General features: G+C 72.6%; 53 protein-coding genes and 1 pseudogene. 36 read left to right on the forward strand and 18 right to left on the reverse strand.

Annotation, left to right across the window (positions count from 1 at the left end):
• Window positions 1–535 precede the first annotated feature (535 nt).
• Window positions 536–1,249, forward strand: a complete 714-nt coding sequence (locus AB0E05_RS10040; RefSeq protein WP_361961263.1) for a DUF4352 domain-containing protein — start codon at window positions 536–538, stop codon at window positions 1,247–1,249.
• 45 nt (window positions 1,250–1,294) lie between these two features.
• A complete protein-coding gene (locus AB0E05_RS10045) occupies window positions 1,295–1,804 on the forward strand; it encodes a DUF5949 family protein (RefSeq protein ID WP_361961265.1) in 510 nt (169 codons plus the stop codon).
• Here the strand turns inward: AB0E05_RS10045 and AB0E05_RS10050 are convergent.
• Window positions 1,801–3,090, reverse strand: coding sequence for a cytochrome P450 (locus AB0E05_RS10050; RefSeq protein WP_361961267.1), 1,290 nt, complete (start codon window positions 3,088–3,090; stop codon window positions 1,801–1,803). The genes AB0E05_RS10045 and AB0E05_RS10050 overlap by 4 nt on opposite strands.
• Before the next feature lie 249 nt (window positions 3,091–3,339).
• Here AB0E05_RS10050 and AB0E05_RS10055 point away from each other — a divergent pair, with 249 nt between their 5' ends.
• The 3 genes from AB0E05_RS10055 (at window position 3,340) to AB0E05_RS10065 (ending at window position 5,371) form a co-directional block, all read left to right on the forward strand.
• Window positions 3,340–3,840, forward strand: coding sequence for a hypothetical protein (locus AB0E05_RS10055; RefSeq protein ID WP_361961269.1), 501 nt, complete (start codon window positions 3,340–3,342; stop codon window positions 3,838–3,840).
• Between the two features lie 146 nt (window positions 3,841–3,986).
• The gene (locus AB0E05_RS10060) at window positions 3,987–4,454 is read left to right on the forward strand and encodes a tyrosinase family oxidase copper chaperone (protein ID WP_361961271.1); all 468 of its coding nucleotides are present in this window, start codon (window positions 3,987–3,989) and stop codon (window positions 4,452–4,454) included.
• 56 nt (window positions 4,455–4,510) lie between these two features.
• Entirely contained in the window at window positions 4,511–5,371 is an 861-nt protein-coding gene (locus AB0E05_RS10065; RefSeq protein ID WP_361961534.1) for a tyrosinase family protein, read from the forward strand.
• A gap of 83 nt (window positions 5,372–5,454) precedes the next feature.
• Here AB0E05_RS10065 and AB0E05_RS10070 read toward each other — a convergent pair whose 3' ends face one another.
• Window positions 5,455–5,712: a chaplin gene (locus AB0E05_RS10070; RefSeq protein ID WP_361546131.1), complete on the reverse strand. Its 258-nt coding sequence runs from the start codon at window positions 5,710–5,712 to the stop codon at window positions 5,455–5,457.
• A 161-nt stretch (window positions 5,713–5,873) separates the two neighbouring features.
• Here AB0E05_RS10070 and AB0E05_RS10075 point away from each other — a divergent pair, with 161 nt between their 5' ends.
• The gene (locus AB0E05_RS10075; protein WP_361961274.1) at window positions 5,874–6,101 is read left to right on the forward strand and encodes a hypothetical protein; all 228 of its coding nucleotides are present in this window, start codon (window positions 5,874–5,876) and stop codon (window positions 6,099–6,101) included.
• A gap of 11 nt (window positions 6,102–6,112) precedes the next feature.
• On the opposite strand, the gene AB0E05_RS10080 is transcribed toward AB0E05_RS10075, so the two are convergent.
• Together AB0E05_RS10080 and AB0E05_RS10085 are read right to left on the reverse strand one after the other, a co-directional pair.
• Window positions 6,113–7,738, reverse strand: coding sequence for a D-aminoacylase (locus AB0E05_RS10080; protein WP_361961276.1), 1,626 nt, complete (start codon window positions 7,736–7,738; stop codon window positions 6,113–6,115).
• Between the two features lie 16 nt (window positions 7,739–7,754).
• Window positions 7,755–9,032, reverse strand: a complete 1,278-nt coding sequence (locus tag AB0E05_RS10085; protein WP_361961278.1) for an amino acid deaminase — start codon at window positions 9,030–9,032, stop codon at window positions 7,755–7,757.
• Between the two features lie 215 nt (window positions 9,033–9,247).
• Here AB0E05_RS10085 and AB0E05_RS10090 point away from each other — a divergent pair, with 215 nt between their 5' ends.
• The 4 genes from AB0E05_RS10090 to AB0E05_RS10105 all read left to right on the forward strand — a co-directional run bounded on the left by AB0E05_RS10090 (window position 9,248) and on the right by AB0E05_RS10105 (window position 13,169).
• Complete coding sequence (locus AB0E05_RS10090) at window positions 9,248–10,258, forward strand: sugar kinase (protein ID WP_361961536.1); 1,011 nt, start codon at window positions 9,248–9,250, stop codon at window positions 10,256–10,258.
• Complete coding sequence (locus AB0E05_RS10095; RefSeq protein WP_361546118.1) at window positions 10,255–11,007, forward strand: IclR family transcriptional regulator; 753 nt, start codon at window positions 10,255–10,257, stop codon at window positions 11,005–11,007. Before AB0E05_RS10090 ends, AB0E05_RS10095 begins: the two co-directional genes overlap by 4 nt.
• Window positions 11,008–11,079: 72 nt before the next feature.
• Window positions 11,080–11,490 (forward strand): RidA family protein, encoded by a 411-nt coding sequence (locus tag AB0E05_RS10100; protein WP_361961281.1) that lies wholly within the window; start codon window positions 11,080–11,082, stop codon window positions 11,488–11,490.
• A gap of 197 nt (window positions 11,491–11,687) precedes the next feature.
• Window positions 11,688–13,169, forward strand: a complete 1,482-nt coding sequence (locus AB0E05_RS10105; RefSeq protein WP_361961283.1) for a gluconate:H+ symporter — start codon at window positions 11,688–11,690, stop codon at window positions 13,167–13,169.
• Between the two features lie 277 nt (window positions 13,170–13,446).
• Here AB0E05_RS10105 and AB0E05_RS10110 read toward each other — a convergent pair whose 3' ends face one another.
• The 8 genes from AB0E05_RS10110 to AB0E05_RS10145 all read right to left on the reverse strand — a co-directional run bounded on the left by AB0E05_RS10110 (window position 13,447) and on the right by AB0E05_RS10145 (window position 22,645).
• Window positions 13,447–14,703 carry a cytochrome P450 gene (locus AB0E05_RS10110; protein WP_361961285.1) on the reverse strand — a complete coding sequence of 419 codons (1,257 nt, stop codon included), beginning with the start codon at window positions 14,701–14,703 and terminating at the stop codon, window positions 13,447–13,449.
• Entirely contained in the window at window positions 14,700–15,971 is a 1,272-nt protein-coding gene (locus AB0E05_RS10115; RefSeq protein ID WP_361961287.1) for a cytochrome P450, read from the reverse strand. Before AB0E05_RS10115 ends, AB0E05_RS10110 begins: the two co-directional genes overlap by 4 nt.
• Window positions 15,968–16,591 (reverse strand): ATP/GTP-binding protein, encoded by a 624-nt coding sequence (locus tag AB0E05_RS10120; RefSeq protein ID WP_361961289.1) that lies wholly within the window; start codon window positions 16,589–16,591, stop codon window positions 15,968–15,970. Before AB0E05_RS10120 ends, AB0E05_RS10115 begins: the two co-directional genes overlap by 4 nt.
• Window positions 16,572–16,928, reverse strand: a complete 357-nt coding sequence (locus AB0E05_RS10125; protein ID WP_361961291.1) for a DUF742 domain-containing protein — start codon at window positions 16,926–16,928, stop codon at window positions 16,572–16,574. The genes AB0E05_RS10120 and AB0E05_RS10125 overlap by 20 nt, the downstream gene beginning before the upstream one ends.
• Window positions 16,929–16,933: 5 nt before the next feature.
• On the reverse strand, window positions 16,934–17,362 hold the full coding sequence (locus AB0E05_RS10130) for a roadblock/LC7 domain-containing protein (protein ID WP_361961293.1): 429 nt from the start codon (window positions 17,360–17,362) through the stop codon (window positions 16,934–16,936).
• Window positions 17,359–18,810, reverse strand: a complete 1,452-nt coding sequence (locus AB0E05_RS10135; protein WP_361961294.1) for an ATP-binding protein — start codon at window positions 18,808–18,810, stop codon at window positions 17,359–17,361. Before AB0E05_RS10135 ends, AB0E05_RS10130 begins: the two co-directional genes overlap by 4 nt.
• A gap of 317 nt (window positions 18,811–19,127) precedes the next feature.
• Window positions 19,128–20,495, reverse strand: coding sequence for a M14 family metallopeptidase (locus tag AB0E05_RS10140; RefSeq protein ID WP_361961296.1), 1,368 nt, complete (start codon window positions 20,493–20,495; stop codon window positions 19,128–19,130).
• Between the two features lie 452 nt (window positions 20,496–20,947).
• Window positions 20,948–22,645, reverse strand: a complete 1,698-nt coding sequence (locus AB0E05_RS10145) for a glycoside hydrolase family 18 protein (protein WP_361961298.1) — start codon at window positions 22,643–22,645, stop codon at window positions 20,948–20,950.
• A gap of 557 nt (window positions 22,646–23,202) precedes the next feature.
• Between AB0E05_RS10145 and AB0E05_RS10150 the strand changes: the two genes are divergently transcribed.
• From AB0E05_RS10150 to AB0E05_RS10215, 14 genes and pseudogenes are all read left to right on the forward strand, one after another.
• Window positions 23,203–24,108 (forward strand): hypothetical protein, encoded by a 906-nt coding sequence (locus AB0E05_RS10150; RefSeq protein ID WP_361961300.1) that lies wholly within the window; start codon window positions 23,203–23,205, stop codon window positions 24,106–24,108.
• An 83-nt stretch (window positions 24,109–24,191) separates the two neighbouring features.
• A complete protein-coding gene (gene cpaB / locus AB0E05_RS10155; protein ID WP_361961302.1) occupies window positions 24,192–24,905 on the forward strand; it encodes a Flp pilus assembly protein CpaB in 714 nt (237 codons plus the stop codon).
• Window positions 24,906–24,912: 7 nt separating this feature from the next.
• The gene (locus AB0E05_RS10160; protein WP_361961304.1) at window positions 24,913–26,166 is read left to right on the forward strand and encodes an AAA family ATPase; all 1,254 of its coding nucleotides are present in this window, start codon (window positions 24,913–24,915) and stop codon (window positions 26,164–26,166) included.
• Window positions 26,163–26,579, forward strand: a complete 417-nt coding sequence (locus tag AB0E05_RS10165) for a TadE/TadG family type IV pilus assembly protein (RefSeq protein ID WP_361961306.1) — start codon at window positions 26,163–26,165, stop codon at window positions 26,577–26,579. The genes AB0E05_RS10160 and AB0E05_RS10165 overlap by 4 nt, the downstream gene beginning before the upstream one ends.
• Entirely contained in the window at window positions 26,576–26,941 is a 366-nt protein-coding gene (locus AB0E05_RS10170) for a TadE/TadG family type IV pilus assembly protein (protein WP_361961308.1), read from the forward strand. Before AB0E05_RS10165 ends, AB0E05_RS10170 begins: the two co-directional genes overlap by 4 nt.
• Before the next feature lie 70 nt (window positions 26,942–27,011).
• Complete coding sequence (locus AB0E05_RS10175; RefSeq protein WP_361961310.1) at window positions 27,012–28,355, forward strand: CpaF family protein; 1,344 nt, start codon at window positions 27,012–27,014, stop codon at window positions 28,353–28,355.
• A gap of 49 nt (window positions 28,356–28,404) precedes the next feature.
• Complete coding sequence (locus tag AB0E05_RS10180; protein WP_361961312.1) at window positions 28,405–29,346, forward strand: type II secretion system F family protein; 942 nt, start codon at window positions 28,405–28,407, stop codon at window positions 29,344–29,346.
• A 16-nt stretch (window positions 29,347–29,362) separates the two neighbouring features.
• A complete protein-coding gene (locus tag AB0E05_RS10185; protein WP_361961538.1) occupies window positions 29,363–30,250 on the forward strand; it encodes a DUF5936 domain-containing protein in 888 nt (295 codons plus the stop codon).
• Between the two features lie 86 nt (window positions 30,251–30,336).
• Entirely contained in the window at window positions 30,337–31,107 is a 771-nt protein-coding gene (locus tag AB0E05_RS10190) for a response regulator transcription factor (RefSeq protein ID WP_361961314.1), read from the forward strand.
• 273 nt (window positions 31,108–31,380) lie between these two features.
• Window positions 31,381–31,626, forward strand: coding sequence for a hypothetical protein (locus AB0E05_RS10195; protein ID WP_361530002.1), 246 nt, complete (start codon window positions 31,381–31,383; stop codon window positions 31,624–31,626).
• 80 nt (window positions 31,627–31,706) lie between these two features.
• Window positions 31,707–32,357 (forward strand): annotated as a pseudogene (locus AB0E05_RS10200) (pilus assembly protein TadG-related protein); the annotation flags it as partial.
• A gap of 32 nt (window positions 32,358–32,389) precedes the next feature.
• Complete coding sequence (locus AB0E05_RS10205; protein ID WP_361961317.1) at window positions 32,390–32,986, forward strand: hypothetical protein; 597 nt, start codon at window positions 32,390–32,392, stop codon at window positions 32,984–32,986.
• A complete protein-coding gene (locus tag AB0E05_RS10210) occupies window positions 32,983–33,627 on the forward strand; it encodes an OmpA family protein (RefSeq protein WP_361961319.1) in 645 nt (214 codons plus the stop codon). Before AB0E05_RS10205 ends, AB0E05_RS10210 begins: the two co-directional genes overlap by 4 nt.
• A 154-nt stretch (window positions 33,628–33,781) precedes the next feature.
• Entirely contained in the window at window positions 33,782–35,122 is a 1,341-nt protein-coding gene (locus tag AB0E05_RS10215; RefSeq protein ID WP_361961321.1) for a hypothetical protein, read from the forward strand.
• A 188-nt stretch (window positions 35,123–35,310) separates the two neighbouring features.
• Here AB0E05_RS10215 and AB0E05_RS10220 read toward each other — a convergent pair whose 3' ends face one another.
• Window positions 35,311–35,691, reverse strand: coding sequence for a DUF192 domain-containing protein (locus tag AB0E05_RS10220; protein WP_361961323.1), 381 nt, complete (start codon window positions 35,689–35,691; stop codon window positions 35,311–35,313).
• Window positions 35,692–35,776: 85 nt separating this feature from the next.
• On the opposite strand from AB0E05_RS10220, the gene AB0E05_RS10225 reads away from it, so the two are divergent.
• From AB0E05_RS10225 to AB0E05_RS10235, 3 genes are all read left to right on the forward strand, one after another.
• On the forward strand, window positions 35,777–36,523 hold the full coding sequence (locus AB0E05_RS10225) for an A24 family peptidase (RefSeq protein ID WP_361961325.1): 747 nt from the start codon (window positions 35,777–35,779) through the stop codon (window positions 36,521–36,523).
• Between the two features lie 84 nt (window positions 36,524–36,607).
• Window positions 36,608–38,197 (forward strand): DUF2079 domain-containing protein, encoded by a 1,590-nt coding sequence (locus AB0E05_RS10230; RefSeq protein ID WP_361961327.1) that lies wholly within the window; start codon window positions 36,608–36,610, stop codon window positions 38,195–38,197.
• Between the two features lie 271 nt (window positions 38,198–38,468).
• Complete coding sequence (locus tag AB0E05_RS10235; RefSeq protein WP_361961329.1) at window positions 38,469–38,825, forward strand: helix-turn-helix domain-containing protein; 357 nt, start codon at window positions 38,469–38,471, stop codon at window positions 38,823–38,825.
• Between the two features lie 396 nt (window positions 38,826–39,221).
• On the opposite strand, the gene mgrA is transcribed toward AB0E05_RS10235, so the two are convergent.
• Window positions 39,222–40,268 (reverse strand): L-glyceraldehyde 3-phosphate reductase, encoded by a 1,047-nt coding sequence (gene mgrA / locus AB0E05_RS10240; protein WP_361961331.1) that lies wholly within the window; start codon window positions 40,266–40,268, stop codon window positions 39,222–39,224.
• Window positions 40,269–40,522: 254 nt separating this feature from the next.
• Between mgrA and AB0E05_RS10245 the strand changes: the two genes are divergently transcribed.
• The 6 genes from AB0E05_RS10245 (at window position 40,523) to AB0E05_RS10270 (ending at window position 49,880) form a co-directional block, all read left to right on the forward strand.
• Window positions 40,523–41,284 carry an isoprenyl transferase gene (locus tag AB0E05_RS10245; RefSeq protein ID WP_361961333.1) on the forward strand — a complete coding sequence of 254 codons (762 nt, stop codon included), beginning with the start codon at window positions 40,523–40,525 and terminating at the stop codon, window positions 41,282–41,284.
• Window positions 41,285–41,627: 343 nt separating this feature from the next.
• Window positions 41,628–42,950, forward strand: coding sequence for a PhoH family protein (locus AB0E05_RS10250; RefSeq protein ID WP_361961540.1), 1,323 nt, complete (start codon window positions 41,628–41,630; stop codon window positions 42,948–42,950).
• 390 nt (window positions 42,951–43,340) lie between these two features.
• Window positions 43,341–44,075 carry a transglycosylase SLT domain-containing protein gene (locus AB0E05_RS10255; protein ID WP_361961335.1) on the forward strand — a complete coding sequence of 245 codons (735 nt, stop codon included), beginning with the start codon at window positions 43,341–43,343 and terminating at the stop codon, window positions 44,073–44,075.
• A 111-nt stretch (window positions 44,076–44,186) separates the two neighbouring features.
• The gene (locus tag AB0E05_RS10260; RefSeq protein ID WP_361961337.1) at window positions 44,187–45,650 is read left to right on the forward strand and encodes an AI-2E family transporter; all 1,464 of its coding nucleotides are present in this window, start codon (window positions 44,187–44,189) and stop codon (window positions 45,648–45,650) included.
• On the forward strand, window positions 45,647–46,363 hold the full coding sequence (locus tag AB0E05_RS10265) for a hypothetical protein (RefSeq protein WP_361961339.1): 717 nt from the start codon (window positions 45,647–45,649) through the stop codon (window positions 46,361–46,363). Before AB0E05_RS10260 ends, AB0E05_RS10265 begins: the two co-directional genes overlap by 4 nt.
• Window positions 46,364–46,502: 139 nt before the next feature.
• Window positions 46,503–49,880: a PQQ-binding-like beta-propeller repeat protein gene (locus tag AB0E05_RS10270; protein WP_361961341.1), complete on the forward strand. Its 3,378-nt coding sequence runs from the start codon at window positions 46,503–46,505 to the stop codon at window positions 49,878–49,880.
• Between the two features lie 76 nt (window positions 49,881–49,956).
• On the opposite strand, the gene AB0E05_RS10275 is transcribed toward AB0E05_RS10270, so the two are convergent.
• The 3 genes from AB0E05_RS10275 to AB0E05_RS10285 all read right to left on the reverse strand — a co-directional run bounded on the left by AB0E05_RS10275 (window position 49,957) and on the right by AB0E05_RS10285 (window position 51,742).
• Window positions 49,957–50,493 carry an alkyl hydroperoxide reductase gene (locus AB0E05_RS10275; protein ID WP_361529841.1) on the reverse strand — a complete coding sequence of 179 codons (537 nt, stop codon included), beginning with the start codon at window positions 50,491–50,493 and terminating at the stop codon, window positions 49,957–49,959.
• 3 nt (window positions 50,494–50,496) lie between these two features.
• Complete coding sequence (locus tag AB0E05_RS10280) at window positions 50,497–51,051, reverse strand: peroxiredoxin (protein WP_361961344.1); 555 nt, start codon at window positions 51,049–51,051, stop codon at window positions 50,497–50,499.
• A gap of 139 nt (window positions 51,052–51,190) precedes the next feature.
• Window positions 51,191–51,742 (reverse strand): hypothetical protein, encoded by a 552-nt coding sequence (locus AB0E05_RS10285; RefSeq protein WP_361961346.1) that lies wholly within the window; start codon window positions 51,740–51,742, stop codon window positions 51,191–51,193.
• A gap of 187 nt (window positions 51,743–51,929) precedes the next feature.
• On the opposite strand from AB0E05_RS10285, the gene AB0E05_RS10290 reads away from it, so the two are divergent.
• The 3 genes from AB0E05_RS10290 to AB0E05_RS10300 are packed head-to-tail and all read left to right on the forward strand — an operon-like array spanning window position 51,930 to window position 55,530.
• Window positions 51,930–52,454, forward strand: coding sequence for a PadR family transcriptional regulator (locus AB0E05_RS10290; protein ID WP_361961348.1), 525 nt, complete (start codon window positions 51,930–51,932; stop codon window positions 52,452–52,454).
• Entirely contained in the window at window positions 52,451–53,137 is a 687-nt protein-coding gene (locus tag AB0E05_RS10295; RefSeq protein ID WP_361961351.1) for an ABC transporter ATP-binding protein, read from the forward strand. The genes AB0E05_RS10290 and AB0E05_RS10295 overlap by 4 nt, the downstream gene beginning before the upstream one ends.
• A complete protein-coding gene (locus tag AB0E05_RS10300) occupies window positions 53,134–55,530 on the forward strand; it encodes an FtsX-like permease family protein (RefSeq protein ID WP_361961353.1) in 2,397 nt (798 codons plus the stop codon). Before AB0E05_RS10295 ends, AB0E05_RS10300 begins: the two co-directional genes overlap by 4 nt.
• Here the strand turns inward: AB0E05_RS10300 and AB0E05_RS10305 are convergent.
• The gene (locus AB0E05_RS10305) at window positions 55,475–56,605 is read right to left on the reverse strand and encodes a hydrogen peroxide-inducible genes activator (RefSeq protein WP_361961355.1); all 1,131 of its coding nucleotides are present in this window, start codon (window positions 56,603–56,605) and stop codon (window positions 55,475–55,477) included. The two genes, AB0E05_RS10300 and AB0E05_RS10305, sit on opposite strands and share 56 nt — an antisense overlap.
• Window positions 56,606–56,806 lie beyond the last annotated feature (201 nt).

Raw genomic sequence — 56,806 nt, forward strand, 5'->3', positions numbered from 1 at the left:
GCGCAGTTCCCCGCGCCGCTTCATTACGGAGGTATTGGTCTGCGCGGGCCGGTGGTGGGTTGCTCGCGCAGTTCTGCCCTCTGTGCCCAGCAAGCCGCCACCGGCCCGCAGCGGTCAAACGCTTCCGCGGGGAGACGGCGAGGACGTCAGCTCGTCCCATAAGGGCGGGCGCCCGGGACGCGGTGGGTGGGGTGCGGGGCGGTGGGGAGGGTGCGGCCCGCCGCGGTCCATTCGCGCATGAGTTGTTCGTAGATCGGCGTGGTGCCCGCGGGCGGCGCCGCCCGCGGAAGGGGCTGGACGCGCTGCCAACGGGGATTCGCGGGAGTCCTTGCCATATGGCAGCCAACGGCGCCCCCCGCGCCCAAGTCACTGCGCACCCGTGGTCGCGGAGTAGCGGAGGAACGGTTTTTCGAGGCATCCGGGGCGTGTTCGCGCTCACCGGTCGGCACACCCCGCGCGCGAAAGGGATCGCGGCGACGGCGCGTGCGCCGTGCGGGGCGGACCGTGGGGGTGCACATCGCGCGACACGCCCCGGGTGGACGCGCTCAGGGCGCGGTCCGCAGGGGAAAAGGGCGTGATCATACGGAAAACCGGCTTCATGAGGGGACCGATCATGCGACGTATGGCCTCCGCGCTGCTGCTGTCGGCGCTCGCGTTGGGCGCGACCGGCTGTCAGGGCGCGTCCGACGACCGTACGGCCGCGGCTTCGGCGCCGCCGGGGCCCGCCGCGGTGGCCGACGCCGCGTTGGACCGGCCGGACGGAAAGGGACCGGACGGCGGCAAGGGCCCCGGCGGCACCCGTCGCGCCGTCTGGGTCGGCGACGCGGTCGACCTCGGCGGCCGGGCTTCGGGCGAGCACCTGCGGATGACGGTGCGCGGCTACGTGGATCCCGCCGTTGCCGTACGGAAGACGAAGCGCGCGTCGCAGCCCCGGCCGCAACCGTCCGACGGCCGCCGTTGGATCGGCGCCGACGTCGCGCTGCTGAACGTGGGCGGCAGTCTGTACGACGCCCGCCGCACCACCGCCTGGGTCACCGACGACGAAGGAAAGCGGTACGCCCCCCTTTCCACCACAGTCGAGGAATTCACCACCGGAATTCCCTTGAAATGGAACACCCTTGCGGTGGGTGAACAATCGGAAGGCTGGCTGGTGTTCGACGTGCCCGAAGAAGCGCACATCACTCGATTCCACAGCACACTCGGCAAGACGACCGTCACGTGGCTGCTCCAGCATCCGCCATCCAGGTGAACGCAGGAGGCTGACGAGCCCGTCAGGGCACTAGGGTGCCGAGCCATGAGCACTGCGAACACCACCAAAACCACCAAAACCACTGTCCGGCGCAGCTACTTGGGCACCCTTTCCGTACTCGCCTGGACCGGTGACCCCGACGCCGGGCACGACATGCCGTACCTCCTCGTCTATTCCCTCGGCGACGGCGACGGAAATGACGAGGAGCGCACCGCGGCCGTGCTCGGAATGATCGACGAATGCGGGCTCAAGGTCGGTGACATGACCGATGCGACGCCCACTTCCGTGAACTCCCCGATCCGGCTGCTCGTCGAAGGCGGCCAGGCCGTCCTCACCATGCCGTACCTCAGCGCCCAGTGCCCCGCGCCCGAGGAGTGGCTGACCGCGGTGGACGGGCGGGGGCACGTGCACCTCATCGTCGCGAGCCGCCCCTGGCCGGAGGCGACCCCGGGGCAGCCGGTCACCGAGGAGACGCTCCAGGCGTTCCTCGGGACGGAGGAGGCGCTGCTGTCCTCGGCCCACGTGCTGCTGCGCGTCAGCGAACTGCGCACCTAGGGCCTTTCCGCGAAGGCGAACGGCAGCGCCCGCACCCGGTTGTCGAAGTTCGAGTCGACCAGCTCGGCCGGGCCGGTCGCCCGTAGCCCCTCCGTACGGGACAGCAAGGCGCCGAACAGCGCCTTCATCTCCTGGCGCGCCAGGTGCGAGCCCAGGCAGTAGTGCGGGCCGCCGCCCCCGTACCCCAGGTGCGGATTGGGGGAGCGCGTGATGTCGAAGGCGTCGGGGGAGTCGAAGACCGCCTCGTCGCGATTGGCCGAGGCGTAGAAGAGCACCACCTTCTCGCCCGGGCGGAAGGTCCGTCCGCCCAGTTCGCACTCGGCCACCACCGTGCGCCGGAACTGGATGATCGGGGTGGAGTGGCGCACGATCTCGTCCACCGCGCCGTCCGCGTACCGCTCGAAGTCCGATTCGAGCAGGGCGCACTGACCGGGGTGGTCGGTCAGCAGGACGAGGCCGTGGGCGATGGCGTTGCGGGTCGTCTCCACCCCGGCGACCAGCAGCAGTGAGAAGAACGCGCCGAGTTGGCGCGAGGACAGCGCCCGGCCGTCGACGTCCGCGGTGACCAGCGCCGAGATCAGGTCGTCCGCGGGGGCCCGCCGGCGCTCGCGCGCCAGCTTCGCCATCACGACGTGGAGGTGGGCCAGGGCGTGCAGCCCGCGGCCGGGCACCCGCAGTCGGCGCCGTGCGACGCCCGCCCGGGCCGACGCCTCGTCGATCCGCTGGGCGATCTCGATGCGGTGGCGCTCGGGGATCCCCATCAGGTCGCAGATGATCTGGAACGGCATCCGGGAGGCGACGGCCGCCACGAAGTCCGTCGGCCGGTCCCGCAGCACCTCGTCCACGATGCGGTCGGCCACCGCCCGCACGTTGTCCTCGGCCGCGGCCAGCAGGCGCGGTGTGAAGGCGCGGGCCACGACCTTGCGCAGCGCGGCGTGCTTGGGGTCGTCCAGGTTCACCATGGAGTCGCCGAAGACGGCCTTGACCCAGCCCGCGGGCTCGGGGGTGGTGACGCCGGGGGCGCTGGCGAAGCGGCGCGGGTCGCGGCTGGCCTCCTGGACGTCGGCATGGCGTACGAGGGCGTGGAAGCCGCCCGTGCGCCTGCCCCTGCGCCCGTCCGCCGCGCCGAAGCGCACCGGGGCGTCCAGGGTGCGCAGCAGCGCGAAGGACTCCAGCCGGCGGGCGCGCGGCAGCGCCCAGAACGAGACGTCGGCGAGGTCGACGTCCGCGAGCCGGAGCGGAGCCGTCGGTACGGGGGTGGTGGGGGTGGGGGGCGGAGTGGCCACGGCGGTCGAACCTCCTCGGGTCGGGGCCGCCATGGTGGCTCACAACTGGGCTGCTATATGAACCCCTTGAGGTCGTACGGGCGTTTCCGGCACTTCATTGTGTTTGCTCCGCATTGCTGCATTCGAGGGAATCGTGTGCTGGTCCGGTCGGCTCGCTCGTTCTCCCCGCAGGCCGCCTCCCGTTGACGCCGGGACGACGAATGAGAACGGCTGAAGAGCCGAAGAACACATGAGGGGACACATCCATCCATGAAGCTGACCACCCGGGGTTCCGTCGCGGCGGCATGGGCGTGCGTGACGGCGGCCGTGGGGGCCGCGCCCGCCGTCGCCGGCACGTCCGTGCCGGTCACGGTGCCGCTGGCGAGCCTGGAGACGGTCGCCCCGATCGAGGCGCCCGCGCCCGGCACCGGCGTCCCCGTGCCGGTGCCGGGCGCGCCGGCGGCGCCGGCCCACGTCGCCGGGCAGTTGCTGCCGCACGGGGCGCTGCCCCAGGTGCCGTTCACCGGCGAGCTGCCCGGGACCGCGGTCGAGGTGCCGGTGGAGCGCCCGCTGGGCGAGGGCGCCCTCACCGCCGGGGTGACCTCGGACGCGACCGACCTGGTGTTCGCCACGCCGGGCGCCTCGCTCGGGGCGCCGCTGTCCGCGCCGCGGCCCGAACTGTTCGGACAGCCGGAGCCGGTGCTGCCCGAGGTGGCGCTGCTCACGCCGACGCTGCGGGGCGCGCCCGCCGCGCGCGTCCTGTTGGGCTGACCCGCACGGGCCTGCTGACGGCCGGGGTGACTGTCGTACCGGTCGCGCCGTCCGCGCCACTCGTATGAGGAACCCTTTCGCAGCCCCCTCGTTGACAGGGGGACGCATCACCCCGTCATTCGCGAACCGGACGAAAGGGAGAATCCATGCGCACCCCCGACCAGCGCGGCACGAGCCGCCGCACCCGGCGCTTCGCGCTGCGCACGCTCTTCACGATCGGCGTGGTCGGGGGCACGGCGGGAGCCCTCGCACCGCTCGTGCGCCACGGAGGCGAGCGGACCGGTGCGCCGGACGCCGCGGCGGCGGGCGCCGGCGCACCCGACGCGACGGAGCGGTTCGCGGAGACGTACCGGGGCCGGCGCATCGAGGGCTCCGCGACCGTTCTGGTCCCCGCCCGCCGCGCCACCGGCGTCGCGCCGGCGACCGCCGCCGAGCACACCGTCGAGGTGCGGATCGACGGCCGCCCGCTGCACGTCATGCGCCGGGCCGACGGCAGTTATCTGAGCGCGGTGAACCACTACGAGTCGTTCCCGACGCTGCGCGGGGCGGCCCGCGCGGCGGTCGACGACCTGGGCACCGCCCGCCTCGCCGAAAGCCCGGCCCACGCCCTGTGAGGCGAAAGGAGCCACACCGCATGAGAACCGCAACGCGAACCGACGCGCCCGAGCGGGTGCCCGTCCGCAAGAACCAGCGGGACCTGACCCCGGTCGAGAAGCGGCGCCTGGTGGACGCGCTGCTCCAGCTGAAGAAGTCCGGCCGGTACGACGACTTCGTCGACCTGCACGGCGAGTTCTACGTGACCGACGGCGAGCGCCGCCCGCGCGCCGCCCACATGACGCCGTCGTTCTTCCCCTGGCACCGCCGCTACCTGCTGGAGTTCGAACGGGCGCTCCAGGACGTCGACGAGCGGGTCACCGTCCCGTACTGGGACTGGACGGTGGACTCCTCGCCCACCTCGTCGCTGTGGGCGGACGACTTCCTCGGCGGCACGGGCCGCAGCGGCGACCGCCAGGTGACGACCGGCCCCTTCGCGCACCGCAACGGCGACTGGCGGATCAACTCCGGCGTCCTGGACGGCCGGTACCTCACCCGGGACCTGGGGCGCCCCGCGGACCCGCTGTCCCTGCCGACGCGGGACGACGTGGCCCGGGCGCTGAAGGAGACGCAGTACGACGCGCAGCCCTGGGACTCCACCACGGGCCGCGGGCTCCGCAACGCCATGGAGGGGTGGGCCGCCGGCACCCCCGACCGCTGGCGGATGCACAACCGGGTGCACCGCTGGGTCGGCGGGCTGATGCTGGGCGCCACCTCGCCCAACGACCCCGTGTTCTGGCTGCACCACGCCTACGTCGACCTGCTGTGGGCACGCTGGCAGCAGGCGCACCCGCGCGCCGGCTATCTGCCGCGCACCCCGCTGCCGTCGGGGGATCCGCAGCACGGCCGGGTGTTCGCGCTGGAGGAAGCGCTGCCGCCGTGGGGCGACGCGCCCGCAGCGCTGCTGGACCACGCGCGCTGGTACCGCTACGCGTAGCGGATCCGACCCCGTACACAGGCCGAGGGCCTGCCCTTTCGACCCGAGCGGGTCGAAAGGGCAGGCCCTCGGTGCGGGTCGGCTCAGTAGGCGCCGTGACCGCCACCGTTCACGCAGGTGTTGCCGAACGCGGGGTTCAGCAGCCCGATCACGTCGATGGTGTTGCCGCAGACGTTCACCGGGATGTTGACGGGCACCTGGACGACGTTGCCCGACAGGACGCCGGGGGAGTTGGCGGCGGCACCGTGCGCTCCGGCGTCCGCAACGGCCAGGCCGGCGCCGCCGACCAGGACGGCGCCGGAACCGGCGACGACGGCAGCGGCCTTCGCGATACGCGACATCAAGTTCTCCTTGCACATACAGGACATCGGCCGCATAGTTTGCGACCTTCACGTTGACAACGCGATACCCCGTAGGTGGTAACGGATCATCGGCGAACTGATCGTCTGTGCGAGTGGACGGCGGGCCGTGACCCCGTGCGGGGCCCGGCCGTTGCCCGGGCATGGAGAACCAGAAGCAGCAGAACCGTAGGAGGGCCGCCGTCGTGTGCGCCCTGGCACTGGCGGCCCTGGGCGGCGCGGGCGCGAGCGCGCACGCCGCCCCCGCCGGACCGACGGCCACCGCCGGCGGTCACAGCGCGGGCGAGGTCGACCGCAACATGCTCAAGCCGCCGCCCGGCGGCGTGCTCGCGCCCGTCACGGACCTCGCCGGCGGACTGCTGCCGCGCTGACCGACCGGCGCTCAGGCGCGCGGGGTGCGCCGGACGGACCGGCCGGCCAGGACGTCCGTGCGCACCCCGTCGTACATCGCGAACCGTCCGTCGACCAGGACGTACGGAATGCCCGTGGGCAGGGTGCGCGGGGCGTCGAAGGTGGAGCCGGCGGCGACCGTCGCCGGGTCGAAGAGCACCAGGTCCGCGCGGTAGCCCTCGCGCACCAGGCCCCGGTCCGGGAGCCGCAGTCGGGCGGCCGGCCGGGAGGTGAGGTGGGCGACGGTCTCCTCCAGCGAGAGGATCCCCAACTCGCGGGCGTAACGGCCCAGGTAGTGCGGGAAGGTGCCGTACGCGCGCGGATGCGGCTTGGCGCCCTGGAGGATGCCGTCGCTGCCGCCGGTGTGGACCCGGTGGCGCATGATCGTCCGGACGTTCTCCTCGTGGCCGACGTGCTGGAGGATCGTGGAGCTGAGCCGGTCGTCGATCAGCAGCCGGCGGGCGGTGACCCAGGGGGTCTCGCCGCGGTCCTTCGCCGACTGCTCGATGGTCCGGCCGACGTACGAGGTGAGCTCCGGCCGGCCCACGCCGGAGATCTCGATGGTCTCCCACTCCATCGGCACGCCGTGGCAGCCGTCGGAGCCGATCTCCTCCAGGTGGTGGCGGATCTTCTCGGCCGTCTCGTCGTCCGCGAGCCGGGCCAGCAGCGCGTCGGGGCCGCCCTCGCTCGCCCAGCTCGGCAGGGTCGCCACCAGGGTGGTGGAGCCGGGGGTGTACGGATACGTGTCCAGCGAGATGTCGGCGCCCTCCGCCAGCGCCGCGTCCAGCAGCGCCAGCAGATCGCCAGCCTTGCCCTTGTTCACTCCGAAGTTCATGGTGGCGTGGGCGAGGTGGAGGGCGCAGCCGGCCTCCCGGGTGAGCTGGACCATCTCCTCGTACGCCTGGAGCGCACCCGCGCCGTAGGAGCGGTGGTGCGGGCAGTAGTAGCCGTCGTACCGGGCCACCACCCGGCACAGCTCGGTCAGCTCGGCGGCCGGCGCGTACATCCCGGGGGTGTAGGTCAGCCCGGACGACATGCCGACGGCGCCCTGTTCCAGGCCCTCGGCGACGAGCTGCTTCATCCGGGTCAGCTCGGCGTCGGTGGCCGGGCGGTCGTCCCAGCCCACCGCGTACATCCGCACCGTGCCCTGGGGGACGAGGTAGGCGGCGTTCACCGCGATGCCCCGGTCGAGGCGGTCCAGGTACTCGCCGACGGTGCGCCAGTCGAAGTCGACCGAGTCGGCCGGGTCGCCATCAGGTCCGCCGCCGTTCCAGCCGGCGATGCTGCGGCGCACGCCCTCCAGGGTGCGGTCGTCGACCGGGGCGTACGACAGGCCGTCCTGGCCGAGGACTTCGAGGGTGACGCCCTGGGCGACCTTCGCCTCGTGCCCGGGGTCGCGCAGCAGGGCGAGGTCGCTGTGGGCGTGCATGTCGATGAAGCCGGGCGCGAGGGCCAGCCCGGCGGCGTCGATGGTGCGGGTGGCGGGCGCGAGGTCCGGCGCGGGGTCGCCCTCGCGCCGGATCGCGGCGATCCGGCCGTCCCGCACGTGCACGTCGGCCCGGTAGGAGGCGGCGCCGCTGCCGTCGATGACGCGCGTGTCCCGGATGAGGAGGTCCATGTCGGTGCCGCCTGTCTCAGAAGAAGGTGCGGATGTAGTCGATGACCGTGCCGTCCGCCTCGACGAGCGGGATGAGCTGCCACTTGTCGAAGGCCGTGCAGGGGTGGGACAGGCCCATGCCGATCCAGTCGCCCACTTCCAGGTCGACGTCCGGTGCGGTGCGCACCCAGCCGTGCTGGTCGGACAGGCCGCTGACCTCGATGCCGGTGGCGGGGCGGATCTCGCCGGTGCGGGCGTCCCGCACCACCTGCGCCTCGGGCAGGTCCAGGTCGTACGCCGCGTCCCGCTTGCCCGCGTTGAGGAACGCCTGCGTGGGACCGGGGCGGGAGACGACCTGGGCCCACAGCCGCAGCGCGGGCTGGAGCGCGCCCTCCTCGGGGACCCGGTTGAAGGGGGTCAGATGGCGGTAGTGGCCGTCGTCGTGCGAGACGTACGCGCCGGAGCGCAGCAGCTTCAGGACCGGCCGGGACAGGGTCGGGACCTCGGCGAAGACGTCGGCGACGGCGTCGAACCAGGCGCTGCCGCCGGCGCTGATCACCACGTCGTCGCTGTCGGCGAAGCGGCCGGCGGCGTCGAAGTCGGCCGTCAGCGCGACCAGTCGGCGCAGCCAGGCGCGGACCTTGTCGCCGTCGGCGTCCGGCACCTCGCCCTCGTAGCCGCAGACGCCGACCAGCCGCAGCGTGGTGACGGCGGCGACCGCGTCGGCGACGGCGGCGCACTCGGCCTCCGTACGGGCTCCGGTGCGGGCGCCGTCGCCGGCGCCCAGCTCCACGACGACGTCGACCGGGCGGGTGGCGCCGGCGGCGGTGAGGGCCTGGTCCATCAGCTCGACGCCGCGCACGGAGTCCACGTAGGCGATGAAGCGGAAGTCGGGGTCGCGGTTGAGTTCGCCGGCGAGCCAACGCAGGGCGGCGGCGTCCACGATCTCGTTGGCGAGGAAGATCCGCTGGATGCCGTGGGCCCGGTAGACGCGGGCCTGGTGCGGGACGGCGGCGGTGATGCCCCAGGCGCCGCGCTCCAGCTGGCGGGTGAAGAGCTGGGGCGACATGGAGGTCTTGCCATGCGGGGCGAAGGCGAGGCCGTGGCGCTCGGAGTAGGTCTGGAGGAGGTCGAGGTTGTGCTCGACGGACTCGGCGGAGAGCGCGAGGACGGGAGTGGTGAAGCCGCCGGTGAAGAGGGAGCGCCGCTCGGCCGCCAATTCGGCAACGGTCAGTCCGTCCGCGTCGGGCGGCAGCGCCTTGAAGCGGTGGTCGACCCGTTCGTGGCGGAGTTGGCCCAGCTGATCGGCGGGCATGGACGCCTCCTCGGTTCCTGCGTTGCATTGTCTGCAACGACCATTGCGTATATCGCTCGGTGCTGTCTAACATCCGGCCGAGCGTCGGGTCAATGGATCCGGCGGCCCCAGACACCGCGAGGAGCCCCAGGGTGAGCAGCGTGAACGGACCCGACGTACCGCCCATCGCGGACGTCACCAAGGCGGTCACGGACGTGATCTGCCTCGGCGAGTCCATGGTCACGTTCCTGCCCTCCCGCCCCGGGCGCCTCGCCGACGTCCCGTCCTTCACCCGCGCCATCGGCGGCGCCGAGTCCAACGTGGCCTGCGTGCTGGCCGCGGCCGGCCACCGCACCCGCTGGGTCAGCCGGGTCGGCACGGACGGCTTCGGCGACCACCTCGTGGAGACGATCTCCGGCTACGGCGTCGACACCTCCGCCGTCACCCGCGACGGCTCCCGCCCCACCGGCGTCTACTTCCGCACCGCGGCCGACCGCGCCGCCGACGGCCACGAGGTGGTCTACTACCGCGCCGGCTCCGCCGCCTCCGCGATGTCGCCCGACACCGTCGCGGACGCCCGCGTCAGCGGCGGCAAGGTGCTCCACCTCACCGGCATCACCGCCGCCCTCTCCGCCGACTGCCTCGCGCTGCTGCGCCATCTGCTGCGGCCCCGCGCGGACCGGCCGCTGATCTCCTTCGACGTCAACCACCGGCCCCGGTTGTGGTCCGGCGCCGAAGGCCCGGAGGTCCTGCTCGACCTCGCCCGCGGCGCCGACCTCGTCTTCGTCGGCGAGGACGAGGCCGAAGCCGCCTGGGGCATCAGCGGGCCCGCCGCGATCCGCGCCGCGCTGCCCGAGCCGGCGGTGCTGGTGGTCAAGCAGGGCGCGGCCGGCGCGACGGCCTTCGCCCGCGAGGACGCCGGAGGAGGCGGCGCCGCACCGGCCCCCGTCGACGAGGTCGTCTTCGTGCCCGCGCCGAGCGTGGAGGTCGTCGCCGCCGTCGGCGCGGGCGACGCCTTCGCCGCCGGCTACCTCTCCGCGGCCCTGCGCGGACTGCCGCTGCGCGAGCGGCTCCGCCACGGCCACCTGACCGCCGCCGCCGTGCTCACCGTGGCGGAGGACCTGGGCACACCGCCCGCGACCGAGCGGGCCGATCGCCTGGTAGCACTGGACGACGCGGCCTGGGGGAGACTGCGTCTCGGCCCCGGCTGGACCTCAGCCGAGGATGAGGAGGTACGTACGCCATGAGCCAGACCGTCGACCGCGCGCTCAGCATCCTTCCGCTGCTCGCGCAAGGCCCCGCCGACCTCGGACAGGTCGCGCAGCGCCTCGACGTCCACAAGTCCACCGCGCTGCGGCTGCTGCGTACCCTCCACGACCACGGACTGGTCTTCCGACAGCAGGACCAGCGCTACCGGCTGGGCGCCCGGCTCTTCGCGCTCGCCCAGGAGGCGATCGAGAACCTGGACGTGCGCGAGGTCGCCCACTCCCACCTCGTCACCCTCAACGAACAGATCGGGCACACCGTCCACCTCGCCGTGTACGAGGAGAGCGAGGTGCTCTACATCGACAAGGTGGAGAGCCGCTACCCGGTCCGGATGTACTCCCGGATCGGCAAGCCGGTCGCGATCACCGTCGCCGCGGTGGCCAAGCTGCTGCTCGCCGACCTGAGCGAGACCGAACGGCGGATCATCGCCGAGAAGCTCGACTACCCCCTCTACACCTCCCGTTCGACGCCGAACGCCGCCGCCTTCCTCAAGGAGCTGGCGATCGTGCGCGAACAGGGCTGGGCCACCGACCTCGGCGGACACGAGGAGTCCATCAACTGCATCGGCGCCCCCATCCGCGGCGCCGACGGCAAGGTGGTGGCCGCGATGTCGGTCTCCGCACCGAACGTGGTCGTCACCGCCGACGAACTCCTCACGCTGCTCCCGCTCGTGCGGCGCACCGCCGACGCGATCAGCCGGGAGTACTCGGGGGCGGTCACCCCGCACTGACGCCCCCGCCCGTCCCCGAACCCGCATCCGAACCACCCGCCAGCCACCCTCGCGAAGGAACCGAAGAAGAAGATGACCGAGAAGACCGCGATCGTCCCCGCCACCCACACCGCACCGCCCGCGAAGTTCTCGCACGGCGTCAAGAAGGGCAACATCCTCCAGGTCGCCGGGCAGGTCGGCTTCCTGCCGGCCGTCGAGGGCCAGTCGCCGACGCCCGCCGGCCCCACCCTGCGCGAGCAGACCCTCCAGACCTTCGCCAACGTCAAGGCGGTCCTCGAAGAGGGCGGCGCGAGCTGGGACGACGTGATGATGATGCGCGTCTACCTGACCGACGTGAACCACTTCGCCGAGATGAACGAGATCTACAACGCGTACTTCGAGGAGCAGGGCCTCAAGGCCCCCGCCGCGGCCCGTACCACCGTGTACGTCGGACTGCCGCCCGGCCTGCTCATCGAGATCGACGCCCTCGCCGTACTCGGCTGACCGGCACCACCACCACGAACCGGTCCGCGGGTCGCCCCCTGAACGGCCCGCGGACCTTCTCCACCCCGCATCTCGACCCAGAAACAAGCTTTGCCCCACCCCCACAGCACCACCCCGTACGGCACGGCGCCCCGCCGCGGAGCGCCCTGCCGTGCCCCACCACACCCAAAACCCCTCCACCGACGTAAGGGTTTGTCGTGTTCACCTCTCTCGCCGCATCGGCGCCCGCACCCGAGGCGCCACCCCACACCGGAGGACTGCTCCTCCTCATCGACGGCACCGCGGGCCTGCTGACCGTCGCCGCGCTCGGCATCGTGCTGCTGCTCGTCCTGATCATCAAGATCCGGCTCCAGCCGTTCGTCGCGCTGCTCGCCGTCTCCATAGCCGTCGGCCTCGCCGCCGGACTCTCCGTCACCGAACTCTTCGGCACCATCCAGCGGTCCGCCGCCACCTCGGTCATCGAGACCGGCATGGGTGGCATCCTCGGCCACGTCGCGATCATCATCGGCCTCGGCACCATGCTCGGCGCCATCCTGGAGGTCTCCGGCGGCGCCGAGGTGCTCAGCAAGCGACTCCTCGGCCTCTTCGGGGAGAAGCGCGCACCGCTCGCCATGGGTCTGACCGGTCTGATCTTCGGCATCCCGGTCTTCTTCGACGTCGGCATCTTCGTGCTCGCGCCGATCGTGTACGCCGCGGCCAAGCGCTCCGGGAAGTCGATCCTCCTCTACGCGATGCCGCTGCTGGCGGGTCTGTCGATGACCCACGCCTTCCTGCCGCCGCACCCCGGACCGGTCGCCGCGGCCGGCCTGCTGGACGTCTCGCTCGGCTGGGTCATCCTGATGGGCGTCGTCGTCGGCCTGCCCGCGGTCGCCGCGGCCTGGGTCTTCTCCGACTGGATCGGCAAGCGCATCTACGTCGAGGTGCCGCAGGACATGCTGGAGGCGGCGGAGGAGGCCAAGGCCACCGTCGCCGCGGAGCGCGCGGCGGACGGCAAGGCCGGTCCGGAGAAGCCGGTCTCGCTCGCCACCGTGCTGCTGATCATCGGTACGCCGCTGGTGCTCATCCTCGCCGCCACGTTCTCCTCGATCGCCCTGGACGAGTCCACCTTCCGCTCGGTGGTCGAGTTCTTCGGCAACCCGTTCGTGGCGCTGACCATCGCCCTGTTCATGGCGTACTACCTGCTGGGCATCCGGCGCGGCTGGTCCCGCAAGTCCCTGGAGCAGGTCTCCACCTCCTCGCTGAAGCCGGTCGGCAACATCCTGCTCGTCGTCGGTGCGGGCGGGGTCTTCGGTGCGGTCCTCAAGGCGAGCGGGGTCGCCCAGGCGCTCTCCGACACCTTCGAGGACGTCGGCCTGCCCCTGATCGTCCTCGCGTACCTGATCTCGCTGGTGCTGCGGGTGGCGCAGGGATCGGCGACGGTCGCGATCGTGACCACCGCGGGCATCGTGCTGCCGCTGGTGGAGAGCGGCGACCACTCGCAGCCGTTCCTGGCGCTGGTGATCATGGCGATCTCGGCGGGCTCCATCTTCGCGTCGCACGTCAACGACGGTGGTTTCTGGATCGTCGCGAAGTACTTCGGCATCTCGGAGCGGGACACGCTGAAGTCGTGGACGGTCCTGGAGTGCGTGCTGTCGGTCGTCGGCTTCGCGGTCGCCGCGATCATCAGCCTCTTCTTGTAGCGACCCCGCGTGAGGGGGCGCGGAGCCACCGCGCCCCCTCACGACCTCGCCGGAACCCTGCGGGTGCGGTGGCCTTGTGCAGGCCGTCTGTGGCTTGTCGCGCAGTTCCGCCCCCTGTGCCCTGAGGGCACGGGTGGTACCCCCAGCGCCCCTGAGCCCCTCCTTCTGGCCCGCAGACAAATGGCGGGGCCAGCGCATCAGGGGCGCGGGGAACTGCGCGAACAACCACGACGCACCCGCAGGGACACATCCGCCCGCAGGGGAACGGCGCTCGCGTTCAGGCGTGCAGAAGGACCGGGAAGGACTCCAGGTCGTTCTGGGTGAGTACGGGCAGGTTGCGCAGCTCATCCGCGGGGACCGCGAGCCGCAACCCCGGGAAGCGGGCGAAGATCGCGGGGAGGGCTACCGTCGCCTCCAGGCGGGACAACGCCGCGCCCGGGCAGATGTGCGGGCCGTGGCCGAAGGTCATGTGACGGTTCGGGGCCTGACGCGTCACATCGAACGCGTCCGCGTCCGCGCCGTGCCGCTCGGCGTCCCGGCCGATCGCCCGGTACGAGACGACGAGCGACTCGCCCTTCTCGATGACGAAGCCGTCGACCTCGACGTCCTCCGTCGCGAAGCGCATCAGCAGGTGCGTGACCGGCGGATCCCACCGCAGGGTCTCCTCGACCACCGTCTCCCACGACACCTCGCCGCCCAGCACCAGCGCCAACTGGTCGGGGTGGGTCAGCAGTCCGCGGACCGCGTTGAGGATCAGGCCGACCGTGGTCTCGTGGCCCGCCCCGATCATCGCGGTGAGGTTGCCCACCACCTCGTCCTCCGTCAGCCGCGCCCCGCCGTCCTCCGCGAGGATCAGCGCGCTGGTGAGGTCGTCGGTGGGGCGCTCGGTCTTCTCCCGTACCAGCGCCCGGAAGAGGTCCCACAACTCGCGGTGCGCAGCGAGGCGTTCGTCCTGGGGCGTCGTCAGTGAGAAGAAACGTTTCCACAACTGCATCTGGTGCGGGATGGTGTCCTCCGGCACGCCCATCAGCGTACAGACGACCCCCATCGGCAGGGGCTGCGCGAACGCGGTCTTGAGGTCCACCCGGGCGCCCTCGCCGCGCTCCTCCGCGGCGAGCGCGCCGGCCGCCACGTCCGCCAGCAGCTGCTCGGTCAGCCGCTCCACCACCGGCCGCAGCGCGTCCAGCCGCCGCGGGGTGATCGCCTGCGCCGTCTTCGCCCGCAGCCGCCGGTGCTCCTCGCCGTCCTCGGTGAACATCGAACGCCCCGGGTCCACCATCGCGATCAGCGGCCACTCCCGGGTCACCGCCCCCGACTGCCACAGCCCCCACGCGTTGATGTCCTTGACCAGCCGCGGATCCGTCAGCAGCCGCCGGGCGACGGCGTGCCGGGTGACCGTCCAGGCGGGTGCGCCCAGCAGGTCGATCCGGACGAAGGGACCCTCCGCGCACAGCCGCGCGGTCTCCCCGGCCAGGTCGCGCACCAGGGGGTCGAGGACGACGGCGGGCGCCAGGGCGGCGCGGGCTGGGCTCACGGGCGGTCTCCTGTCGGGGGAATCGGCGTGAAGCGGACGGGCACGGCCGTCATCCCCCGCAGGAAGGACGACGGACGCCGCACCAAGGTCCGTGCGGGCACCGCGAGATCGAGGTCGGGCAGTCGGTCCAGCATCACCTCGATGCCCGTCCGGGCGATGATTTCAGCGATTTCCTGTGCCGGGAAGGGGCAGCGGTACTCCCCGTGGCTGAAGGAGAAGTGCGCGCTGTTGCCGCCCTGCGACGGCGCGAACTGCTGCTGGATCAACGGATCCGCGTTGGCCGCGGCCAGCCCGAGCAGCAACATGTCGCCGGAGCGGATCTGCCGGCCGCTCAGGAAGGTGTCCCGGGCCGCCCACCGCCCCGCCAGGATCTGCGTCGGGGTGTCCTCCCACAGCACCTCGTTCATCGCCTGCCCGATGCTGTGCCGACCGCCGCCGAGCGCCGCGGCGAACCGGTCGTCGGTGAGCATCAACCGGATCGTGTTGCCGATCCAGTCCGCGGTCGGCAGGAACCCGGCGGCCGTCACGTCCTTGACGTTGAGCATGACCTCTTCGTCCGTGAAGCCCTCGCCGTTGGCCAGCATCCAGGACACCACGTCGTCACCGGGCTCGGCGCGCTTGGCCTTCACCAGCCGCTGCATCTGCTCCATGTACGCCAGGTACGCCTGCTGCGCGCCCTCGCCGCCGTCCGCCAACTCGCCCAGCACCCGGGCCAGTACGGCGCCCTCCTCGTCCGAGAAGCCGACGATCCGGGCCAGCGCCAGCACCGGCAGCGGCTTGGCGAACTCCGCCAGCAACTCGGCCTCGCCGCGCCCGCAGAAGGAGTCGATCAGCCGGTCCGCCAGCTCTTCGCAGAGCCCGCGCAGCTCGACCGGGTCGACCTCCTCCAGCGCCGCGCCGACCAAGGTGGCGTGGCGGCGGTGCGCCTCGCCGGCGGTGAAGTAGATCGACGGCATGGGCTGCCCGATCATCGGCCGCAGCGGCCAGTCCGCCGGCACCTTCTCCCACTGGTTCCACAGGCTCACGTCGCGCGGGAACAGCTCCGGGTCGCTGGTGACCTGGTGCATCTCGCTGTAGCCGATCACCAGCCAGGCGGGGAAGCCGCCGGGCAGCTCGACCGGGACCACCGGGCCGTGCTCCCGGCGCATCTCGCGGTAGAGCTGGTGCGGGTCGGTGTGGAAGCGGGGGCCGCTGAGCGGCACGGCGCCGGCGCGGTCGCCGGAGCGCACCGGGCAGCCGCCGTCAGAAGCGGGTTCTGGGGTGGTCATAAGGCCGTCTCCGAAGTGCCGACGAGTGCTTGCAGGTGCTGGACCAGGGAGATGAGCACGCTCTTGCTGGACTCGCGCGAGCGGGCGTCGCAGTCGACCAGCGGCACGTGCGGATCGAGGTCCAGGGCCTCCCTGATCCGGTCGGCGGAGTGCGGCGGGCCGCCGAAGTCGTTGCGGGCCACGATGAACGGGGTCCCGTGGTGCTCCAACCGGTCGATGGCGTACCAGGAGTCCGCGAGCCGACGGTCGTCCACCAGCACCACCGCGCCCAGCGTGCCGCTGAAGAGCCGGTCCCACAGGAACCAGAAGCGCTCCTGCCCGGGCGCGCCGAACAGGTACAGCACCGTCCGGTCGTCCAGGCTGATCCGGCCGAAGTCGAAGGCGACCGTGGTGGCGGACTTGTCCGGCACCGCCCGCAGGTCGTCGACGTACTGGCTGGCCTGGGTCATCGTCTCCTCGGTGTTCAGCGGCCTGATGTCGCTGACCGAGCGCACCAACGTGGTCTTGCCCACCCCGAAGCCACCGACGATGACGATCTTCAGCCCGTTGTCCGCCGTACGGCTCAGGGGGGTACGGGACGCCTGGCGCGGCTCGGCGCGGTCAGAGTTGCCGGAGTCCAACGAGCACCTTCTCCAAGGTCGCGTGGTCGGGGAGCCGCGAGGAGGACGCGGCGGTCCGCGGATGGCGGACGGTGATCCGGCCCGCATCCAGCAGATCGGACAGCAGGATCTTGGTGATGCTCACCGGTAACCGCAGCTCCGCCGCGATCTCCACGACGGCCACCGGCAGCCGGCACAGCCGCAGGATCGCGGCGTGCTCGGACTGCATCCCGCGGGCCGGCTCGCACTCGCCCACGACCAGGGTGACGAGGTCGAAGTCGTCCCGGCTGGGCCGGCTGCGGCCCCCGGTCAGCGTGTACAGGCGATCCGGGCCCTCGTCCCGGAAGAAACGGCCCATGCCGCTCATCCCGCAGCGCTCGAACCGGCGCCGGAGCGGGGCGGCGTGCTCAGGTGCTCGCCCAACTGCTCGACCAGCTCCAGCATGTTGTGGCCGACCAGGCCCGCGTCGGCGTCCTCGGCGGCCACCACGGCCACGTGACTGCCGGCGCCGGCCTCCGCGATGAACAGGATGCCGCCGTAGAACTCGGTCATCGACTGGCGCACGCCGCCGGAGCCGTCGCCGAACTCCACGGACGCGCCGTGCGAAAGGCTCTGGATGCCGGCGGATATCGCGGAGAGCTGGTCGGCCCGGTCCTCGCTCAACCCGGCGGTGTGGCAGAGCTTGAGGCCGTCCCGGGACAGCACCAGCGCGTGCCGGGCGCCGGGCGTGCGCTCCAGGAGTCCTTCCAGCAGCCAGCCGAGGCCAGTAGCACCGGTGGCGGATGCGGTCATCGGTCGTCCTCCGAGAGGGGAGATGCAGTGCTTACGGGGGGTGTCTGCGAGGTGCCCCGGTCGGCGGCACCTTCGGCGGCGGTGCTGTCGTCCTGGCCGGTGACGGCCCGACGGAAGGCGCCGAACCGGGCGCCGGCGCCCGCGGAGCGCGGACGGGCCGTCCCGGAGGTCGGGTCGGGCTGCCGCGGTACGGCGGAGGTGGGCAGTCCTTCGGGGTGGGTCGCCGCCAGCGTACGGCCGCGGCGCCGCTTGGGCAGCGCGCCGGCCGTCGAGGGGCGGGCGAAGTCCGCTCGGTCGTGCTCGGCGCCGCGGCCCGGGCCGCGGTCGAGGTCGTGCTCGGCGCCGTGGTCGCGTCCGCGGCCGGGGGCACGGTCGGGGTCACGGTCCGCGGGGGCGGGGCCGCCGGCGGCCACCAGCGGGCGCCGCAGCGCCGCCGGCTGCGGCTCCTCGGGCCTGCTGCGGGTGATCAGCTCCTGCGGGATCATCACGACCACGCCGGTGCCGCCGATCGCGGACGGGCGGAAGGAGACCGTGAGTCCGTGCTTCTTCGCCAGCCGGCCCACCACGGCGAGCCCGAGTCGGGTGCCGGCGAGCGTCGACAGGTCACCGGCCTCGCCGGACACCGCGCGCTCCGCGCGGCGCAGCGCGGTGTCGCTCATCACGAGCCCGCTGTCCTCGACGGTGATCACCGCGCCGGCCGGCACCTCCGCCACGTAGCCGTGGACGTCGGTGGTCGGCGGGGAGAAGTTGCAGGCGTTGTCGAGGAGTTCGGCCAGCACGTGCATCACGCCCTCCGCCGCGTGGCCCGCGACGGCGATGTCCGCCACGGAACGCAGCCGGATGCGCTGGTAGCCCGCGACCCGGCCCATGGCGCCGCGCAGGATCGACTCCATCGGGATGGGCTTGGCCCAGCGCCGGCCCGAGCGGGCGCCGCTCAGCACGGCGATGCTGTCGGCCAACCGGCCGGCCTGCGCGGTGCGGTGGTCCAGGTGCAGCAGGTCGGCGAGGACGTCCTCGTCGTCGTGCCGGTGCTCCATCTCCCGCAGGTCCGCGAGCATGCCGGTGGTCATGGCCTGCATGCGGCCGGCGGCGTTCGCGCACGCGGCCATCGCCGCTGCGCGCCGCTTCTCGCCCAGCGACGCCTCCCGCGCGGCGGCTGCCCGCCGGCGCTCGATGTGCTCCGCCTCCTCGGCGACGGCGCGCAGCGCGCGCTGGTACGCCGGGTTCGCCGGGGCGGGTACGGAGGAGAGCGCCGCGAGCGCGGGTGCCCCCTGTCGTACGGCGGCGAGCAGCGCGGGAACGGACTGCTCGGCGAACCGCTCGGCTTCTGCGGCCAGTTGGGCGGCGTGCGCGCCGGCGCGCCGGGCTCGTGCCCGGTGGACCAGCATCGCCACCAAAGCGGCGCAGATGAAGAGGGCGGCGACTGAGGCGACGCCGATGACGGCCATCAACTGCTCCTCGGGCACGGGGAGACGCGTGCGGAATTGCTCAACTCCCGGGACCTTATAGAACAGATGACGGCTCCACCAGCGACATCAAAGGACAACCTCGGTCGCCCGGAGCCCGGAGCGACGGGCCCCGGGGGCGCGGGGGCGGGCCGATCATCGGCGTTTCGGCCGTCGGTGGCTTCATCACAGCGGCGATACCACCACTAACGCACCGTGTCTCCGTGCGGCGGCGCGCGGCCCGTCTCCGGGCCGCGCGCCGGACGTGTGTCTTCTCACGTCGTCTTGCGTCGGCTCACTTCGGGTGTGTCACCGCCGTCTCAGGAGCAGTACTGCGCCTCCTTGCCGATGGAGCGGTACATGCAGTCGGCGTTCTCCAGCAGTTGCAGCACCGCGTCCCGGTTGCGGCTGGTCTCGCGCTCGATCACCTCGTCCGGCGGGTAGAAGCCGCCGCCTCCGAAGCCGGTCGGATACAGCTCGAAGGTGTAGCCGAAGATCTTCTGGTTGCCCCACAGCCAGTCGTCGATGGACCCGTCGGTGACGTACAGGTCGCTGGACTGCTGTGGGGTGAAGCCGTTGCTGGCGGCCATCTTCCGGCCGATCGCGGCGAAGGCGTTGCGGTCGTCCTGCGTCATGCCGGGCGCGGTGTCCGCGGTGGTGTAGCCGTACGGCCACAGCACCAGCTCGCTGTAGGTGTGGAAGTCGATGCCGGCGGTGATCTGCTGCTTGCCGCCCACGACCCGGCTGCGCACGAAGTCGGCGACCACCTTCACCTCGGGCGCGGACTCGGCGGCCCGGCCGCGGTAGGTGTCGGAGCCGGGGTTGGTGGAGGAGCCGCCGCAGCAGCCCCAGCGGAAGTTCCAGTTGCGGTTGAGGTCGGTGCCGACGGCGGTCGAGCCGGTGTTGGGCTGCCGGTTCTTGCGCCAGCTGCGGTACGAGCCGGAGGCGATGTCGTACTCGCTGCCGTCCGGGTTGAGGGAGGGCACGATCCAGATCTCGCGGCCGTTGACGGCGTTGGTGATCCGGGAGTCCGTGCCGTAGTCGTCGCCGAGTTCGCGCAGCAGGTACAGGGCCATCTCGACGGTCAGGTGCTCGCGCGCGTGCTGCTGCGCGGTGAAGAGGACCTCGGGCTCGTTCTCGTCGACGCCGACGTTGTCGCTGACCTTGATCGCCACGATGTCGCGGCCCTGGTGGGTCTTGCCGATGACCCGCTTGTTCATGATCGTGGGGTGCGCCGCGATGCGCTGGTCTATCGCCGCCATCATCTCCGCGTAGTTGTGGTAGCGGGAGTCGGCGGGCGGGAAGTCCAGCGGGCGGACATCGGCGTCGGTGCCCGCGCCGCGGGCCGGGGGCCCGGGCAGCGCGGCCAGCTCGTACCCCAGCGCCCGCAGCCGCTTCGCCTGGGCGGCGTCGGCGCTGACGACGACCGCGCGGGCGTCGACCTCGTCGATGGAGACCCCGGTGGCGGCGAGCCGGGTGCGCTCGGCGACTCCGGTGACGTCCTTGACCTCGTACTGGGTGATGCGTTCGGCGGCCTCGACGGCCGCCGCCGTGCGCGCGTCCGACGCGTCTGACGGGTTCGGTGGTGCCGCGTTGGCGGTGAAGGGCGCGGTGAGCGCGAGGGCCAGCAGCGCGGTGAGCGCCGCCGTCCGCGCGCCCCGGCCCCTGCCGCGGGTGCGAAGTCCCATGCTGTCTCCTGGAGGTGAGGGTGGGGGTGCCAGCACCGCACATGGTGGAGCCCTGACATGCTCCGGTCAATACGGTGTTCGACGGCGAACGCGCAACAGCGCCACCGGGACAGATCGGTGGCGCTGCTGGGTGTCGTACGGCCCCGGGCGTGGGGTTGGTGGGGCAATGCGTACGACGGGTTCGCGATGGCGCGGTTTCGCCGTGCGGCGGGCTGTGGTGCGGCGTCCGCGGACCGTGCGTGGTTGTTCGCGCAGTTCCCCGCGCCCCTAAAAACCTTCGCCCGGCCCGCAGGCGAATGACGGGGTCAGCGAAACAGGGGCGCTGGGGGTACCTCCCGTGCCCTCAGGGCACAGGGGGCGGAACTGCGCGACAAGCCCACCACCGGCCGGTGGAGACCGACGCGCCCGCAGGGAAACGGCGGCCATGTCTCCTGGCGCCCGGCCCGGAGGGCCTACGGCAGGTTGTGGACGTGCGGTCCGACGACGTTGGACCAGGCGTTGCCCGATGCCGCGTCCCAGTTGATGGACCAGGTCATCGCGCCGCGCAGGCCCGGGTAGGTCTTCGTCGGCTTGAAGTTGCCGCAGCTCGTGCCCTTGGCGAGGCAGTCGAGCGCCGCGGTCACGACCGACGGGGAGACGTAGCCGCTGCCGGCGCCACGGGTGGAGGCCGGCACCCCGATGCCCACCTGGGACGGGTCGAGGCCGCCTTCCAGCTGGATGCAGGCGAGCGCGGTGAGGAAGTCCACCGAGCCCTGCGAGTACACCTTGCCGTCGCAGCCGAGCATCGCACCGCTGTTGTAGTACTGCGTGTTCACGACGGTGAGGATGTCCTTGACCGCCGTCGCCAGCTTGAAGTACTCGGTCCCGGTCGACTGCATGTCGAGGGTCTGCGGCGCCATCGTCAGCACCATGTTCGTCCCCGCCTTGGCCGACAGCTGCCGGATCGCCTTGGTGAGGTACGTGGAGTTGATGCCGTGCTCCAGGTCGATGTCGACGCCGGTGAAGCCGTACTCCTGCATCAGGGCGTACGCGCTGTTGGCGAAGGCCGTCGCGGAGGCGTCGCTGTTGACGGTGACGTTGCCGATCTCACCGCCGACGGAGATGATGACCGACTTGCCCGCGGCCTTCTTCGCCGCCACGTCCGCCTTGAACTCGTCGACGTTGGCGTAGCCGAGCGCCGGGCTCAGGTTGAAGGTCAGCTGGCCCGGAGTGGTGGTGGCGTCCGCGAAGGCGACCGCGATGATGTCGTACTGCGGGCTGACGTCGCGCAGCTTCTGCACGGTCGCGCCGTTGTTGAAGTTCTGCCAGTAGCCCGTCACCGCGTGCTTGGGCACCACCGGGTTCGGGTTGGAGCCGCCGTCCTTGGTGCGGGCGGCGACCGCGGTGGACTTCGCGGACTCGCCGACCGCGTTCGTGGCGGTGACCTCGAAGCTGTACGAGGTGTTCGCCGCGAGCCCCGTCACGGTCGTCGAGGTGCCGGTCACCGAGGAGACCTTCACGCCGTCCCGGTAGACGTTGTAGCCGGTCGCGCCGGTCGCCGCGGCCCAGCTCAGCGGGACCGTCGAGGCGGTGGTGGTGCCTGCGGCCAGCCCGGTGGGCGGGTTGGGCACGACCGGGTCGGGGTCGTTGCCGCCGCCCCCGTCGGGACCGAAGACGCTGACGTCGTCCACGTAGTACGCGCTCTGGCCGAACCAGCCGTGGGTGTAGATCGTCACGGACGTGGTGCTGGCGCCGGTGCGGAAGGTGGTGGAGAGCTGGCTCCAGCCGGTGCTGCCGGGCGACCAGGTGGAGACGTCCGTGGTGCCGGTGCCGGTGGCGCCCAGGTAGACGTAGCTGCCCTGGACGTGGGCGCTCAGCGTGTACGTCGAGTTGGGTTTCACGGCCACGGTCTGGCTGCACTGGGCCTTGTCCTGGCCGGCGGGGGTGGCCTTGAGGGCCGAAGCGCCGGTGCGGACGGGGGTGGACGTGTTCGCGCCGCTGCCGCCGGAACAGGACCAGTTGGCGAGGCCCGACTCGAATCCTGCGTTCTTCGCGTTGTTGACGTCGGCGGCCATGGCCGGTCCTGCGGAGCCGAGGACGGTGAGGCCGGCGCCGACGGCGAGCGCCAGTGCTCCGCCGAGCCATCTGCGCGTGCGTCTGGTGGGTTCCACGTACTGCCTCCAGAAGTGTGGGGGGTGGGGGTGGAGGAACCGAAGAGGTGCGTGGGGGGTGGGAGCGGGGGACGCGAGGAGGAGGTGGACCGGAGACGGCGACCCCCGCTGGGCGTAAAACTGGTCCAGACCAATAGGGTTGTCAAGACTTCCGTCAACGATTCGTCCTCGACGGGCGGTCGTTCCCGGGCGTCTCGGCGCCGCGACGGGGACCGGCCGGGCGCTGGCTGACATGCGACGGGCATGCAGTCGGCACTTCGGGGGTAATCGGGCGCCGTCGCTCGGGGTTGTCGATGACTTTCAGCCAAATCCCCGGCGAGGAAGGGGAGTTTCCCGCCGAGCGCTGCGCACCGGGGTGGACGTGGACTCCCGTATAGGGGAACATCCGGGTTTGGTCCGCTTTGGCATGAGCGGAGCGTGCTCACGGCGCGGCTGTGAGTTCCAGCAGGGTGTTCTCTGGCTCTGACGTCGTGGATAAAGTGCTGCGCAGAGCAGCGAGCAGTACGTATCCGCGGTCACGGAACCCCCGGAGACCGTTGTCCGAACGGGGAACCAGCGTGCCGACCGCAATAGCTGTCACCAGCGCAGATCTCGTGCTACCGCCGACGGATCCGCACACGCCCACGGCCGCGCTGATCCCGTCGCCCGACGACGCCCCGCTGGAGAGCGCGCTCACCGACGTCTCCGTTCTGCTGGAGCAGTACGGATATGTCGTCGCCCTGTATCCCGCGACGATTCCCGTGGCGCACGAACGGCGCCTGCACACGGTGCGGTCGGTGTTGGAGAGCAATCGCATCGCGCTGATGAAACTGGACCTCCCGCCGCTCGCCATCGCCGTACTGGTGCGACAGCTGCGGCAGTTGTCGATCTGCGACTTCGGCGCCGGAATAGTCGCGTCCGCCGCCCGCCTGCTCTCGCACTACGTCCACGCCGGCGCCGTACTGCATTCCGTGGCCCGGCTCGACCGGGTCCCGGTCACCTTGAAGTCGCACGCGAAGTCATGGGTCCCCGGCGCCCAGTTCGGCGTGCTCGCCCATCCCGCCCCCGAGCTGGTCAAGATCGGCGCCGCCGACTCCCCGGCGCACCAGCTCACCGGACCCGACTTCGCCACCCGCCTGGTGTTCGCCAAGGGCCAGGCGCAACCCGACTGGGTCACCGGCACCCTCGCTCCCCAGTGGCAGGTCCAAGGCGTGGAGGAGGTTCCGCTGCCGGTCGCGTCGACGGCCTGGTGGGGCACCGGGAAACTCGTGGAATTCGCCGCCTTCCTGCCCGACGTCTCGATTCTCTACCAACTGGTCTCGTCCGTCCGCAGAGAGGAGTGCACCTGGTGCGGAATCGAACTCATCGGTGACGTCTGCGCTTTCTGTTCGGCCCCGCTCGCCGCGGCCGGTAACGGCCGCCACCTCGATCAGGGGCAGTTGCACCATTCCGGTGTCCCGGGCCGCGGCACGTCCGCAGGCTGACCCCCTGACCCCCTGAAGTCCTGCCACCTCTGCCTGCCCCGCCATCCCGTCCGTGACCGTTAGCGAACGAGGTTCCCCAGCTCATGAATTCACGTCAACGCCGAGGCGTCATCCTGATCGCCCTCTCGGTCCTCTGCGCCCTCGCCGCCGTCGCCGGGGTGATCTCCGTGATCGGTGACGTGAATTCGAAGGTCGGCCCCGAGGTGTCCGCCTACCGGCTGAAGTCCGACGTGGCCCCGTACACCGCCCTCACGCCCCAGCAGTTCGAAGAGGTCGACATTCCCGAGCGCTGGCTCTCCGACAGCGCCGTGCGGGACGTCGCCCAGGTCAACGGGAAGATAGCCGTCACCCGGCTCAAGAAGGGCTCGCTGCTCCAGGAAGACATGATCGTCAAGCGGCCCGCCCTCAACGCCGGCGAGCAGGAGATCGCCATCATGGTCGACGCCGCGACCGGCGTCGCCGGCAAGGTCAGCCCCGGTGACCTGGTGAACATCTTCGCCACCTTCTCGGGCAAGCGCGACAGCGACCCCGACGAGTCGCGGATCATCGTCTCCGGCGCCCGCGTCATCGACGTCGGCGAGCTCACCCCGATCGGCGCCGGCCGCAGCGAGCGCCGCGACGCCGCCCGCGAGGCGGTGCCCATCACCTTCGCCCTCACCACCGCGGACGCCCAGCGCGTCGCGTACGCGGAGTCCTTCGCCGAGAACGTCCGGCTCGCCCTTCTCGCCAAGGGGACCGCAGCAGCGTTGCGCCCCGGCGACAGCACCTACACCCTCGACGAAGACAAGAACAGGTGAGTGCTGCATGACCACACGCATCCTGCCGGCCGTCGGCGACCCGGACGCGGCCCGGTCGATCACCACCCTGCTCAGCCAGCTCCCCGACGTGGAGCCGGCGCCCGCGGTGGGCGACTCGACCTCGCTGCTCGACCTGCTGGCCCGGTTGGCCGCCGAGTCGCTCGACGAACTGCCCGAGGTCGTGCTGGTCCACGAGCGGATCGGCCCGGTGCCGGCGCTGGAGCTGATCCGGGAGGTGGCGCTGCGCTTCCCCGCCGTCGGCGTCGTCCTGGTCACCGTCGACGCCGGGCCCGGCCTGTACTCGGCCGCCATGGACTCCGGCGCGCGCGGGCTGCTCGGGATGCCGCTGTCGTACGAGGACCTGGCGCAGCGCGTGCAGGCCGCGGCCGGCTGGTCCACCGGGGTGCGCCGCCACCTCGGCCACAGCGCCGAGCCGGTGTCCGGGGCGGGGGGCACCGTCGTCACCGTCAGCGGGGCGAAGGGCGGCGCCGGCGCCACGGTCACCGCCGTTCAACTGGCCCTGGCCGCCCGTGCGTCCGGCCGTACGGTCGCCCTGGTCGACCTGGACCTCCAGGCCGGTGACGTGGCCTCCTACCTCGACGTGCAGTTCCGCCGTTCCATCGCCGACCTCGCGGCCATCCAGGACATCTCGCCCCGGGTGCTCCAGGACGCCGTCTTCGCCCACCAGACCGGCATCGGGCTGCTGCTGGCGCCCGCGGAGGGCGAGCGGGGCGAGGAGGTCGGCGACCGGGCCGTGCGCCAGGTCGTCAGCGCGCTGCGCACCCGGTACGAGGTCGTCGTCGTCGACTGCGGCACCCAGGTCACGGCCGGGAGCGCGGCGGCGATCGAGAGCGCCGACACCACCCTGCTGGTCACCACGCCCGACGTGGTCGCGGTGCGCGCCGCCAAGCGCATGGTGCGGATGTGGGAACGGCTCCAGATCCGCAAGGCGGAGGAGACGGTCGTCGTCGTCAACCGGCACACCCGCGGCACCGAGATCCAGCCCCCGCTGATCGAGAAGATCACCGGCACCCGGGTCGCCAAGGCGGCGGTGCCGGCCGGCTTCAAGGAGCTCCAGCCGGTGGTGGACGCGGGCCGGATGCAGGACCTGGAGGCCAAGTCGACGGTGAAGCAGGCGCTGTGGAGCCTCGCGGGGGAGCTGGGGTTGGTGCGCGCCCAGGCCCTGGAGCCGCAGCAGAAGCAGAGCCGGTTCCGTGGCGACCGGGGCTCGATCGGGCTGCGTAGGGCGCGGTCGAAGTGAACGCGCGGACGGCGCTGCGTCGCGGACGGGGCCCCGGCGGTCGGTCCCGCCTCGCCCGGGACGACCGGGGGCAGGCCACGGTGGAGTTCGTCGGCACGCTCCCGATCATCCTCGTCACCGTGGGGCTGCTGTGGCAGGCCGCCCTCACCGGGTACACCTTCGCCCTCGCCGGGAACGCCGCCGACGAAGCGGCCCGCGCCGGCGCCGTGGGCGGCGCGGACGCCTGCGCCGCGGCGGCCCGCCGCACCCTCTCCGGGGCCTGGCAGGGCGTCGCCACCAACTGCCGCGTGGACGGGGAGATGTACCGGGCCACGGTGGAGCTGCGGGTGCCCGCCCTCTTCCCCGGCGGCATCGACCTGCCCGTCACCGTCCCCGGCGAGGCCGCCGCACCGAACGAGGAGCGGAACAGGTGAGGGCGCGGCGCGACGACCGGGGCCAGGCCGCGGTCGAGTACGCCGGGATCGTCGCGCTGCTGGTCTTCCTCGCCCTCGCCGCCATCCAGCTCGGCGTCGTCGCGTACGCCGCCCAGCAGGCCGGCACCGCCGCCCGCACCGCCGCCCGCTCGGCAGCCGCCCCGGACGGCGACGGCCGGGCCGTCCCCGCGGGCCGCGCCGCGATCAGCGGCTGGCTGGCGGACGGCACCGACATCGACGCGGGGCGGTGCCGGGACGGCGACGACGAGATCTCGGTGACCGCGTCCGTCCAGGTCCCCGCGCTGCTGCCGCTGCTCGACTTCGACCCCGCCGTGAGGACCGTGACGATGCCCTGCGACTGACCTCCGCCACCACCGCGTACACCCCGTCGGTAAGACCCCTGCAAATCCTGGGAGATTGGGAGATGAGGACATGAGCCTGCGGGCGCGCATCAGCAGCCCCGAACCGGTCGGCGGCCGGGGCGAGGTCACCCGTCTCGTCGCCGTCTACCGGGCCAAGCTGCTGGAGGAGATCGACCTCGCGGAGATGTCCGCGCTCGCCGCCGCCGACCGGCGCGTCCGCCTGGAGCGGGTCCTCGGCCACATCATCAGCCGCGAGGGCCCGGTGCTCTCCACCGCCGAGCGCACCCAGCTCATCCGGCGCGTGGTCGACGAGGCGCTCGGCCTCGGCATCCTGGAACCGCTGCTGGAGGACGCCTCCATCAGCGAGATCATGGTCAACGGACCCGAGCAGGTGTACGTGGAGCGGGCCGGCCGGCTGGAGCTGCTGCCGATGCGCTTCTCCTCCACCGAGCAGCTGATGCAGACCATCGAACGCATCGTCTCCACCGTCAACCGCCGGGTCGACGAGGCCAATCCGATGGTCGACGCCCGGCTGCCGTCCGGCGAGCGCGTCAACGTCATCATCCCCCCGCTCTCCCTCAGCGGCCCGATCCTCACCATCCGCCGCTTCCCCCGCGCCTTCACGCTCCAGGAGATGATCGCCATCGGCTCCCTGGACGAGCAGATGACGCTGCTCCTCGCGAGCCTGGTGCGGGCCAAGTTCAACGTGATCGTCTCCGGCGCCACCGGCACCGGGAAGACCACCCTGCTCAACACCCTGTCCGGGCTGATCCCGGAGGGGGAGCGGATCGTCACCATCGAGGACTCCGCCGAACTCCAACTCCAGCAGTCGCACGTCATCACCCTGGAGAGCCGCCCGCCGAACGTCGAGGGCAAGGGGCGGGTCACCATCCGCGACCTGGTCCGCAACTCCCTGCGCATGCGCCCGGACCGCATCGTCGTCGGCGAGGTCCGCGGCGGGGAGACCCTGGACATGCTCCAGGCGATGTCCACCGGCCACGACGGCTCCCTGGCCACCGTGCACGCCAACAGCGCCGAGGACGCGCTGATGCGGTTGCAGACCCTGGCGTCCATGTCCGAGGTGGAGATCCCCTTCGCCGCCATCAAGGACCAGATCAACAGCGCCGTCGACGTCATCGTCCAGCTCACCCGGCACGCCGACGGCTCCCGCCGGGTCACCGAGATCGCCGTGGTCGACTCCGCGGGCCGCGAGGAGTACCGGATCGTCTCCGTCTGCCGCTTCGAGGCCCAGCCGATGTCCGCCGACGGGCGGGTGCACGGCCGGTTCGCGTACCACCCGGTGCCGCGCCGGATCGCCCAGCGGCTCCATCTGAAGAACGAGGTCCTGCCGCTGGTGTTCGGCGTCGCCGGGGCGGACGGGGAACTCGTCGTCCGCGGAACGCGCGCCGGATGAGCCCGGTCCCCCACCCGCCGCCCCCTACTGGAGAAGGTCCCCGCCCGACATGAACCCCCTTCCGCTCCTGACGATCGGAGCCACCCTCCTCGCCGGGGTGCTCGGCGTCATCGGCGTGCACCACTGGTCCCGGGGCCGGGCCCAGCGGCAGGCGCTCGTCGAGCGCATGGCGCAGACCGGACTGCCCGCGGCCCTCCCCGGCCGGCGCCGCCGCTTCGCCGCCGTCGACCGCAGGGTGCGGCGGACCCGGTACGGCAGACGCCTGGAGCGCCGCATCAAGGCGACCGGCCTCGACGTCACCCCCGGCGAGTACGTCGTCTACGCCGTCCTCGTGCTGCTCGTCGTCTACGTCGTCGTCGCCGCCGTCCTCACCCCCTACTTCGGGGTGCTCGCCGCGCTGGCCGGCGCCTGGGGCGCGAACGCCTTCCTCACCTGGCAGCAGCAGAAGCGGACCGAGGCGTTCATCAACCAGCTCCCCGAGCTGACCCGGGTCCTCGCCAACGCCACCCAGGCCGGCCTCGCCCTGCGCACCGCGCTCGCGATGGCCGCCGAGGAGCTCGACGACCCCGCGGGCCAGGAACTCGGCATCGTCGCCGACCAGCTCGCCGTCGGCCAGAGCCTCGACGACGCCCTCGGCGAGCTGGGCGACCGACTGCCCTCCCGCGAGCTGATCGTCCTCGTCACCACCCTGATCCTCGCCAACCGCGCCGGCGGACAGGTCGTCAGCTCCCTGCGGAACCTGACCCAGACCCTGGAGGAGCGCAAGGAGACCCGGCGCGAGGTCACCACCATGCTCTCCCAGATCAAGGTCACCGCCCTCGCCGTGCCGCTGCTCGGCTTCGGCTTCCTGCTGATGATCAACACGATGACCCCGGGCGCCCTGGACGAGATGACCGGCAGCCTCACCGGCCAGATCGCCACCCTGATCGCCATCGGCCTCTACACCGTCGGCGGGCTCCTGATCCGCCGGATGTCCAGGATCCAGGTCTGAGGAGGACCACCAGATGATCTCGCTCCTCCTCGCCCTCGTCCTCGGACTCTCCGTGTACGGGGTCTTCCACGGCATCCGGATGTACCGCGCCGACGCCAAGCTCCCCGGGGACCTCGCCCTCGCCCTGGAGGTCGGCGCCAGCCGCACCAGCGCCGTCGGCTCCGGACTCGACCGGCTCGGCATGCGCTACGCCCCCGCCGTGCTCGGCGCCATGGGCCCCAAGCGGGTGGACGCGCTGCGCCGCCGGCTCGACATGGCGGGCAACCCCGGCGGCATGACCGTGGACCGCTACGCCGCCCGCCGCGCCGTGTACGGGGTCCTCGGCGTCCTCGCCGCGTTCTCCATGCTGCTGCGCGGCCAGTTCCTGGTGGCGATCGCGGCCCTGGCCTTCGGGCTGGTGTGGACCGACGTCGTCATCCGGGCCGCGATCCGCCGCCGCCGCGCCGACATCGAGCGCACCCTCCCGGACTTCCTCGACGTCCTCGCCGTGGTGGTGTCGGCCGGCCTCGGCTTCCGCCAGGCCCTGGAGCGGGTGGCGGAGAAGTACGAGGGCCCCTGGTCCGACGAGGTCCGCATCACGCTGCGCCAGATGGACATGGGCGTCAGCCGCCGCGACGCCTTCGACCAACTGCGCCGGCGCAACGACTCCGAGCAGGTCTCGATGTTCGTCACCGCGCTCCAGCAGGGCGAGGAGCTGGGCGCGCCGATCGTGGACACCCTGATCCAGATCGCCACCGACATGCGCCGCACCGACGCCCAGCACGCGCGCCGGGAGGCGGCCAAGGCCGTCCCGAAGTCCACGCTCGTGGTCACCCTGGTCATGCTGCCCGCCACCATGATCCTGATCGTCATGAGCTTCTACTACGGGTCGGGGGTGGACCTCGGGGACGTGCTCGGCGGCTGAGCCGCCCTTGCCGCCGCGTCCGACCGGCGGTTCCGTACGCGAACGCCGCGCCCTGACCACCCCCCACCCGAAAGGAGGCAGCCGCCGTGTCGCCCCCGCCGTCGACCACCGGTGAACGCCCCGCCCCGCGCCTGCGGATCGTCGTCGCCGACGACGACCCCGTCGTACGCGCCGGACTGACCGCCCTGCTGCACCAACACCCCGACCTCGTCGTGGTCGCCGGGGTCGCCGACGGCCCGGCGGCCCGCGAAGCGGTGGCCCTGCACCGCCCCGACGTGGTCCTGTTGGACGTCCGTACGCGCTTCGGCGACGGGCTTGACGCGCTGCCGCACCTCGCCCGGATCGCCCCCGTCCTGACGCTGACGCACGACGGCACGGCGGGGGCGGTGCGCGAGGCGCGGCGCCGGGGAGCGTGCGGCCACCTCGTCCACGGGGAGTTCACCGCGGGCCAACTGGCCGCCGCCGTACGCGATGCCGCCGCCGGCCGCCCGGTCTCGGGGCCGGCCGCGTCAGACGCCCGGACCGACGGAGCTCGGGGCGCCGCCGAGTTCACCCGACGGCCTTCGCTTTCGCAATCGAATGTGGGACATTCGAGCACGGAGCCCGGGCCCGCGGCGCTCGACCGGTCGCACGGGGTGGTCACCGCGCTGAGCCGACGGGAGGTGGAGGTGATGGAGTTGATCGCGTCCGGCCTGACGAACCAGCAGATCGCCGCCTCCTGCTTCATCAGCCACAAGACCGTGAAGAACCACATCAACCGCATCTTCGCCAAGTTGAACGCGGGCAACAGGGGCGAGGCGATCGCCGTCTGGCGCGAGCTGCCCGGCCCGGCGGCGGGGCGGGAGGTCGGCCCGTGAGGACCGAACACCGGCCCGCGGGGCCCGAACGCCCGTCCGGCGCGCCCCCCGTCGAGGACCACGAAGTCGACGAGCGAAACCCCCTCATTGTGGATCAACTCGCCCGCCCTGCTCGACGTTGGGCCCTGGGACCTATTCGCTTCCGCCGCACCTCGGCATACAGTTCAGACGCTGCCATCCGTACGTACCGCGAGGGAGTCGTCACGGCGGGTGGCGTCAAGGACTGGTACGAGCCCGGCGGGCATCGGGCCGTCGGCGCCGAAGGGGAAGACGATGTCGAACGTGACGCTGAAGGCCGTGGTCAGGGCCCGGGTGTACATCGGGACGTGGACGGCGGCGACGGCGCGCGCGATGCGGGAGCGCGGCGACCGTGGACAGGGCGCGGTGGAGTACGTGGGCGTGATCGTGCTGGTGGCGCTGATCATCGCCGCGATCGTGGGCTCGGGCGTGGCCAACGACATCGCCACGGGCCTCAAGAACAAGGTGGCGGACGTCCTGAACACGGGCGGCGGGAAGTAGCGCGCCGGTCCGCCACCGGCGACCGGGGCACCGGCGACGTTCGCGGTTGCCGTCGTGGTCGTGAGGCGGGCCAGGCGGCCCCCCTCTACATCGCCATGGTGGCGCTGGTCCTCTTCGCGGCCCTCGCGTTCTTCGCCGTCGGCCAGGCGGGCGCCGCCCGCAACGGCGCCCAGTCGGCCGCCGACGCCGCCGCGCTCGCCGCCGCCCAGGACTCCCGCGACCTGCTGGGGGAGGACCTGTGGGCGCCCCCCGTCGACGTCGACTTCCTGCGCCGGCTGCTGGCCGGCGACGCATCGGGCGAGAGCGGCACGGCGTGCGCCGTGGCGGCCCGGCTGGCCGGCGAGAACGAGGCCAGGGTGCTGGACTGCGGCCCGGTCCTGGACGGCCGCTGGGGCTTCAACGTGATCGTCCAGGCGGTGAACCCGGTGGGGGACACCGTCCTGCCGGGCACCGAGAACGACCACGCGGAGGCCACCGCGACGGCCGTCGTGGAGCCGCAGTGCGACTTCGACCCCGCGCCGACGCCCGAGGCGCCCGCGAGCCCCGGCGAGGACCCCCAGGCGCCCGAGGACCCCGCCCCTTCGCCGAGCGCGCCCCCGGGCGAAGGCGACGACGCGCCCTCCCTCGGCAAGCTCCGGTGCGACGGCGGGTCCTTCGAGCTCGACCCGGACGAGCCCGACGACCTGCCCGAGATCTCCGACCTCCTCGCCGTACGGCTGGCCGAGGACTGACCTTCCGCGACCGACGCAAAGGAACAGCACTGATGAGTACCCGGCACGGAGCGAAGAGCCGCAAAGGGGTCCCGGCCGCCCTGGTGGCGGTGGCCCTGACGTTCTCCCTGGCCGCGTGCGGGGGCGACGGCGACGACGGGAAGAACGCCGAGGACGCGCCGAAGGCGTCGACGCCCGCGGGCGGGTCGGCCGACGGGCCCAAGGGCGGCTCCAGCGCCGAGCCCCAGAGCTCCGAGCCCCTGGCGACGATCAACGGGTCCAACGGCTTCCAGATCACCCTCCGCACTGCGGAGCGCGACAGCGGCGGCTTCCTGACCGTCCAGGGCGTCCTGAAGAACACCAGCGGCAAGAGCCAGTTCCCGCCGCTCCAGTGGAACGGCCAGGAGACCAAGGTCAGCCAGACGGGCCCCTCGTTCGCCGGGATGACGCTCGTCGACAAGACCGGCAAGAAGCGCTACTACGTCCTGCGCGACACCGACGGGTACCCGCTCACCACCACCGGTCTGACGACCATGCAGTCCGGCCAGAGCGTGGACTTCTTCGCCCAGTTCCCCGCCCCGCCGGAGGGGACCAAGTCCGTCGACGTGCAGATCCCGCTGATGCCGACCGCGACGATCGGGCTGTCATGACGCGCGGCCACCGCCACCCCCTCGCGGCCTCCGTCGCCGTGCTGGTCCTGGTCACCGGGGTGCAGCTGACGGCGGTGCCGGCCGCGTCCGCCGACGGCGGACCCAGCGTCCCGCCCGGCACCGAGCCCAGCGCGACGCCCCCGCCGGTCGATCCGAAGGACCCCGGGCTGAAGATGCGCGAGGGCGCCACCCTCGCGGACGCACGCGTGCTCGACATCGTCTCCATCGTGGAGACCGAGGGCGGCGAGGAGCGCCGCGAGGAGACCACGACCTCGCTGACGTTCGCGCTCCAGGCCGAGGTGCTGTTCGGCAAGAACAGCGCGAAGCTCACCCCCCAGGCCAGCAGCCGGGTCGCCGCGATCGCCGCGGAGGTCAGGAAGCACGGACCGCCGGCGGTGCGGGTGTTCGGCTTCACCGACGACCTCGGGACGTACGAACACGGCAAGGTGCTCTCCAAGCAGCGCGCCGACGCCGTGCACGACCTGCTCAGCGGGGAGCTGAACGACCCGGGCATCCGCTACGACGTGCGCGGCTACAGCGAGGACTACCCGATCGCCGACAACGCGACCGAAGAGGGCCGCCGCAAGAACCGCCGCGTCGAGGTCACCTTCCCCACGGGCGCCGGCGGGGACCCCGCCTGAGGCCGTGTCAGCTCCCCTCGCCCGCGCACCGATCGTCCCACCCGTCTCCCGCACGGCGGACCGGCCGCAGTACGCTGCGGCCGGTCGTCGACCGCGCGGGTCGACCGGGTGCGGCCCCGGCGGGCCGAGGGGGAGCGGACGGATGGGGCAGGTCGTGCGTGCGGTAGGGGCAGGGATCTGCCTGGTCCTCGCCACAGCGCAGGTCCTGGCGCAGTCCGCGCCGCCGGCCGCCGCCGCGGACGGGCCCGACCGGCCGCCGCGGCCGTACGGGACCGCCGACGGCGCGCGCGCCGTGACGGGCGCCGCTTCGGGCGACCGCGCGCCGTCGCTGAGCCCGGGCACGTACACCGACGTGCTCTCCGCGGGGGAGCGCAAGCACTACCGCGTCCCGCTGGACGACCGCTCCCACGCATACGTGTCCGCCGTGCTCGCGCCGCCGCCCGGGGGCACGGTCGCGGCGACCGACGGCATGCGGATCGGGCTGGCGGACCCGGGCGGTACGCGGTGCAGCGACGGCACGGACGTCACCTTCGGCGCCGACACGCCCCGGCCCGTCGCCGACTACGCCACGCGCCGGATCGGCCCCGGCCGCGGCTGCCAGGCCGAGGGGGAGTACGTCTTCACGGTCGAGGCGATCGGGGCGGACTTCGGCGACGGAGACCGCTCCGGTGCGTCGGAGGGCTCCGGCGCGCGCACGTGGCCGGTGGAGATCCGGTTCATGCTGGAGCCCGGCCTGAAGGCGGGCAGTTCCGCCCCGTCCGCCGACGGCCCGGGCCGGGGCCGCTCCCCGCAGCTGCCGCAGGGCGCGCCGAAGGGCGCCGAAGGCGGCACGGGCTTCAACGACGCGCGCGCCCTCGGACAGGGCCGCTGGCGGGACGAGCTGAACCCCGGCGACAGCCGCTACTACAAGGTGCCGCTCGACTGGGGACAACGCCTCTTCCTCGACGCGACGTTCGGCTACGGCGGCGGTGACGGCGACGGCAGCGGCAGCCCCCGGGACGGGCAGAAGGTGCCCGACGGGGTGCAGCTCGCGCTCTACAACACCGCGCGCGGCTTCGTCGAGAGCGTCGACGCGGACCACCCGGACCGCTCCGTCACCCTCGACACCGCCCCCGTCGCCTTCGACAACCGCATCGTCAAGGGCAACGAGGTCGGGGCGATGCGCTTCTCCGGCTGGTACTACGTCCGCGTCTCGCTCGCCCGCGACGTCGCGGGACCGACTCCGCTGACCCTCGGCGTCGGCATCGAGGGCGAGCCCGCCGCAGCCCCTCCGTACGACGGGGACCCCCTGGCCGCGGGCTTCGGCGTCACCGCCGGCGACCGGCTGGGCGTCCGCGCCAGCGGCCCGGCGGGCGACTCCGGCGGCAGCGCCGCGATGCGGATCGTCGGCTACTCGGGCATCGGCCTCGGCACGGCCCTGGTGCTGGGGCTCGTCGGCTGGACGGCGGTGGCGCGCCGCTCCCGGGCCCAGGCGGCCAACCCCTGGGAGCGCTGATCAGCCCTCGGTGATTCGCTGCCCCCGTGAGTCACCTGCGGGCGGAGGAGGTCAGGGGCGCTGGGGGTACCTCCCGTGGCCCCTGGGCACAGGGGGCGGAACTGCGCGACAAGCCACAGACGAGCCACAGACGCCGCACCACAGCCCGCCGCACGGTGAAACCGCGGCTACGGCCAGACGCACACGCTCTACGCGGCGTCGGGCGGCGTGGACACGGTGAGGACGGTGCCGACCGCGACACCCCAGTCGGCGAACGCGCCCGCCTGCGCCTCCAGGACGTGCCGCGCGCGCAGCCGGGGGAGCGCGAGACGGCCCGGGGGGAGCGTGTGCAGGTCGACGACGCGCAACTCCCGGTTGAGATAGGCCACGTCGATGGCGAAGCGCATCCCCACGGTGTGGACGCAGTTGCACCGGGTCAGCAGCAGCGCCCCGGCGATGCCGTCCCGTCCGAGCAGCCCGCGCCGCCGCGTGCCGTACGACGCGGCGATCTCCACCGCGACCCCGCCCGGTTCGCCCGACGGCACCCGCAACGTGCCCGTACCGCAGCGCCATTGACGTCCTCGCCCCATGGAAGGGACGGTAGCGCCAACGGGGCGGGCCGGAAGTGGCCGGGGCGCACGACCCCCGCACACGCGCCGGCTTACCCTCTCTGCCGTGTTGTCGTACGCCGCCCTGATCGCCGTCTCCGCCCTGTGGGGCGCGGGTACGGGGCTGTTGGTGCCCCGCGCCGCCTTCCGACTCGCCGTGGAACCCGAGCAGGCGTGGCGCGACGCCTGCCCGGTCGGACACCGCTTCACCGGCCCCGCCGCCGGCTGGCTCGGCGGGCCCTCGTGCGGGCCGTGCGGGGCGCAGGTCCGGGCCGTCGTGGTGGGCGCCCCCGGCGCGACCGTCCTCGCCTGCGCCGTCCTGGCCGCCGCGACCGGGCCGCGGCCCGAACTCGCCGTCTGGCTGCTGCTGACGCCGTTCGCCGTACTGCTCGCCCTGGTGGACCTGCGGGTGCACCGGCTGCCGGACCAGGTGACGTTGCCGCTCGCCGCCGCCTCCGCCGCACTCCTCGGCGCGGTGTCGCCGCTGCCGGGCACGGCCGGCTCCTGGGCCACGGCGCTGCTCGGCGGGGTCGCCCTCGGCGGCGGCTACTTCCTGCTGTTCCTGCTCCACCCCGACGGCCTCGGCTTCGGCGACGTCAAACTCGCGCTCTCGCTCGGCGTGGTCCTCGGCTGGTACGGCTGGTCGGTGCTGCTCGCCGGCGCGTTCGCCGGGTTCCTGTTCGGTTCGGTGTACGGGCTCGGCCTCCTGGTCGCCGGACGCGCCCGGCGCGGGACGGCGATCCCCTTCGGACCGTTCATGATCGTGGGCGCGCTGGCGGGGGTCCTGCTGGGCGCACTGGCCGCGCCCGTGTGACGCGGCGACTCTCGCGCTGCACCGCGCCTGACGCCGCGTGCTGATCCGCCGGGGAGCACGAAGCAGCCCTTAGCATCCGGATGTATGCGGACATTTTCTGACAGATGGGTGGGGTGGCGCGGTGCGCTGCGTACGCGCACACGCACCCCCGCGGTCCCCGGGATCCCCGCGCCCTCACCGGAGCCCGGCTCCCGCCCCGCTGCCCGCTTCCCCGCCGCGCTGCTGCCCTGGGCGTGGGCGGCGGCGCTCTTCGCGCTCTACGCGACCGTGTCCGTACGCCGCCATCTGCTGATCCGCACCACCGGCTTCGACCTCGGCATCTTCGAGCAGGCGGTGCGCGCCTACGCCCAACTCCAGCCGCCGCTGGTCCCCTTGCGGGGCGAGGACTTCAACCTCCTCGGCGACCACTTCCACCCCGCGCTCGCCGTCCTCGCGCCGCTCTACCGGATCTGGCCCTCCCCGATCACGCTGCTCCTCGCCCAGGCGGCACTGCTGGCCGTCGCCGTCGTCCCGCTCGCCGGCTGGGCGCAGCGCGCCCTCGGCCGCCGGCCCGCCCACGCCGTCGCCCTCGCGTACGGACTGAGCTGGGGCGTCTCGTCCGCCGTCGCCTTCGACTTCCATGAGGTCGCCCTCGCCGTACCGCTCATCGCGTACGCCGTCGTCGCGCTCGGCGAAGGCCGCTTCCGCGCCGCCGTCGCCTGGGCCGCGCCCCTCGTCCTCGTCAAGGAGGACCTCGGACTCACGCTGGCCGCGCTCGGCGCGTACGTCGCCTGGAAGGGGCCGCGGCGGCTCGGGCTGCTCACCGCGCTCGCCGGGCTCGCCGCGTTCGTCATCGAGATCAAGCTGCTGCTCCCGGCGTTCAACCCGGCGGGCGGGTACGCACACGGCGAGAACCTCGGCGAAGGCGCCCACGCCTCGCTGCTCGCCACCATCGCCTTCGCACCGCTCGACGCGCTGCGCCCGGACGTCAAGGCCACCACCCTCGTCCTGGTCTTCGCGCCCTCCGCGCTGCTCGCCCTGCGCTCCCCGCTGGCGCTGCTCGCCGTGCCGACGCTGGCCTGGCGCCTTCTGTCGCAGAACGCCTTCCACTGGGGCACGTCCTTCCACTACAGCGCCGTCCTCATGCCGATCGTGGCCGCCGGCCTGATCGACGCGCTGCGGCGCTGGCGCACCGCGGACCACCCGCTGGCGGCCCGGCACGTACGGGCGTCCCTGGCGACGGCCCTCGCCGTCACCGCCGTGCTGCTGCCGAGCTTCCCCCTCGCGCAGTTGGCGCAGCGCGCCACCTGGCGCACCGGCCCGCACGTCGAGGCGGCGCGGCACCTGCTGGCGAAGATCCCGGACGGGGCGAGCGTCGCGGCGACCAACCGGCTCGTGCCGCAGCTCACTTCGCGCTGCGACGTCGTCCTCTTCCCGACGTTCCCGGTGCACTCCCGGCTGTACCGCTACGACCGGGCGCACCTGCCGCGGCCCACGGCGGAGTGGATCATCCACGACAGCCACCCGGCACCGGCGTGGCCCTACCAGGCGGGCCACTGGCCCTATCCGCCGGACCAGCAGGCGGCGGAGCTGGACGCGGCCCAGCGCCGCTACGGCTACCGCAAGGTCGCGGAACGCGACGGCGTCACCCTCCTGAAGCTGGGCCCCCCACCGTCCCACGCCCCCATCCACTGACCTCCCCCTCGCGCTTCCCCGCGCCCCTGCACGGCAGTCGCAGTGGCTTCCGCGGCCCGGTGGTGGGCCGCTCGCGCAGTTCTTCCCCCCCCCCCCCCCCCCACGCCCAGAGGGCGTGGGCATCGAGGGGCGCGGGGAACTGCGCGAGCAACCCGCCACCGAGGCCCGCGCTCCCGCGGCAGGCCGTGGGGGCGGAGGCGCGTTTCTTCGGGGGGTGCGGAAATGGTGTACTGGCCGGACGGGAAGCAGTGAGGTCGGACGAGGAGTCGCCGTGGCCAGTCGCAAGCCGGAGTACCAGTGCGGACTCGACGCCGCGGTCGACGTCGTCGGCGGCAAGTGGAAGCCGCTCATCCTGTGGGCCCTGCACGCCCACGCACCCATGCGCTTCGGCGCGCTGCGCCGCGGGCTCACCGGGATCAGCGAGAAGGTGCTGATCCAGCAGCTGCGGGAGCTGGAGGCGGACGGCGTCGTGCATCGCGAGGTGTACCGGGAGGTGCCGCCCCGGGTGGAGTACTCGCTTACTGGCATGGGGGAGTCCCTGAACGCCGCCCTGGTGCCGCTGGGGCTGTGGGGCGAGGTCTACAAGGAGCAGATCGTGGCCAACAAGGAAGAGCCGAACGTGGCGTGAGCCCGCCCGGCGCGGTCCGGCGCGCCGCGCCCGCGACGCCGCCGGGACACGCGTCAACCCGTCGCTTTTTGCGCCTTCCCCCTTTGGGGGATCCCCCGTTCGGGGGGCTCGTCCGCCCGCACCCGGGCTGTCCTGCGGGCACTCGCCAGCAATCGCGGGGCCTGCGCCCGCGTGCGCTCCGCCGTTCGCAGCAAGCGGCACGAGACCGCAGGCAGGGCGCCCCGTCGCAGGGCGCCGGAGAACGCTCCCGACGCGTTATGGTGGAAACCCCCCCTCGGGCCGGTCCGTATCCCCCCCACGGACCGGCCCGGTTTCTTTTCCCGTGCGCAGCGGCGCACGCAAGCGCACCCGCCCCGCCCGTCGGGGACGGGGCGGGAGCCGGACCCGAAGGGGGCGTCAGCCGCGGCGGGCCCAGATGTTGGCGCCTTCGGTGTCCACGGCGAACTCGTCGATCGCCGCCAACTCCTCCTTCGTCAGCGGTGCTCCGGTCAGCGCCGCCACGTTCTCCTCCAGCTGGCCCACGCTGGACGCGCCGATCAGCGCCGACGTCATCCGCGGGTCCCTCAGCACCCAGCTCAGCGCGAGCTGCGCCAGGGACTGGCCGCGGCCGGCCGCGATGTCGTTCAGCCCGTTCAACCGCCGCACGACCTCGGTCGACAGCAGCCCCGGGTCCAGGGACTTGCCCTGAGTGGCCCGCGAGCCCTCCGGGATGCCCTTGAGGTACTTCCCGGTGAGCAGGCCCTGCGCCAGCGGCACGAAGGCGATGCAGCCCATGCCCGCCGCCTCCAGCGCGTCCAGCAGCCCGTCGTCCTCGATCCAGCGGTTGATCATCGAGTACGACGGCTGGTGGATCAGGGCCGGGACGCCCATCTCCTTCAGCAGTCGGGCCGCCTCGGCGGTCTGCGCCGCGTTGTACGACGAGACGCCGACGTACAGCGCCTTGCCCTGCTGGACGGCCGAGGCGAGCGCGCCCATGGTCTCTTCCAGCGGGGTGTCCGGGTCGAAGCGGTGCGAGTAGAAGACGTCGACGTAATCCAGGCCCATCCGCTGCAAGGACGCGTCGAGCGACGACAGCAGGTACTTCCGGGAGCCCCACTCGCCGTACGGGCCCGGGTGCATCAAGTATCCGGCCTTGGTGGAAATGATCAGTTCGTCACGGTATCGGGTGAAGTCCTGGGCGAAGACCTTGCCGAAGTTCAGCTCGGCCGAGCCGGGCGGCGGTCCGTAGTTGTTCGCCAGGTCGAAGTGGGTGACCCCGAGGTCGAAGGCGCGGCGCAGGATCGCCCGCTGGGAGTCCAGCGTGCGGTCGTCACCGAAGTTGTGCCAGAGGCCGAGGGAGACCGCGGGGAGCTTCAGCCCGGAGCGACCGCTGCGCCGGTACTCCATGGTCCCGTACCGGTCGCCGTCGGCGAGATAGGGCAGATGTGCGGAGGATTCAGTCACGTATCTCTCCTTATCACGGACTTGTGACAGACCGAGTTGGGCCGGGGTGGCCCGTGCGCAGTACTGTGGCGGCTTCAGGGGATCGCCGCACGGCCCGAACGCCGCACCCCGCGGCACCCCCGCGCGGGCGCGGGCCGGGACCGGTGCGCGTCGCCCAGCCACGGACCCGGGGAGACCCCGCGGTCCCCGACATCCAGGTCCGACGAGCCCCGGACCGGGTCGGTGAGCCCGATCAAGACCGAGAGGTGGACTCTGTGAACTTGCGGGACCTGGTGTACAGGCTCTACGCACGCCGGGTGGAAGGGCGTCTCGACCACTCCCAGGTGCCCAAGCACATCGGAGTCATCCTCGACGGCAACCGGCGCTGGGCGAAGGCGTCGGGCGGCACCGCCGAACAGGGACACAAGGCCGGCGCCAACAAGATCCAGGAACTGCTCGGCTGGTGCGCCGAGACCGACGTCGAGGTCGTCACCCTGTGGATGCTCTCCACCGACAACTTCGACCGGCCCGAGGAGGAGCTGACCCCCCTGCTCGGCATCATCGAGCAGGCCGTGCGGGACCTCGCCGCCGACGGCCGCTGGCGCGTCCACCACGTCGGCACCCTCGACCTGCTGCCCGCCCGCACCCAGACCGTGGTCAAGGAGGCGGAGCAGGCGACCGTCGACCACACCGGCATACTCGTGAACGTCGCCGTCGGCTACGGCGGCCGGCAGGAGATCGCCGACGCGGTCCGCTCCCTGCTGCTCGACGCCGCCGACCGGGGCACCGGCTTCGAGGAGCTGGCGGAGACCGTGAGCATCGACCTGATCTCCGAGCACCTCTACACCCGCGGCCAGCCCGACCCCGACCTGGTGATCCGCACCAGCGGCGAGCAGCGCCTGTCCGGCTTCATGCTCTGGCAGAGCGCCCACTCCGAGTACTACTTCTGCGAGGTCTTCTGGCCCGCCTTCCGCAAGGTCGACTTCCTGCGCGCCCTGCGCGACTACGCGGCCCGGCACCGGCGCTACGGCGGCTGATCCCACCACGGCACCCCCTGTTCACCCACGCGTCGCCCGATGATCCGGCATGGCGGCGCTTGATCGAGGGCATATTCCTTCCAGGTCGACGTCCGGTCCACGAACGTCGTATCTCAGTGGGCGGCCCACCCGCCCGCCCGGGAGGCCCTTTGCACTCGACGGAACGCACGCGCCGTGCGGACCTGGGAGAGGGCCGGTGCTCGGCCCGCGCACTGCGGCCCGAAGCCCGGCTCCCATCCCCGCCCGACGGCGGGGCCGGTCCCCTGACACCCGAGACAGGTGGACCCTGGCCCGCGACGGCATCGCACCGTCGACCTCTTCCGAGGGGGTACGTCCTTCCGTGGTGAACAGCAGCACCAAGCGCCGCACGCCCGACCGGCGCACGTACGTTCTCGACACCAGCGTCCTGCTGGCCGACCCGAACGCGCTCACCCGCTTCGACGAGCACGAAGTCGTGCTCCCGATCGTGGTCATCGCCGAACTGGAGGCCAAGAGGCACCATCCGGAGCTGGGGTACTTCGCACGCCAGGCCCTGCGCCTGCTCGACGAGCACCGCATCCGGAACGGACGCCTGGACGCCCCCGTCCCCCTGGGGGACCTCGGCGGCTGTCTGAGAGTCGAACTGAACCACTCGGACCCCGGGGTGCTCCCCGCGGGCTTCCGCCTCGGTGACAACGACTCGCGGATCCTCGCCGTCGCCCGCAACCTCCAGGCCGAGGGGTACGACGTCACCGTCGTCTCCAAGGACCTGCCGCTGCGCATCAAGGCGTCCTCCGTCGGGCTCCTCGCCGAGGAGTACCGCGCGGAGCTGGCCATCACCGAATCCGGCTGGACCGGGATGTCCGAGCTGACGCTCAGCGCCGACCAGGTCGACCTGTTGTACGGCGAGGAGAGCCTGTACGTGCCCGAGGCGGCCGAGTTGCCCGTGCACACCGGTCTCGTCCTGCAGTCCGAGCGCGGCAAGGCGCTCGGCCGCCTCACCCCGGAGGGGAACGTCCGGCTGGTCCGCGGCGACCGGGACGTCTTCGGCATCCACGGCCGCAGCGCCGAACAGCGCATCGCCCTGGACCTGCTGCTCGACCCGGAGGTCGGGATCGTCTCGCTCGGCGGCCGGGCCGGCACCGGCAAGTCGGCGCTGGCGCTCTGCGCCGGCCTGGAGGCCGTCCTGGAGCGCCGGCAGCACGAGAAGGTGATGGTCTTCCGTCCGCTGTACGCGGTCGGCGGCCAGGAGCTGGGCTATCTGCCGGGCACCGAGGCCGAGAAGATGAGCCCCTGGGCGCAGGCCGTCTTCGACACGCTCTCCGCCGTCGCCGGGCGCGAGGTCATCGAGGAGGTGCTGGGGCGCGGGATGTTGGAGGTCCTGCCGCTCACCCACATTCGGGGCCGTTCGCTGCACGACGCCTTCGTCATCGTCGACGAAGCCCAGTCCCTGGAAAGGAACGTGCTGCTGACGGTGCTCTCCCGGATCGGGGCCAACTCCCGCGTCGTGCTCACCCACGACGTCGCCCAGCGGGACAACCTCCGGGTCGGCCGGTACGACGGGGTCGTCGCCGTGGTGGAGAAGTTGAAGGGCCATCCGCTCTTCGCCCACGTCACGCTCACCCGTTCGGAACGCTCCCAGATCGCCGCACTGGTGACCGAAATGCTGGAGGACAACCAGATCTGACGGTTCTGACAGGTCTGCGTGCATCTGCGACGCCGCCCCGCTGAAGGCGCAAGAGCCTAGTGGGGCGGCGTCGTTCCGTACCGCCGAACGACGGAAAAACTCGCCGCGGGGCACATGTGAGCTTTCACACGCAACGGAGAATTGCCTTGCGGCGTTGAGTTCCGGCAAAGTCTTGCTTCCGTCAGGCCCCGCACACGGCACACCCGTACCACTCGTGGTGCACCGCATCACCCACAACTCCACACCTGCCGCCGTGTGCCGCCCGAGAGATCGACCGGCCGCTCCTGTGAAACACCGGGAACCGGCCACGGGCCAGCGCCTCCTGTGACCCACGCCAATGGAGGCCCGCGCCAGGGGCACGATTCGCCCGCGGGGTCACCTGTGCGGGCGATGCTGGAAGGAAACCGTGTGAGCCGGATCTCGGTCCGGGGATTCGCAGTGGCCTCTGCCACCGCGGTCACCACCGTCGGAGCCGTCGTCGGCGTTGCCTCAGGCAGCGCTTCGTCCACCTCGGACAACATGGAGACGGCCGCGTCCGACGCGACGACCCTCCTCGCAGAGGTGCCCGTGGGCCAGCAGGCCCCGGTGCAGTCCCTGTCGTTGGCCCAGCAGGCGGACGCACAGGCCGCAGCCGCCGAGTCGACGGCCAAGAAGGCGGTCGAGGAGTCCGCGCGCCTCCAGGCGGCGGAGACCGCCAAGGAGAAGAAGGCCGCGGCGGACGCTCAGGCGAAGAAGGAGAAGGAAGCGAAGGAGGCCAAGGAGCGCGAGGCGAAGGAGCGGGCCACCCGCGACAAGCAGCGCGACGCCTCCAGCTTCACCGCGAAGTCCTCCTACAGCATCGCCGAGGTCAAGGAAATGGCCCGGCAGATGATCCCGGCGGACCAGTTCCAGTGCTTCAGCAACATCGTGGAGAAGGAGTCGGGCTGGCGCTACACCGCCCAGAACCCCTCCTCCGGTGCGTACGGGCTCGTCCAGGCGTACCCCGGCACCAAGATGGCCTCCGCGGGCGCCGACTGGCGCACCAACCCCGCCACCCAGATCAAGTGGGGCCTGAACTACATGAACGGCAAGTACGACAGTCCTTGCGGCGCCTGGACCTTCTGGCAGGCCAACCGCTGGTACTGAGACCGGCGCTCGCTCAACTTCACGGAGCCCCTCACCGTCCTTCGGTGAGGGGCTCCGCGCGTGTTGTAGCGTTCTCGGTTCCGGGGCTCCGGGGAAGCATGGGGGGAGAACATGTCACGACTGCCACGGTGGCTCGCCGGCGTGGGGGCCGGCCTCACCAGGGTGTCCGAACGACTGGACGCCAGACGGGACGAGGCACTGAGCGAGCAGGCCGACGCACGGGCCGCAGCCGCCGCGAAGACGGCGGGCACCCCCGGATCCGACGCACCCGACGCGACGGCCGCCACCGGGACGGTCGATGCCGCGCCCGCCACCGCGACGGCGACCGTGCCCGCGCCGCCCGCGTACGCGCCCGCCGTGCCCCCGCGCCCCGACCCCGTCTCCGCCGTGCCGTGGGGCATGCGGGTCGCCGCCGAGGCCGGCTGGCGGCTGCTGGTCATCGCCGGCACCCTGTGGGTGTTGATGCGGGTCATCAGCGAAGTCCGGCTGGTCGTCCTGGCCTTCACATCGGCGCTGCTGATCACGGCGCTGCTCCAGCCCACCGTGGCCCGGCTCAAGCGGTGGGGCATGCCGCGCGGCCCGGCCACCGCGCTCACGGCGATCGCCGGCTTCGTGGTGATGGGCCTGGTCGGCTGGTTCGTGGTGTGGCAGGTCATGGAGAACCTGGACACGCTCTCCGAGCGGGTCAGGGACGGCATCGAAGAGCTCAAGCAGTGGCTCCTCGACAGCCCCTTCCACGTGACCGAGAGCCAGATCAACGACATCGCGGAGAACCTCAGCGGGACCATCAGCTCCAACACCCAGGAGATCACCTCCGCGGGCCTCCAGGGCGTGACCGTGATGGTGGAGATCCTCACCGGCATGGTGCTGGCGATGTTCTCCACGCTCTTCCTGCTGTACGACGGCAAGCGGATCTGGAACTGGTTCCTCAAGCTGGTGCCCGCGCAGGCCCGCGAGGGCGTCGCCGGCGCCGGGCCGCGGGCCTGGCGCACCCTCACCGCGTACGTCCGCGGCACGGTGCTGGTGGCCCTGATCGACGCGATCTTCATCGGCCTCGGCATCTACGTCCTCGACGTCCCGATGGCCGTGCCGCTGGCCGTCTTCATCTTCCTGTTCGCCTTCATCCCGCTGGTCGGCGCGGTGATCTCCGGCGCCCTCGCGGTCGTCGTCGCCCTGGTCACCCAGGGGGTGTTCACCGCGCTGATGGTGCTCGTGGTGGTGCTCGCGGTGCAGCAGCTCGAAGGCCACGTGCTGCAACCCTTCATCCTGGGCAGGGCCGTGCGCGTCCATCCGCTCGCCGTCGTCCTCGCGGTCGCGGTCGGCGGCATCACGGCCGGCATCGGGGGCGCGGTGGTGGCCGTGCCGCTGGTCGCCGTCACCAACACCGTCGTGGGCTACCTACGGGCGTACGCCAAGGAACAGTCCCTGCGGAACACCCCGCCGCCGCACGGTTCGACGGCGGTCGGGGCCTCGCCCGTGGCGTCCGTCGACGCGCTCGAAGCGGCCGGGCACGGCGCAGCCACCCCGACGACGACCGCGGTCGCGCCCAGACCCGTCACGGAGGACGGGGCGTGATCTCCGAGCCGGAGCTGGTCGGCAGCGCCGACGGCGACCGCGCCCCCGAGGTGCCGCTGCCAAAGGAGCCCGCGCCGCGCAGCCGCCCGCCGCTGCGGGCCTGGCTGTGGGGGCTCGGCGGTGCGGCGGCGGCCTCCGTCCTGTGGGCGGGCGGGCTCGTCGCGTACCACGGCATCGCCGACGAGGGCCCGGGCACCGGTCCGTACGGCACCGTCGACGACCTGTGCGTCAAGACCGAGTTCAAGGCGCTGGCCGCGATCTACGGCGAGGTCCAGATGCGGGAGCCGGACACCCGCACGCACGAGGCGCTGGACCGGGCGTCCTGCTACGCCTCCTTCCAGGAGTCGCCGAGCGACCAGGACACCGGGTTCGACCTCAGCGTCAGCGCGTCCGCCGTGTACGTCCTGCACAAGAAGACCGACCCCGGGCCGGAGTTCGACGGGGTCGTGGCGACCGAGTCCGAGATGATGAACAGCACCTCCGAGGAGGTCGCCGACCTCGGCGAACGCGCCTATCTCGCCAAAGGGGACGGGCACATCACGCTCCAGGTCCTGGACGGGCAAGCGGTGTTGCGGATGTCCCTCGACGTGTACCGGACGGACCCGGACGACCCGGCGAACGGCGAGCCCCTGCCCGACGTCACGGACAGCAAGGACCTGTTGGTGGCGGACGCGCGGACGCTGCTCGCCGAACTCCGGGAGGCCGGCGGGTGAGCGCGGCACCGTGACCCGTGCCGGTCCCCGCCGGTGGAGATGACGTCCCGGTGACCGGATTGAACAGTTCCGGGCGCGGCGGTGAAGTTCGTTGCGGGGGTGGCTGGAAAGGGTCGTTCGCTGGCTAGCGTCCGGCCGTATGAGACGAACAAGCACGGCGGCCGGGCTCTGTCTCGGGCTGCTGTTCCTGCTGTGGGGCGTCGCGGCCCAGCCCGCCGCCGCGCACGTCGCCCGTGACCAGGCCGAACTCGTCGTCACCAGCGGAGACCGGACCAGCAGTGCCCGCCTCGTCGTGCACCGGGACGTCGTCCCCGCCGACCGGGCCGGCGCCTGGGCCGCCGGTCTGCTCACGGCCCCGGCCGCGGGCTGCACCGCCACCGGATCCGGCACCCCCGGCGACGCCGGCGGCGTCCACGACGGCGTCGTGGTGGAACTGGCCTGGGACTGTCGGGTCGCCTCCCTCGACCTCACCGCACTGCTGGCCGCGGCCGGACTGACCCAGGTCGTCACCGAGTTCGACGGCACGACCGTGGACGCCACCGCCCGGACGCCGCTCGTCGACGCCCGGGGCGCCCACGAGCGGCCCTCCTTCCCCTGGCTCACCGTCGCCCTCGTCACCGCCGCCGGTCTCGCCCTGCTGCTCGCCGCCTGGTTCCTGCCCCGGCTGGTACGCGGCGGGCACCCGGCCGCCCGCCGCCGCATCCGCGTCGCGACCGTCGCCTCCCTCGCCCTCGCCTCCCTCGCACCGCAGGCCGCGGTCGCCGCCCCCGACGAGGACCCGGCCGCGGTCACCGTCACCGGCACCGTCTTCAAGGACGCCAACGGCAACGGCGAGCGGGACCGCGGCGAACGCCCGATGGGCGGGGTCGACGTCACCGACGGCGCGGCGTGGGCCACCAGCCGCGCCGACGGCACGTACTCCATCGCCATCGACCCGACCCGGCGCGAGACCGACCTCGTGCACGTCGTCTCGCCCGACGGCCACACCCCCGTCCTGCGCGACGACTGGGTGCCCCGGTTCTTCCAGCGGGTGCCGGAGACCGGGGCGAGCGGTGTGGACTTCGCCCTCGTCCCCGACCGCAACGCGGCGAACCCCACCGAGACGTGGGTGATGAACTCCGACACCGAGGTCGGCAACCGCACCGACGACGAGGCCCGTCGGGTCCTGCCGCAGTGGACCGGTCAGGTCCGCGCCATGTCCGAGGTCGACGGCGCCACGATGCAGATCGCCACCGGGGACCTCACCGTCACCGACTACGCGGCCGAACCCCGCCGCCAGGGCGGCTACGACCTCTTCCGCAAGGGCCTGGTGGAGGGCCGCCTCGGCCACCCCTTCTACCCGGTGATCGGCAACCACGACTTCGGCGGCACCGCGGCGTCCGAAGGCTACGCCGGCAGCATGGAGTACTACCGGCGCAACCTCGGCCCCGAGTGGTACAGCTTCGACCGCAACGGCCGCCACGTCGTCGTCCTGGAGGACAACTACGACGCCAGCGGACTGAAGCCGCAGCTCGAATGGCTCAAGCGGGACCTCGCCCGCAACGCGGTCGGCAAGCAGGTCCTCGTCTTCGCGCACCGCTCGCTGTTCACCCAGTGGGGCCCCGGCGCCGGCATGCAACCGGTCGTCGACGAACTCGCCCGGTACGACGTGCGGATGACGGCCGCCGGCCACAACCAGCAGTCCGAGTTCCGCCGGGGTGCCTTCCGGCGCTCCGTGGAGGTCAACAACCAGGGCACGTACGGCATCGACGGCGCCCGCCCCGACTACAAGGTCCTCGACTTCAGCGGGGTCACCGACGACCCGCGGACGAAGGAGAACGAGGACACCGGCCACGTGGGCGGCGTCCACCGGCAGTTCGACGTCGACGACGACTCCGCGCTCGTCAGCCCCGCCGACGGCGCCGTCCACGGCGCGAAGGCCGGCGTGCCCGTCGAGGCGTACGCGGAGGACGACGGCCGCACCCCCGCCACCGCGACCGTGACCGTGCGCGACGCGCGCGACAAGGTCGTACGGACCCAGGCCGTCCGCTTCGGCGCGAACGCGGCCCGCCCCCGGATCGAGAACTGCTACCGGGCGCCCGGCACCGCGACGTCCGAACCCTGTCCGGACCCGCGCGGCGCCTGGACGCGGGCGAGTGGCGAGCTGACCGGGCTGCGGCCGGGGACGTACACCGCGCAGGTGCGGATCCACGACACCCGCGGCAGGGAGTTCCCGCGGCAGCGCTCCACCTTCCGCGTCGTGCCCGACAAGGACCTCGACAAGCCCCGTGGCGGGCAGGACTGGCTGCGCCAGGGCGGCGACGAGACGGGAGGCGGCGCCTCCGGGGACGCGCCGGGCGCCGTGCTCGACGCGGCGTGGATCCAGCACACGGGCGAGCAGTTCAACCTCAACGGGTCCGTCGTCGCCGACGGCCGGCTGATCGTCACCTCGCGCGCCTTCGACTCCCCGTACAGCATGGCGCTCGCCTACGACCTGGCGTCCGGGCGCGAGCTGTGGCGCACCTACCTCGACGGGGACGCGGAGTCCGCGCCCACGCTCAGCGCCGGGCGGGTGTACCTGACCACCGGCGTCGGCCGGATCTACGCGCTGGACGCGAAGACCGGGCGCGTGGCGTGGGAGGGCATCGACCGGGAGACGAAGACGGGGGACACCGTGCGCCGCTACGGCCGCGCGGGCGGCCCGGTGAGCGTCTTCGCCCTGGCGGACGAGGGCGCGGGGGCGGCCCGTTCCGTCGCCGTCTACCAGGACTGGAACGCCGTCCGCTGCCGGGACGCCCGCACCGGCGCACTGCTGCCCGGCGGCTTCTCCGCGGCGGCGTCCTGGGGGCAGAGCCACAGCACCGCGGTCCGGATGCCGGGCACCGACACCGCGTATCTGCACTCCTCCTCGTCCAACACCGTGCTCGCGATGGACCTCGCGACCTGCCGCCAGCTCTGGGTGCAGGACACGGCCGGCGACATCGACAGCCACTCCTCTCCCGCGCTCACCGCCGACGGCGGCGAACTCGTCACGCACACCGCGTACGGCACCCGTGGGCACGACCCGAAGACCGGCGCCGTGCGGTGGGCGGCGCAGCTCGGCGGCGGCAGCGTCTGCGAGCCGGGCCGGGCCCCGCTGACCGGCCCCGCGGTGCACGGCACCACGGCGTACGTCGCGGGTCGGGACGGAGTGGTGCGCGCCTACGACACCGCGGCGGCCGACCCGGCGCGGCCGGTGTGGCAGACGAAGACGGGACACCTGCGCGGGGAGAGCCCGCTCGACGACCCGTGGCGGGCGGCGGCGGGCTGCACGGCCGGGGACGGATCGCCCGCCGTGCACCCGCTGGTGACCGACCGGCACGTGTACGTCGGCACGTGGGACGGCCGGCTGCTGGTCCTGGACCGGGCGACCGGCCGGCAGGTCGCCTCGTACGACCTGGGCTCGGGCGTCGCGTCGGCGCTCGCGGTGAGCGGGGACCGGCTCGTCGCGCTCACCGAGGACGGCACGGTGCACGTGCTGGCCGCGCGCCGCACCTGACGGCGCCGCGGCAACAGGAAGGGCCCGTACGACCGGAGTCGTACGGGCTCTTCGCCGTCGTGCGCGCGGTGCCGGCTCAGCCGGCGAGCACGGCCTCGGCTTCGAGGGTGGTGCCCACGGCCTGGACGACGGAGGCGATCTTGACCGCCTCCTGGACCGTCTCGCGGTCCACGCCCGCCTTGCGCAGCACCTGCTCGTGCGAGTCCAGGCACTGGCCGCAGCCGTTGACGGCGGAGACGGCGAGCGACCACAGCTCGAAGTCGACCTTCTCCACGCCCGGGTTGCCGATGACGTTCATCCGCAGCCCGGCGCGCAGCGTCCCGTACTCCGGGTCCGACAGCAGGTGGCGCGTGCGGTAGAAGACGTTGTTCATCGCCATGATCGCCGCGGCGGCCTTGGCGGCGTCATACGCCTCGGGGGAGAGGTTCGCCTTCGCCTCGGGCTCCAGCTCGCGCAGCGCGATCGGGCTGCGGGAGGCGATCGCCGTGGCGAGGACGGTGCCCCACAGCTGCTGCTGCGAGAGCTTGTCGTTGTTGCCGATGACCGAGCCGAGGTTGAGCTTCAGGTCCTTGGCGTAGTCCGGTATGGCGGACTTCAGGGCGTCCAGCGACATGCGTCACTCACCGGCCAGCAGGGCGACGGCGTCCAGGGTGTCCTCGCCCTTGCTCCAGTTGCAGGGGCACAGCTCGTCGGTCTGCAGGGCGTCGAGGACCCGCAGGACCTCCTTGGGGTTACGGCCCACGGACCCGGCGGTCACCATGGTGAACTGGATCTCGTTGTTCGGGTCGACGATGAAGACGGCGCGCTGGGCGAAGCCGTCCTCGCCCTCGATGCCGAGGTCCCGCATGAGCTCGTGCTTCGAGTCGGCCAGCATCGGGAAGGGCAGGTCACGCAGGTCGGCGTGGTCCTTGCGCCAGGCGTGGTGGACGAACTCCGAGTCGCCGGAGAAGCCGAGCACCTGCGCGTCGCGGTCGGCGAACTCGTCGTTCAGCTTGCCGAAGGCGGCGATCTCGGTCGGGCAGACGAAGGTGAAGTCCTTCGGCCAGGCGAAGACGACCTTCCACTTGCCCTCGTAGGACTTGTGGTTGATGACCTCGAACTCCTTGCCGCTCTCCAGGGAGACGCAGGCAGTCAATTCGAAGGTGGGGAACTGGTCGCCGACAGTGAGCACAGGTCACTCCATGGTGCTGAGGGGTTGGACAAAAGGCACCCTGTCACACCCGGGATCACCGGTGAAATTGATCAATCTGGTCAGTGTGATTCGCTCGCCCGATCAATCCGGCCCTTCGGGCGGTGCGCTCGGGGCGGGCTCAGGTGCGGCCCGTCAGGGCCTCGTACGCGAACTCCAGTGCTTCCTCGTGGGCGTGGCCGGTGTCGACGAAGACGTGGCCCGCGGTCTCGCACTGGGTGCGCAGGGCGGTGCTGCGCTCCCTGATCCAGGCCGCCGTGCGCTCGTACTCCGCGGCGGGGGAGCCGGTGAGCCAGTCGTCCGCGGCGGCGGACAGGTGGGCGGCGGTCAGGGTGGTGCTGCCGAGGAAGACCGCGGTCGCGGGGATCTGCTCCGCCGCCAGGGCGGCGACCGTGGCGGGGGTGACGACGTCGCCCTCCACCACGTATCCGTCGGTCGGGTCGGCGGGGTCGAGGCCGTCGGCGACCGCGCGCAGGAAGGCGTGCAGGAAGGGCTGGGCCGGGACCGCCTTGTCGGGGTGGTCGCCGTGCCGGACGCCGTGTTCGGGGGCGGCGTGCTGGAGCATCGAGACGAGGGCGTCGGTGGGGACGTTCGGAAGTCCGGCCCGCTCCAGGAGCATCCAGGCGAGGGTGCTCTTGCCGACGCGCGGAGGGCCGCCGATGAGGTAGATCACGTGGCGATCGTAGGGGCGGGAACCGGCCAACTCCCAACGCCGTTCGACGCCCGCCGTCGGTGATACCCGCCCGAGCGCGCCGCCGCTGCTGATGATTTGCCTCCCTCGATGAAGATCAAGCAGCAGGTCAGGAGCTATCCATGCCATGTATACACGCGGTGTATACGGCATGTGTATAGTGATCGGCATGTCCATCGGTCACACCCTCCTAGGGCTTCTGGAATCGGGCCCCCGCCACGGCTACGACCTCAAGCGGGCCTTCGACGAGAAGTTCGGTCACGACAAGCCCCTGCACTACGGCCAGGTCTACTCGACCATGTCCCGGCTGCTGAAGAACGGCCTCGTCGAGGTCGACGGCATAGAGGCCGGAGACGGGCCCGAGCGCAAGCGGTACGCGATCACCGACGCCGGGATCACCGACGTCGGCGCGTGGCTGTCGCGCCCCGAGGCCCCCGAGCCGTACCTCCAGTCCGTCCTCTACACCAAGGTCGTCCTCGCCCTGCTCACCGGGCGCAGCGCCGCGGACCTCCTCGACACCCAGCGGGCCGAGCACATCCGCACCATGCGCGTCCTCACCGACCGCAAGCGCCGCGGCGACCTCGTGGACCAGCTCATCTGCGACCACGCCCTGTTCCATCTGGAGGCCGACCTGCGCTGGCTGGAACTGGCCGCAGCCCGCCTCGACAAGCTCGCCAAGGAGGTCGGCGCGTGACCCCCGAAGGTTCCCTGCTCGCTGCGGAGGCGCTGCACAAGGCGTACGGGCCCACGCCCGCGCTCGACGGCGCGCACTTCTCCATCCACGCCGGCGAGGTCGTCGCCGTCATGGGGCCCTCCGGCTCCGGCAAGTCGACGCTGCTGCACTGCCTCGCCGGGATCGTTCCCCCCGACTCCGGCTCCATCCGCTACCAGGGCCGCGAACTGACGTCCCTGTCGGACCGCGAGCGCAGCCTGCTGCGCCGCACCGAGTTCGGCTTCGTGTTCCAGTTCGGGCAGTTGGTCCCCGAGCTGACGTGCACGGAGAACGTCGCCCTGCCGCTGCGCCTGGCCGGCGCCCGGCGCAAGCACGCCGAGACCGTGGCCCGGGAGTGGCTGGAGCGCCTGGAGGTCGCGGACGTCGGCGGCAAGCGGCCCGGCGAGGTCTCCGGCGGACAGGGGCAACGCGTCGCCGTCGCCCGCTCCCTGGTCACCTCCCCGCGCGTGCTCTTCGCCGACGAGCCCACCGGCGCGCTCGACTCCCTCAACGGCGAACGCGTCATGGAGCTGTTCACCGAAGCGGCCCGCGCCGCCAACACCGCCGTCGTCCTCGTCACCCACGAGCCGCGCGTCGCCGCCTACGCGGACCGCGAGATCGTGGTGCGCGACGGCAAGTCCCGGGATCTGGAGCACGCCGTATGACCGCACGGGGCCGCACGGCCGTACGGGACTGGGCGCGCGACCTCGCCCTCGGCCTGCGCTTCGGGGCGACCGGCGGTCGGGAGGGCTGGACCCGCACCGTACTGACCGCGCTCGGCGTGGGCGTCGGGGTCGCGACGCTGCTGTTCGCCGCCTCCGTGCCCCGGATGGTGGAGAACCGCGACGACCGGGAGGAGTCCCGCTACTGGATCTCGGCCGGCGCGCCGGAGGGGCCCGTGGCGAAGCCCACGGACAGCACCGTCGTGCTCGCGATGGCGAACACCGAGTACCGCGACGAGGCGATCGGCGGCGAGGTCATGCGCGCGGACGGCGCCGACCCCGTCCTGCCGCCGGGCGTCCGGTCGATGCCGGGACCGGGCGAGATGGTCGTCTCGCCGGCCCTCGCCGAACTGCTGCGCTCCGCCGAGGGCAAGGCGCTCGCCGACCGGCTGGACCACCCGATCGCCGGCACCATCGGCGATCGCGGGTTGCTCGACCCCGACGAGCTGCGCTACTACCTCGGCAGCTCCACCCTGACCGTCGACAACGGCGGGACGCGGGTCAAGGGGTACGGGATGTACGCCCCGATCGCCGGGCTCGATCCGGTGCTGGTGGTCCTGATGGTCTTCATCTGCGTGGTGCTGCTGGTGCCGGTCGCCATCTTCGTGGCCACCGCCGTCCGCATCGGCGGCGAGCGCCGCGACCGCAGGCTGGCCGCGCTGCGACTGGTCGGCGCCGACATCCGCATGACCCGGCGGATCGCCGCCGGCGAGGCGCTCTTCGGCGCCCTGATCGGGCTGGCCGTCGGCATCGGGCTGTTCGCCGTGGTCCGCGCCTTCGCCGCCTCCTTCAACCTGTTCGGCATGGGGGCCTTCCCCTCCGACGTCGTCCCGCTGCCCGCCCTGGGCGCGCTGGTCGTCGTCGCGGTGCCCGCCGCCGCCGTCGGAGTCACCCTCTTCGCCCTGCGCACGGTCACCATCGAACCGCTGGGCGTCGTACGGCACACCGGCGACAAGCCGCGGCGGCTGTGGTGGCGACTGCTGTTGCCGGCGGCCGGTCTGGCGCTGCTGCTGGCGAGCCAGGACTCCAGCGGTCCGGTCGAGACCGATGCCGAGATGTACGCGATCGCCGGCGGCGCCGTGCTGGTGCTCGTCGGGCTGACCACCCTGCTGCCCTGGCTGGTGGAGGCGCTGGTCAAGCGGTTCGCGGGTGGGCCGGTGCCCTGGCAGCTCGCGGTCCGCAGGCTCCAGCTCAGCGGAGGCCCGGCCGCCCGCGCGGTCAGCGGGATCATGGTCGCCGTCGCCGGGGCGATCGCCCTGCAGATGCTCTTCGCCGGCGTCGAGGGCGACTTCCAGAAGTCCACCGGCGCGGACCTGGTGCGCGCCCAGCTCACCGTCGGGTCCGAGCACACCACCGCAGCGCTCGCCGCGCGGACGGTCGCCGACCTGCGCGGCACCGAGGGCGTCCGCGCCGTCAACGGCACCGTCCGAGGCTTCGTCTACTCGACCGAGGCTCCGGTCGACACCTCCCGCGAGAGCGTGCCGCTGATCGTGGGCACCTGCGCCGACCTGCGCGAACTGGCCGTCATCACGTCCTGCGCGGACGGCGACACCTTCGAGGTGCGCAGCACCGAGCGGAAGCCGGGCAGCGCGGGGACCATCGAAGGCGTCGTCGCCAAGGGCGGCCAGGTGCTCCTCGACGACCCCGACGAACCCGACGGCCCCCGTGCCGGCGGTCGCGGCGAAGGGGCGGTGCAGCGCTGGACGCTGCCCGCGGACACCCGGACGGTCGCCGCCCGCCGCGACCCGGTGGGCAGCGAGAACGCCGGCATCTTCGCCACCCCCGGCGCCGTCGACGTGGACGCGTTGGGCCGCGCAGGCGCCCAGGTGCTGGTGCAGGTCGACGACTCCGTGACCGATGCCCGGGAGAACGTCCGCGCGACCGCCGCCCGGATCGACCCCACCATCACGGTGACGACGATCCAGACCGTCGAGACCGACAGCCAGTACGCCGACGTGCGGACCGGGCTGCTGGTCGGGTCGGTGGTGACGATGCTGCTGATCGCCGCCTCCATGCTGGTCGCCCAGATCGAGCAACTGCGCGAGCGGCGCCGGCTGCTGTCCGTGCTGGTCGCCTTCGGCACCCGACGGTCCACCATCGCCTGGTCCGTGCTGTGGCAGACCGCAGTGCCCGTCGTCCTCGGCACCGTGCTGGCGGTCGTCGGCGGACTCGTCCTCGGCGCGACCATGCTGCAGCTGGTGGAGCGCGAGGTCGCCCAGTGGTGGGTGTTCCTGCCGGTGGCGGGGGCCGGGTTCGGGGTGGTGCTGCTGGTGACCGCGCTCAGCACGCCCCCGCTGTACCGGATGATGCGCCCCGAGGGGCTGCGCACCGAGTGACCCCGGGACGGGCGCCGTCGTCGGCTGGCCCGTCCCCGTCCAGCGGCGGGCGGGCGGCCGGCGGCGCGTGCAGCCGTACGGGCAACGCGGCCAGCGCCGCCCGCAGCGCCCGCGCGAACTCCTCGAACTCGCCCTGGCGTGCGGCCCCGGTCCGCATCGCCAGGGCGATCCGGCGCGAGGGCGCGGGGTCCGCGAAGTACCCCGTGCGCAGCGCGCCGCGCCCCGTCTCCACCTCCACGGCGGTCCGCGGCAGCAGCGTCACCCCCAGACCGCCCGCGACGAGCTGGACCAGGGTGGCCAATCCGGCGGCGGTCGTGGTCACCGGGGTGTCCGGCCCCCGCCCCGCCTCCCGGCACACGTCCAGGGCCTGGTCGCGCAGGCAGTGGCCCTCGTCGAGCAGCAGCAGGGGCAGCTCGCGCAGCGCCTCCCGCGGGATGTCGGTGCGCCCGCCGAGCCAGTGCTCGTCGGGCGTGACGAGCACGAAGTCCTCGTCGAAGAGCGGAAGTTCGGTGACGCCGGGCACACCGAGCGGCACCGCGAGCAGCAGCAGGTCGAGCCGGCCCGCGGCCAGCCCGTCCAACAGCGAGGACGTCTGCTCCTCGTGCACCTGGAGGTCGAGGTCCGGATAGGCGTCCTGGACCAGCTTGAGGACGCTCGGCAACAGGTACGGCGCGACGGTGGGGATCACCCCGAGCCGCAGCACACCGGTGAACGGCGCCCGTACCGCCTCCGCTTCCTCCAGCAGCTCGCCGACCGCGTCCAGCACCGCCTTGGCGCGGGCCGCGAGCCGTTCACCGGCGGGGGAGAGCAGCACCTTGCGGGTGGTGCGCTCCACCAACTGCACCCCCAGCGCCTCCTCCAGCGCGGACACCGCGCCGGAGAGCGCGGGCTGGCTGGTGCCGATGGCCGCGGCGGCGTCGCGGAAGTGCAGGTGCTCGGCGACGGCGGCGAAGGCGCGGAGCTGCGCCAAGCTGGGCTGCCGCCCCCGCCCGGCCTGCACGCCCTTGCCGCCCTGCACGCCCCTGCTCGACGGTGCGCCCTTGCGCGGGTGCGCGTCCCGGTTCGCCCCGGCCATTGATGCGTTCCCCTTATCGGATTGCTGATGTTTGATCGCCTCGATCATAGGCGCTCCGGGCGTGCACTCCGCAGACGCGGTCCCGCCGTGAGGGTTGAGCGATCTCGGCGACCGCGGTCCGGTGGGGGCTTGTCGCGCAGTTCCGCCCCCCACGCCCAGAGGGCGTGGGGGGACCCCCAGCGCCCCTGTTTCGCTTCCCCT

The sequence above is a fragment of the Streptomyces sp. NPDC048057 genome (assembly GCF_040653095.1).
GTDB lineage: Bacteria > Actinomycetota > Actinomycetes > Streptomycetales > Streptomycetaceae > Streptomyces.

Coding starts and splice junctions, on each gene's coding strand:
- AB0E05_RS10045 (WP_361961265.1), top strand. CDS start 1,295: ATGAGCACTGCGAACACCACCAAAACCACCAAAACCACTGTCCGGCGC.
- AB0E05_RS10055 (WP_361961269.1), top strand. CDS start 3,340: ATGAAGCTGACCACCCGGGGTTCCGTCGCGGCGGCATGGGCGTGCGTG.
- AB0E05_RS10060 (WP_361961271.1), top strand. CDS start 3,987: ATGCGCACCCCCGACCAGCGCGGCACGAGCCGCCGCACCCGGCGCTTC.
- AB0E05_RS10070 (WP_361546131.1), bottom strand. CDS start 5,712: ATGTCGCGTATCGCGAAGGCCGCTGCCGTCGTCGCCGGTTCCGGCGCC.
- AB0E05_RS10075 (WP_361961274.1), top strand. CDS start 5,874: ATGGAGAACCAGAAGCAGCAGAACCGTAGGAGGGCCGCCGTCGTGTGC.
- AB0E05_RS10080 (WP_361961276.1), bottom strand. CDS start 7,738: ATGGACCTCCTCATCCGGGACACGCGCGTCATCGACGGCAGCGGCGCC.
- AB0E05_RS10085 (WP_361961278.1), bottom strand. CDS start 9,032: ATGCCCGCCGATCAGCTGGGCCAACTCCGCCACGAACGGGTCGACCAC.
- AB0E05_RS10090 (WP_361961536.1), top strand. CDS start 9,248: ATGGTCACGTTCCTGCCCTCCCGCCCCGGGCGCCTCGCCGACGTCCCG.
- AB0E05_RS10095 (WP_361546118.1), top strand. CDS start 10,255: ATGAGCCAGACCGTCGACCGCGCGCTCAGCATCCTTCCGCTGCTCGCG.
- AB0E05_RS10100 (WP_361961281.1), top strand. CDS start 11,080: ATGACCGAGAAGACCGCGATCGTCCCCGCCACCCACACCGCACCGCCC.
- AB0E05_RS10115 (WP_361961287.1), bottom strand. CDS start 15,971: ATGACCACCCCAGAACCCGCTTCTGACGGCGGCTGCCCGGTGCGCTCC.
- AB0E05_RS10125 (WP_361961291.1), bottom strand. CDS start 16,928: ATGGGCCGTTTCTTCCGGGACGAGGGCCCGGATCGCCTGTACACGCTG.
- AB0E05_RS10130 (WP_361961293.1), bottom strand. CDS start 17,362: ATGACCGCATCCGCCACCGGTGCTACTGGCCTCGGCTGGCTGCTGGAA.
- AB0E05_RS10135 (WP_361961294.1), bottom strand. CDS start 18,810: ATGGCCGTCATCGGCGTCGCCTCAGTCGCCGCCCTCTTCATCTGCGCC.
- AB0E05_RS10140 (WP_361961296.1), bottom strand. CDS start 20,495: ATGGGACTTCGCACCCGCGGCAGGGGCCGGGGCGCGCGGACGGCGGCG.
- cpaB (WP_361961302.1), top strand. CDS start 24,192: ATGAATTCACGTCAACGCCGAGGCGTCATCCTGATCGCCCTCTCGGTC.
- AB0E05_RS10160 (WP_361961304.1), top strand. CDS start 24,913: ATGACCACACGCATCCTGCCGGCCGTCGGCGACCCGGACGCGGCCCGG.
- AB0E05_RS10175 (WP_361961310.1), top strand. CDS start 27,012: ATGAGCCTGCGGGCGCGCATCAGCAGCCCCGAACCGGTCGGCGGCCGG.
- AB0E05_RS10180 (WP_361961312.1), top strand. CDS start 28,405: ATGAACCCCCTTCCGCTCCTGACGATCGGAGCCACCCTCCTCGCCGGG.
- AB0E05_RS10195 (WP_361530002.1), top strand. CDS start 31,381: ATGTCGAACGTGACGCTGAAGGCCGTGGTCAGGGCCCGGGTGTACATC.
- AB0E05_RS10205 (WP_361961317.1), top strand. CDS start 32,390: ATGAGTACCCGGCACGGAGCGAAGAGCCGCAAAGGGGTCCCGGCCGCC.
- AB0E05_RS10210 (WP_361961319.1), top strand. CDS start 32,983: ATGACGCGCGGCCACCGCCACCCCCTCGCGGCCTCCGTCGCCGTGCTG.
- AB0E05_RS10220 (WP_361961323.1), bottom strand. CDS start 35,691: ATGGGGCGAGGACGTCAATGGCGCTGCGGTACGGGCACGTTGCGGGTG.
- AB0E05_RS10230 (WP_361961327.1), top strand. CDS start 36,608: ATGCGGACATTTTCTGACAGATGGGTGGGGTGGCGCGGTGCGCTGCGT.
- AB0E05_RS10255 (WP_361961335.1), top strand. CDS start 43,341: ATGCTGGAAGGAAACCGTGTGAGCCGGATCTCGGTCCGGGGATTCGCA.
- AB0E05_RS10260 (WP_361961337.1), top strand. CDS start 44,187: ATGTCACGACTGCCACGGTGGCTCGCCGGCGTGGGGGCCGGCCTCACC.
- AB0E05_RS10270 (WP_361961341.1), top strand. CDS start 46,503: ATGAGACGAACAAGCACGGCGGCCGGGCTCTGTCTCGGGCTGCTGTTC.
- AB0E05_RS10275 (WP_361529841.1), bottom strand. CDS start 50,493: ATGTCGCTGGACGCCCTGAAGTCCGCCATACCGGACTACGCCAAGGAC.
- AB0E05_RS10290 (WP_361961348.1), top strand. CDS start 51,930: ATGTCCATCGGTCACACCCTCCTAGGGCTTCTGGAATCGGGCCCCCGC.
- AB0E05_RS10300 (WP_361961353.1), top strand. CDS start 53,134: ATGACCGCACGGGGCCGCACGGCCGTACGGGACTGGGCGCGCGACCTC.
- AB0E05_RS10305 (WP_361961355.1), bottom strand. CDS start 56,605: ATGGCCGGGGCGAACCGGGACGCGCACCCGCGCAAGGGCGCACCGTCG.